The sequence below is a fragment of the Chryseobacterium echinoideorum genome (assembly GCF_007474535.1).
Taxonomy (GTDB): Bacteria; Bacteroidota; Bacteroidia; order Flavobacteriales; family Weeksellaceae; genus Chryseobacterium; species Chryseobacterium echinoideorum.
The window spans coordinates 57,672-115,342 of record NZ_VKNW01000011.1; the positions used below are offsets into that span (position 1 = coordinate 57,672).

Consider the following 57,671-nt stretch of genomic DNA (forward strand, 5'->3'; position numbering starts at 1 on the left):
GAGACCTTTGAAAAGAGTCATTCAGCAGGAAGTTTTGAATAAATTATCGAGAGAGATCCTCGCAGGAACCGTGAATGACGGTGACAGAATCACTTTGGATTATTTCGAAGAAACAGGTTTGGTTTTCAGACCGGTGGAAAAATAAGTAGTTTTTTTTCATATATATTATTTTATGATAAGTGCTGTAGAAGAATCTGCGGCACTTATTTTTGTATTGAAGTACTATAAAATCAAGGAATTTTCATGTGATAAAAAAGTAATATATCCTATTTTTTTACTAATTTGCATTAGCATTTTTAAAACAAAATAATATGGAAAACAACACTGAAACAAACGTAAAGAAAGGACTTGGAGAGCCTAATGTTATCCCAACGGAAGTAATACAAAGTCAGGTAGATAATTACCGTAATAATCAGCTTATGGCGATTAATGAATGTATGGGAATAGACGATGCTAATGCGATTTGGTTTGATATGGTAACACTGAAAAAGTTTATTGCGGATATTGAGAAAGAGGCGTATGATATTGACCCGGAAGTAAAAACCGAAGATTTGGGAATACGTTTTTATTATGCAGCTTACCCTGAAGAGCCACAAGAGCCTATACCTGCCGACTATGCGAGAAGACATACTCTTATCATGGTTCCTACAAAAAAGAAAGATGATCTTAATTATGATTTTAATCCTTACGAAGATAGTTGTCATGCGTTGGCTGTAACTCTGGAAGTTTCTGGTAGAGCGGTTGCCCAAAATCATGGAGCGCTTATACCTCCCGGAAATTCAATTGTAGAGTCATATTAATGAAGGACATACAATTGTTGCTGCAGAATGTTATGATTATTTCAGAAGGTTTGGCAGCATTGGTTGCTGTTCTTATGACTTTCATAAAAAGAAATAAAAATCTATACAGCTATTTTGCAGGATATCTGGTGTTTATTTTTTGCTGTGAAATGTTTGGGAAATTTGGTGTTAAATACAGTCCGTTTCCGATCAATTTGTTTTTTAATTATTTTGTAATACCATTAGAATTTATATTTTTCTTTTGGCTATACGCATATGTTTCTTTAAAGAAAGAAGTGTTATTTTGGATTTTTACAGCTGTTTTTTTATTAGCCTATATCCCCAATGAACTTTATTTTTTAAAAAATAAATATATTTTCTCTTTCAATTATACATTTGGAAGCGTATTGCTTATGTTTTTGGTGGTTTTGGAATATTATAAACAGGTTAACTCGGATCGTATTTTGGAATTTGCTAAGAATCCGATGTTTTATACCAATCTCGGGGTAACTTTGTTTTATATAGGAACGCTTCCGTATTGGACGTTTTATCTTCAAATCTTCGAGCACAAGCAAATTTGGAATATATATACATTATATTTCCAGACTTCGGCGATTATTATGTACTTTATGTTTGCAAGTTCTTTTATATGGGGGAAACAGAATTATTCTTAACGATTATTTTATTCAACATTTTCTTTGTATTCTTTATTGTTGCCGTAATGGTATATATAAAAAAATACAAGCAAAGAAAAGCAGAATATCTTACTGAAATTCAAATTAAAAATGAAATTCACCAAAAAGAGCTTCTTGCCACGCAGGTTGAAATACAAAAGGCAACCATGCAGCAGATTGGAAGAGAGCTCCATGATAACATTGGTCAGAAGCTTGTATTGGCAAGTCTTTATACACAGCAGCTTCTTTATGAAAACAAAGCACCGGAAGAAAGTGAGCGCATTGATCAGGTCTCACAGATTCTCAATCAGTCGCTTCAGGATTTGAGGAGTCTTTCTAAAACACTTACAGATGATAATATCACACAGAAAGAAATTCAAACTCTTATTCAGGAAGAAGTCAACAATGCCAATTCACTACAGAAATGTACCATTCATTTTGAAAGCAATATTGATCATTTACATTTAGACTTTGTTCACAAAAATGTTTTGTTAAGAATTACTCAGGAATTTATACAAAACAGTATCAAGCATGCTCAATGCAGCAATATTTTTATTAAATTATACATAACTGATGAAAATTTATGGCAACTCACAATTAGGGATGATGGGATAGGATTTGATACCCAGAATACCCTTTCCAACGGAATAGGTCTCACCAATATGAGAAACCGGGCATCTATTATCGGAGCCGAATTTACACTTAGAAGTAGAGAAAATGAAGGAACTTTTGTTGAAATAAAACAGATAAAACCATGAAGAAAACAATTATAATCGTTGATGACCATTTACTGATAGCTAAAGCTCTTGAGAATATCATTAATAATTTTTCAGGTTTTACCGTGAAAGACGTTGCAGAAAATGGAAAAGCACTTATTGAAAAAATTCAGAATTCAGAAGAAAAACCGGATATCATACTTTTGGACATCAGTATGCCGGTTATGGATGGATTTGAAACGGCTCAGTGGCTTCGTAAAAATCATCCAGATATTAAGGTGATGGCTCTAAGTATGCAGGGCGATGACCAAAGTGTAATCAGAATGATTAAATATGGAGCAAAAGGGTATATGCTCAAAAATACACATCCCAAAGATTTGGAACATGCATTGTCAAAGCTTTCATCTGAAGGTTCTTTTTATCCCGAATGGGCATCGAAAATTATTTTTTCAACTCTCAATGGCGAAAAAAATGGTAAAGAAGTGAAAATTTCCGACAGAGAAAAAGAGTTTCTTTCTTACACTGCAACCGAACTCAGCTATAAGGAAATTGCCGAAAAAATGTTCTGTAGCCCAAGAACCGTAGAAAGCTACCGTGACCAGCTCTGTGATAAACTGGGGCTTAAGACAAGAGTCGGTCTGGCTGTTTTTGCTTTAAAAAATGGTTTTGCTGAATCCTGAAAAACTATCTTGAATATAAGTTGATGTACCCTTATAATCTATTCTGCTCATCAGCTTTTTTTATGGTTTTGGTATTTTTTACAGATTGATTTCCGAAGTTGTATTTCAGGGAAAATGTAAAGCCCTGAGTATCCTGATAATCTAAAAAATAATTGTCCTGATTACCATATTTTGTGCTTATTTTTTGTTGGGTAGATTTAAAAATATCATTAAAAATAAATGCAGCTTCTAATTTTTTGTTGAAAAACTTTCTGTTCATCGCAAAGTAACCAGACCATGAGCTGGAAATTCTGAACGTTCCCTGGATTGCCGGAGAATAATAATCGTGACCAACTTCCATTTTCCAGTCTGAATTTTTATCTAAAGTAAAACTTGCGGATATACTCGAAACCCAATTCCAGACCTGATTTCTGTTGAGAGCTCCGTCAATTCCCCTGAAGTAATTTTCATTGTGTTCCAGATTTTCAGAAACAACTATGTTCCACCAAGGTTTTATTTCAAAGTTTTTATAAAGACTCATTCCGAAAGCTTCTCCTTTGTCAATATTGGTATAATAATAAATAAGGTTATTATTTTCATGTTGCTGAAAAGAAATTTCCATGGAAGGAAACAACTCTTTGCGGTAATAAAAATCGACATTCCAGTTTTTGAATGAATAAGTAAGATTTACATTATGAATAATGGTCGCTTTCAATTTTGGGTCACCCTGATAATAGGAGAATAAATTATAGTATGATTTTGCGGGATTCAACCAGGAATAAGACGGTCTGCTGATTCTTTTCCCATAAGAAAACCCAAATTCATGTTTATTCTCTGTTGTATATTGTGCATAAAATGTAGGAAACAAGCTCCAGTAGTTATTTTTATTCATCTCATAAGGTTCTGAAACGACACCTTCCAGATCGGTCATTTCAGCACGTAGCCCACCTTTGAAATTCCATTTTCCGATATGATAAGCCAATGAAGTGTAAACAGCAAAATTGTGTTCTTTATAATCAAACAAACTGCTTTTTTCAGGTCTGTACTGAAATCCTCCGTTTTCATTATCAGAAAAATCAAGCTTGCTGTCTGTTTTCACAAAACTGTATTTCGTCCCCGATTCCAATTCCAATTTGTCATTTTTCCACTGATAATCAAATTGTGTGGAGTAGAACTGAACATCATTTTTATTATCTGTCATGAAGTTGGTTTCTCTGGAATTCTGATTGGCAAAATTCAGATAGGTAAGAACATTCTGATATTTCGTTGAATTATTTCCCGTAAAATAATTGATCCAGGAAATACTGCTCTTTTTATTGAGTTTTCTGTCAACCTGAAAACTAACCGAATTATTTATCTTTCGTGAGTAATGGTCATTGATTGTAGTATAGTTGGATTCAGCAACATTTTGAGAATTGTAGATTAAAGTGGGGACATAGTAAGTTCCAAAAGATTTTGGATTAAAATATCCCGAATAATTGAAACTTGCCATTGTCAGACTGTCTATCTCATATTCTATATTGAAATGTAAGGTGTTCTGACTTTTTGCCTGATCTTTTCGGTTCATGGTATTGATCCAAGTTGTACCATCTTCAGGATAATTCACATATCCGGTTTCTTCCCGGTAGTAAGTTCCCGTTCCCCGAAAATAGCTTGCCATCACCGAAAGTTTATCTTTTTTATAATATTGAGAAAGCCCTGCAACACCTTTTGCATACTGAGTTTGAACGTATTTTGAAGACAAAATTCCACGATAGCCTTCGATTTTATTTTTTTTCATCACAATATTTAAAACGGCACCTCCTTCAGCGTCATATTTGGCTGGCGGATTGGTGATGACTTCTACAGATTTCACATAATCCCCCTGAGTGTTTTCAAGAAAATTTTTAAGCTCTTCTCCGGTCATCATTATCTTTTTATCATTAATGGTCACTAAAACTGAAGTTCCTCCTTTCACTGACAAAACATCATTATTAATGGTAACCTGTGGAGTTTTTTTGAGGATTTCCCATGCATTGAGTGATGAAATATTTGAATTTTCCACATTGAATTCCAACCGGTCGACTTTTCTTTTGACTAAAGGCTTTTTCTTGATCAATGTTACCCCTTCAATTTCTTTCATACTGTTCTTTAAAATGATATTCAAGATGTTGTCATTGTTTTCAGGGAAAATTAATTTTTCGAAAGAGAGGTACCTTTCGTCATTTATTTTTAGCCTGAATGATTTTTGTGCAAGATTTTCAAAAGAAAAATTTCCTTCCGCATCTGTAAATATGCTTTTCATTACAATATTTTCGGAGTTATAAAGTTCAATTTTTACAGAATCAAGCTTTTCTTTTTCTGTATTAAAAACGGTTCCCGATATTTTGTGAGACTGTGAAAAAATGATCACGGGAAAAAAAAGGAATAAAAGATATTTGTACATTTCAGTAATTTTTAAAGATTAATTCAATTGTGTTTGATGTTGTAGTGGTACAAAATTCTTTATTGCAGTCGAGAATTTCGGTTAATGAAAGGTTAATGCGAGGTTAATGACAAAAGCAAAGACACGAAATGTATATATTTGCTTCAATGATTTCTAAAAGTAAAAATCTTGCATTGCTTTTTGCCGGTTTATTCCTTCTTTTGTTGGGTATTCAAGTGTTTTTTATGTATAAAACATATCAGGTAAAAAAGCGGGAAATCTATAGCGATGTTCACAAAAGAATAACAGATTATACAGATAATCTAGAGGATTTGGGAGGAGCAAGCAATCTTGGTGATGATGCCGTAAAAAAAGAGCTGATAAGATTCAACAATAAAGAAATCAGCAAAAAACAATTTCTAAGTTATTTTGACGAAAACAGAAATTATTCAGAAAAACAACTAAGCGATTATATTGATAAAAATTTTGAAGAAGAAGGTTATAAAGTGGCAGTCAGAATTCTTTATTTATCAATTGTGTATATTCCGGACAGTACAAACCTGATTGATAAACCCATCGTTCTATACGAAACCAAAAATAAAGTTATTCAACCAGGAATTTCGAATACAGGAAAGTGGGAAACCTCATCAATTTCTACTTCAGATAAAGAAAAAAAACCTGAAAAAAATGACTCTTTTCTTGTTAAAAGCAGAACCGATTTTGAAATTCTGAATATCAATTATATCATTTTTAAGGAATTAACTTTAATTATTTTATGTTGTGTCGCTTTGCTTTTAAGTGTTTTACTTTTATATATTTCTACAATCAAAAATTTAATCAGACAACAAAAACAGGTTGAGATTCTGCATGCTGTTGTCGATAATATTTCTCACGAATTTAAAACTCCGATTGCAACTCTTAAAATCGCCTCAAAAACATTAAAAAAAGAATATAACAGAGATGTTTTTCCTTTAATAGATAGACAAATTTCGAGACTGGAAGATTTAATGATGCAACTTCACACCGAAGAACCTGATGAAGAGATTTCAATTATTTACCCACAAGATTGGGATTTTTTCATTCAGGATCTAGCATTTACTTATCCTAAATCTGAGTTTAGTTTAAATAATTCTATTGCAAAAGATCTTCCTTTCGATAAAAAACTGATGGAAACGATCATTAAGAATCTTTGTGAAAACAGTGTGAAATATGGAGCTTCAAAAATTAAAATTGATTTAAAAACGATCCAGAATAAGCTTGAAATAAATATTTCAGACAATGGAATCGGAATCGAACAAAAAGAGCTGAAAAATATTTTCGAAAAATTCTACAGAATACAGTCAAATAATATTCACAACAGTAAAGGTTTGGGTTTGGGTTTATTTTTTGTGAAGCAAATTATTCAAAGATATAACGGAAAAACAGAAGTTACAAGCATCATAAAAGCAGGTACAACTTTTAAAATTTCGATTCCTTATGAAGATTAAAATTTTATTGGCTGAAGACGATTCAGACTTCGGGATGATTTTAAAGCAATATCTTGAGCTGGAAGATTTTGAAGTGTCGTGGTTTCAGAATCCTGAAGATGTTGCCGCTGTTCTGCAGACCGGTTTTAATTTCCATATTGGAATTTTAGACATTATGATGCCGAATATTGACGGTTTTTCTTTGGCTAAAATGATTTTAAAAGAAAAGCCTGATTTTCCACTCCTGTTTTTAACCGCCAAAAACCAGAAGATTGACCGCTTAACCGGGTTGAAAATCGGTGCTGATGATTATATTTCAAAACCTTGCGATCCTGAAGAGCTGATTCTGAGAATTAACAATATTTTAAAAAGAACATTAAATTTTGAGGCAGTTACACAGTATAAAATAGGTGCTTATATTTTAGATACAGAAAAACTTCTGCTTTCTCATCCGAAAGAAAAAATAAGATTGACCATTCGTGAAAATGAACTTTTGCTTTATCTTATAAAATTCAATCACAAAACCATAAAACGGAACGACATTCTTGATAATCTATGGGAAACCAACGATTACTTTACAGGAAGAAGCCTTGATGTTTTTATAAGTCGTCTCCGCAAATATTTTCATCATGATCCCGAAATAAAAATCCAATCCCTGAGAGGAATCGGATTTGAAATTGATTTTCCGGAAAACTAATCTGGCTAAAACTGCAGATCAACCAAAACAGGAAAGTGATCTGAAGGATAAAGGAGATTTTCTCTACGGTCATTGATGTGCCTGTGAGATTTTATCTTGAAACCTTTCACAAAAATATAATCAATTCTGTTTTGTGGAATCTCATTAATATTGAAACCAGTAAAAGTTCCTACAGGACCGTAATGTGGCTTTTCAGAATTATAAAATGTATCGTAAAGATTCTTTGATAAAATCTGTATGGGTTCGGTTTCTTCGGTCAAATTAAAATCTCCGCTTAAAATCAAAGGCAGATTTTTAGGATTAAGTTCTTTTATTTTCTTTAAAATTAAATCGGCCGAATTTACTCTCGCAACATTGCCAACATGATCGAAATGAATATTCATTGCCAGAAACTCTCTGGATGACTGTTTATCTTTAAAGATCGCGTAAGTACATATTCTGTTGTATGCAGCATCCCAACCTTTAGAGGGTTTTTCAGGGGTTTCAGAAAGCCAGAATGTTCCCGATTTCATCACCTGAAGTTTAAGCTTGTCATAGAACAACGCAGAAAATTCGCCTTTTTCTTTTCCGTCATCTCTTCCAACGCCCACATAATCATAGTTTTTTAATCCGTTTTTTATATCTTTCATCTGCTCTGGAAGTGCTTCCTGTACGCCAAAATAATCGGGGTGATAATAGCTGAGAAGTTCAATTGCTTCTTTCTTACGATTCGTCCATGAGTTTTCTTTGTCAGAATCCAGATTAAGCCTGATGTTATAAGACATAACTTTCAGATCTTGTGAAAAACTGAACGAAAAAATAAATAAAAGTAGCGCTGTTAACTTAAAATTCATTGGGATTAATTTAATATTTAAACAAAAATAAAGTTTATGAGCGAGAGAGAAACCTTATTGGTGTAATTAAATCGTTAAATTTTCCTGATCTTCTTCAATACTTTCGCAAAATTTTTTAAAATCTTTCAGACTTAAATTTTTATCACTCTGTATTTTAAAGATTTTTAAAGTGGTATAATAGTCAAGAATTTTTATATTTTTCAGATTTAAAAATTTTCTGAATTTCTCCGGATCTGCATCACTTTTTAAAACAGCGAGATATATTTTCATGATTATACAATTTGAATTAATCCACTTCCTATATCTCTATATTTCAGGCCTTCAATAGGTTTCGCATGGGTTTCTATCAGTTTCCAAATTTCTTTCGCTGCTTTTTCCGGATATTGTTCAATAAATAATGCAGCAAGTCCGGAAACATGAGGTGTTGCCATGCTGGTTCCGCTTAACGGAGCATAATAATTTTTATTTTTTAAATTTTTGGGGTAACTGCTGAAAATATCCACTCCCGGAGCACAAACATCAATGTTTCCCCCTTCCAAAGGATTGATTCCTCCATTGGAAAATCTTGCAATATTCATCTGACCGTCGATGGCAGCAACCGCCATGATAGAAGGCGAATTTGCTGGTGCAGAAACCGGTTTTGGCAGGGAAGGTCTGCTGCTGTCATTTCCAGCCGCAGCAATAATGAGACAGTTGTTTTCTAAAGCCCTTTTTCCCACGGTTTCAAAAAGAACAGATGGTTTTTCGTTAATTCCTACCGGAGCAGCAAGAGAAAGAGATAATATTCTGAATTTTTTGGTAATTGCCCAGTCAATGGCATCAATCACACTGCTTGTTGTACCTTTTCCCTGGTTTGAAAGTACTTTGGCAATTTTCAGATTACAGTCTTTGGCAATTCCGTAGCGTTTTCCGGTGTCAGATCGTAGGTTTCCTGCTGCAATTCCTGCGCAATGAGTACCGTGACCGTTTGGATCGGCACTCCAGTCTTCGCCTTCGATGAAAGATTTTCCTTCAATGCTTCTTGTTGAAAAATCGGGATGAGCTATTTCTAAACCAGTATCTAAAATGCAGATGTCAACTCCTTTTCCTGTGAAGGATGTTCTGTTGATTCCTATTGCCTTCAGTCCCCATTCAAGTTCAATTAAGTTTTTTGGAGGAATTGGTTTATTGTTAATAAAATTTTCAAGCTCAATGATTTTATCCGAAAGATCAGCTGTTTTTTTTTTGAGTTCAGCAATAATTTTCATTTCATCTGCCGGAAAAAAATCTCTTTCTTTTTCGAAATATATGATCGGGTTAGAATCGTTTTTGACCGCTTTTTTCAGTTGCTCTTCATCCATATTTTCTACCACCATCACCCCAAGGTTTTTGTATAAAACTCCGTTGTCCTGATCTATTACTTCATAAGAACGGTTGTCTTTCGACAGAAATTCTGATGAGGTAATGCTCACTTCCAGTTCTTTTTCCACTTTTTTGATGGAGCTTTTCGCCTGATCTTTTAGAAGGACGATGTATCTTTCATTTTCCATGGCTGATTTATTTTTATGTGATCTTGGTTAATATTTTTTCAATAATAAGATAAATGTCTTCTGGTAAAAGATTCATTCTGAGTTTTTTATTGATTCCTGCAATGGATGTGTTCTGTGAAAGCAACTGTTCCCAGAATTGTCCTATTTTCGTGACAGAATTCAGCTCTTTAGTTTTAGCATCATCCAGAATATTGTTCTGATAAAGAGAAATCATCAATCCTGAAAGTAATTCTTCCGATTCATCCAGCTTTTTCTGTTCTTTAGCGAGCAGTTCAATAAGAAATCCATGAATAATTTCAATTCCGTTAAAAGAAAAACCGTACAATAGATTCCGCTTTCCGGAGTTGATGCTTTCTAGTTTTACCGGATTAAAGCCACGCTTTACGGTTTCAAGCATGCCCATTATTTTCAAAACTTCAGATTTGTAAGTCGTATTTCCTTTGGTTTTAAAATAATCAAGCAATTCATGAAGAAAAGCATCAAACTGGCTGTCAAAATCAAAAGATTTAGCCAGATAAACTTCCTGAACTTTATTGAGCTGATCCAGATGAAACTCCAAAGTCTGCGTAGTGTGGTGTACCAATTCCTGCATTACTCGAAGGTTATCTGTTCTACTTCTTTACCGTCTTTATCTTTATAAGAAACAATGCGGATTCCTTCCGCTTCCATCGAAACCTGCAGGTTGATAAATAATTTGTCTTTATCTTCCGCAGAATTGGTGTTGGGATCAATGTAGATGTTGTTCAGTTTAGAATTTACGAGCTTATATTTATTCAGTAACACATTTGAGAAAATTTCTTTCAGCTCGTCTGTTTCAGCATCTGTTGTGCCATCCTGTGGTCGGAATATCCCTGTATTCAGCGTTTTTATTTTAGATCTTAAATCTAATTTTACCATCTCTGTGCCAGGAAGTTTGCCATATTTCTGATCATTTGATTCCAGTTTTTTAAACAGGGACTTAAACTCTTCGCTCTGGATCTGTTTTTTTGAAATCTCTGTAATATTCAGCTTTTTCTCTATGTTCACAAGGCGTATTCTCTCATTTACTTCACCAATCAGCTGATCTTCATTCATTTTAAAGTTATACTTTTCATCAGCATCAATATCAGTGATTTTTAGAGGAATTTCCATTTTCACACTGGGTAAAGCATATCTTGGTGCGGTAAAATATTTCAGATATTCATGTTGGGCATATTCTTTTGCAATAGTAATAGCATTCTCGTCTGCTCTTTTACGAGCCTGAATTATCTCATTGTTGAGATAATCCAGGTAATCTGATAATTTTATCATAGTCATAAAATTTAGAATTTACTGAGCGAGCAAGCCTAAAACTTTTTCTAATCCTGCAGGCATTTCATCATTGGTTGCACGTACTTTTACTCCCAAAGAATACTCTTTTTCTACTTTAATTCCTGTGCTTGAAGAACGCTTGTAAGAAACATTCACACTGAATTTTACAGGACCCCACCCTCCGGAAGCACCTGCATTGATGCCAAAGTCACTGCTTACATTTTTGGTGTATGTAGAGTTGAGTTTAACATTAAAATCTACCTCGCAAGATTCTATTCTGAAACACGGAACATTCAATAACGCAATAAACGGAACCGAAAGTTCTACATCCTGCTGAATTGTTTTCGGGTTTGAATTACTTTCAGGTTTTGTGTCATCAAAATCAGGATTAGGCACATTTTTTTTGTATTTAAAATCTGCCATTCTCAGTTTTTTAGGACTTGCAGGATCTGCAGGGTTGGTAGATTCAAAACCAACTTCATTGATAAAACTCACTGTTGAGATCGAAGCATTGGATTGTGCTTTTACACAAGCATCTAGCGGACCTCCGATAACGGTCGCAAAATCAATACTTCCAAGTTCAGCTGCAAAATCTGCATTAGAAGCATCGGAAGTTCTGAAAATTTCGTCATCTGCTTCCATTCTCATAGAAATCATTTTTAAGACTTCGGATGATGTGCCGGCTAGAGATTTTTCCCATTTTTCATCGTAAGCTGACCTGAACTGATCTATGATTGCGAGAATTTCTTTTGTTGAAAGATCTTTCAGCTCGGAGATTTCTACTCCTGAAATTTTATCATAGACATTGGGAGAAAGTATTTTCTGTACTCCTGATAAAAGATCAATCAATTCGGCTTTTGTTTTTTTGGTGTGGCTGGTTTCCAACACCGATTTCAATGTTTCCATTTTAATTTTGTTTTTGGTTAATACTAATTTGTAATACAAATGTATCTCACTAAAACAGAAAACATTGCAGGTAAATCACCGAAATTGAAAGGGTGTTTTTCCCTAACGGAAAACGTTTAGGGAATGTGTAATGATAATTTATAAAAAACTCTTTTAAAAAAATTAAAAGAGTTTTTATAGTTTCTTAAATTTTTTAAGAATTATAATTAATTCGATTTTTTTGCCTTAATCATTGCTTCCAGTGCGTCCCACATTTCCTGCGGAATATCTTCCAGCATATTAAATTCTCCTGCACCCTGAAGCCATTCTCCACCATCAATGGTTACCACTTCTCCATTCATGTATGATGAATAATCAGAGACCAGATATGCTGCAAGATTTGCCAGTTCCTGATGTTCTCCGACTCTTCGCAAAGGGACTTTTTTTCTCATATCAAATTTTTCCTGCAAGTCTCCGGGAAGCAATCGGTCCCAAGCTCCTTTTGTAGGAAAAGGTCCAGGTGCAATTGCATTAAACCGTATACCGTACTTTGCCCATTCTACGGCTAAAGATCTTGTCATTGCTAAAACTCCTGCTTTTGCACAGGCGGAAGGAACTACATAGGCAGAACCTGTCCAGGCATAAGTGGTCACAATATTAAGAACTGTTCCCGGAACTTTGTTGTCGATCCAATATTTTCCAACGGAAAGTGTGCAGTTTTTTGTTCCTTTCAGGACGATATCCAAAATAGAATCAAAAGCAGAATGTGTTAATCTTTCGGTTGGTGAAATGAAGTTTCCGGCAGCGTTGTTGAGAAGAATGTCAATTTTTCCAAATTCTTTTAGTGCGGCTTCTTTCATGGCTTCCACTTCGTCCCAATTTCTGACATCGCAAGCAACACAAAGTACTTTTCCTCCCGTCTGTTCTTCCAATTCTTTGGCAGTAACCTGTAATTTTTCTAAATTTCTGGATGTGATGACTACTTTTGCACCCAGTTCAAGAAAATATTTGGTCATTGCTTTTCCAAGCCCGCTTCCGCCTCCTGTAACAATGGCAACTTTATCTTCTAATGCGCCTTCACGCAGCATAGGTTGTGTATACAAATTCATATTTTGGGTATTTTAATGATGATTAGATATTGTGAGTTTTGTAAATTTAGTATAAATATTTCTTTTAGCGGTTTGAAAAAACTATGCTCAAGATATAATCTGGAAGCAATAAAAAAAGCCTGATAAATAATTATCAGACTTTTCTACAACAATAAAATTAAATTAATGTTTATTTATTAGCAATGACAGTTCCTTTAAAAGAAAGCGTTTTAGGGGTTTTGCTGTCACTTGTTGTTACATGTACCGTTTTGGTAAAAGCTCCCGGACTTGCAGCATTGTAACTTGCTTCTACAAAGCCTTTTTCACCCGGCTTAATTTCAGTTTTGGTATAATCTGCAGTAGTGCATCCACAAGATGGAGCCACGTTCTCAATCATAATTGATTTTGCAGAAGTATTGGTAAATTCAAATCTGATCAGTTTCGGTTTTCCTTGCGGGATATTTCCAACGTCAATAGATTCTGTCTTCCATTTAACAGCATCATCTATAACCTTAATAACAGAAGAGCTCTCAACAGGGAATACATTAGCATAAACAGGTGAAAATGCCAAAGCTGCCAAAAGCGCAGAAATTGTAAATTTTTTCATAGTTTTTCGATTTTAAAATTAATAATTATTCTAAATATTTATTTTGATATAACAAATGTATGGTTCATTAAAGATAAATTTTGTTAATTGCTATCTAATGTTTGTTAATGAGTTGTTAACGGTATGCTTCATATTATTTTTTTGGATAATATTGTTTCAGGAATGGAAATAAAGAGACTTAATATCATCATCAGTTTAGGTTTTGTGGCAATTATCGGAATTTTGATTGCGCAATTGTTGTGGACGAGGCAAGCCTACCATCTTGAAGATAAAAAGTTTAATCAGAAAGTTAATATTGCATTACTGGAAGTTGTAAAAAAGCTTTATGGTTCTAAAGCTTCCTTCACGGAAAATCCGGTACAGAATATGGCAAATGATTATTATGTAGTCGATATTAATAATGAATTTGATCCTACAGTTCTGGAACATTATTTAAAAACAGAATTTACCAGATTTCAGATCAATACAGATTATGTTTATGCGGTTTATAACTGCCATAGTGATCGAATGGTCTACGGAAGGTACGTTTCTACACAGGATGAAGATAATAAGGATAAAATGATTACATTTCCGAAGCACGAAAATCTGGTGTATTATTTTTCGATTCGGTTTCCCGACAAAACAACCTATCTTGTCAGTTCACTGAAATTCTGGTATGTATTGACGATTGCTCTCATTGTGATTCTTTTTGTTTATGTGTATTCCATTTATACCATTATCCAGCAGAAAAAATTCTCCGAACTTCAGAGGGATTTTATCAACAACATGACGCATGAGTTTAAAACGCCTTTATCGTCTATTCTTTTAGCAGCTGAAGCTTTGGATAAGCAGGAAGTCATTCAGAATAGCCAAAAATTAAAAACATATACTGCAATCATTACCAATCAGGGAAATAAGCTGAATCATCATATCGAAAAAATTCTGAATATTGCTAAAAATGATGCTTCGGGGTTACAATTGAATTTACAGAAAATCAATCTTTCGTTTTTTTTAAATGAGATTAAAGAACAGATAATTCAAAAAAATGAGAATGTATGCATTGATTTAGAAATCGAAGACACCACCACCATAGTAGCAGATGAATTTCATTTCAGCAATGTGGTACATAATATCATAGATAATTCGATCAAATATTGCGATAGAAATCCTCATATTGAAGTTTCTGAATACAAAGATTCAAAAGGATTATATTTAAAATTCAAAGACAACGGAATCGGAATTTCCGACAAAAATATTTCTTCTGTTTTTAATCAGTTTTACAGAGTAGATACCAAAAAATCTGATGAAGTAAGCGGCTTTGGACTTGGATTATTTTATGTTAAAAAAATTGCACAGCAGCATCGCTGGAAAATTTCAGTTGAGAATAATATAGATAAAGGGATTACATTAACACTTTTTATTCCATATCAAAATTAAAAAGATGACAAAATCTAAAATTTTATATGCTGAAGATGATCAGACAATTGCTTTTCTCATTCAGGACAGTCTGGAAAACCATTATGATATTCATTATTGTCCGGATGGTAGATCTGCAATGGAAGCGTTTGATAATAACGATTTTGATATATGCCTTCTTGATATTATGATGCCCGGAATGGATGGCTTCGAACTCGCACAGCACATCAGAAGTAAAGACTCTGAAATTCCCATCATTTTTATTTCTGCAAAAGCCTTAAAAGAAGACCGTATTAAAGGCTTAAAGATCGGAGCGGATGATTATCTGGTAAAACCTTTTAGTATTGAAGAACTGATTCTTAAAATTGAAATTTTCCTTAAAAGATCAAAAAAAAGAGAACCGGTTTTTACAAATTATAGAGTAGGAGATTTTTCGTTTGATCCTCAAAATTATACTTTAAAAGATAAATCCGGCAAAATAGTTTCGCTTACTCAAAGAGAATCAGAATTATTACTTTTCTTCATTAAAAATAAAAATATAGTTCTGAAAAGACAGGAAATCCTGAAAGCAATATGGGGTGATGATGATTATTTTATGGGACGAAGTTTAGATGTTTTTATTTCAAGGCTGCGAAAAATTTTTTCAGGTGACGATAGGATAAGTATAGAAAATATTCATGGGATCGGCTTTCGTTTTTCAGAGAAATAAAATCTTGTTATAATGCTTTGTTTATATGTATTTGGCTATTGAGAGACTTCAGAATTACTGAAAAAGTTTTTAAATCATAAGAATTTAATTGGCTCTGTCGTATTCCGGTTTTAAATTGTGAGATTACAGGTTTTGGCTACAATAATCTTTGATTTGGTCACAATATTCTTTCCATCATTTTCCAACTTTGCATTGTAATAATTAACCCATTAAAAACAATCAAAATGAATACAAAAAAAGTATGGTTCGTGACAGGAGCTTCAAAAGGTTTAGGTTTAACTTTAGTTAGAAAATTAGTAACAGAAGGTTATTTTGTGGCAGCAACATCAAGAAATATTGCAGAACTTCAGAGAGTTATCAGCGAAGAAAACTCAACATTTCTACCGTTAGAAGTTGATTTAGTTAATGAAAATTCTGGTTCAGAAGCCATTTCAAAAACGGTAGAAAAATTCGGAAGGATTGATGTTGTTGTAAACAATGCCGGCTATGGACAGCTGGGAACTTTAGAAGAACTGACCGATGCAGAAAGCCGCCAGAATTTTGACACCAATGTTTTCGGTTCTCTCAATATCATCAGAAAAACAATGCCGTATTTAAGAGAGCAAAAAAGTGGTTTCATCATTAACATTGCTTCAATTGGCGGATTGACGGGAGAATTTGCAGGTTGGGGAATCTACTGTGCCACTAAGTTTGCAGTGGTTGGGTTTACCGAAGCTCTGGCTGCGGAAGTGAAAGAATTCGGGGTGAATGCAACGGTGGTTTATCCGGGATATTTCAGAACTGATTTCCTGACAGGCGGTTCGCTCAGAACGCCGAAAACTGAAATTGAAGAATACACTGTAGCGAGACAACTTCAAGTGGCACACGAAAAAGATATCAACGGAAATCAACCCGGAAGTCCGGAAAAAGCATCGGTTGCGCTGATAAAATTGGCAGAAATGCAGAATCCTCCGGTTCATCTGGTTTTGGGATCTGATGCTTTTCAGATAGCCGGAAATAAATTAAATGCACTTCAAAATGAAATTTCTGATTTCGAAACCTTGAGTACATCTACAGATTATTAACTTTGTAAGGCAGCAGTTTACGGACTGTTGCTTTTAATCTTTTAGGTTATGACCAATAGAAAATTATATACTATAGATACCGTTTCGGAATTTCACAGAATTTGTGGCTTGTCTCAACCTCAGCATCCGCTGATTAGCTTGGTGGATTATAGCTTGGTGGAATATCAAATTGATGAGCCTGAAATCAGCTGGATTCAGGAATTGTATTTTATGGGTTTCAAGCGGAATCTGCAAGGCAAATTACACTATGGTCAAAGTCAATATGATTTTGACGGTGGTTTGATGTGCTTTATCGCACCAAGACAACTGGTCAGAATGATTATTGACAAATACGACACACAACCGTCCGGATTTCTTTTGGCTTTTCATCCGGATTTCATTTGGAATACGCCATTGGCAAAGACGATTCATAATTACAAATTCTTCGGTTATGATGTGAATGAAGCTTTGTTTCTCTCAGAAAAAGAAGAAGAAACTTTAATTGGTCTTTTCAAAAGCATTGAAAGAGAATACCAATCTGGAATTGATGAATTCACGCAAAATATCATCATTTCTCAAATTGAGGTTATTATGAATTACTGCGAACGGTTTTATCAAAGACAATTCATCACCAGAAAAAAGACCAATCATCAGGTTTTAGACAAATTGGAAAATATTCTTGAAGATTATTTCAATGACAAAGTCATCAATAGAGGTTTGCCAACAGCCAATTATATTGCTGAATCACTGAATATTTCAACCAATTATTTAGGAAGCTTGTTAAAATCTCTGACTGGACAAACCACGCAACAACACATTCATGAAAAGTTAATTCAAAAAGCTAAAGAAAAGCTTTCTACAACAGAACTTTCGGTAAGTGAGATTGCTTATGAATTAGGATTTGAACACTCGCAGTCTTTTAGTAAATTGTTTAAAGCTAAAACTGATATTTCGCCTTTGGAGTTTCGGAAGTCGTTTAATTGATATCAGTAATTCTCATACAATATCCTTCATTTTGCATACATGTAATTTTTAATTTCTGCTGAATTTTGTATCAATAAAATTTAACAATATGAAATTGAATCAAGTAAAATTAGGAAGCCAAGGTTTAATCGTTCCAAATATCGGTTTAGGATGCATGGGAATGACCGGTTTTGGAGACGCTGACACTTATGGAAAAGCTGACGACAAAGAAGCTATTGCAACCATTCATCGTTCTTTGGAATTGGGTGGTAATTTTCTAGACACCGCAGATTTATATGGTCCTTTTAAAAACGAACAATTAATTGCAAAAGCTATCGAAGGGAATCGTGACCAATATATTATCGCCACGAAATTCGGTTGGGAAATTGATGATAATGAACAAATCACCTGGAAAATCAACGGACAGAAAGATTATGTGAAAAAATCAATTGAGCGTTCTTTGAAAAACTTAAAAACAGATTACATCGATTTGTATTATATGCACCGTCTCGATAAAAATGTTCCGGTTGAAGAAACAGTTGGCGCTATGAGCGAATTGGTAAAGGAAGGAAAAATTGGTTATATCGGTTTGTCTGAAGTGTCTTCTGAAACCGTGAAAAGAGCGCACGCAGTTCATCCGATTTCTGCCGTTCAAAGCGAATATTCTTTGTTCGAAAGAACGGCTGAAGAAAAAGGTGTGATTAAAGCTCTGAATGATTTAGAAATTGGTTTCGTAGCATATTCTCCGCTTGGAAGAGGATTTTTATCTGGTCAAATCCGTTCAATTGATGATTTGCCGGAAAATGACTTCAGAAGAGGTATTCCACGTTTTCAAGAAGAACATTTCCAAAAAAATATTGAATTGGTGGAAGCGATTGAAAATATGGCAAAAGAAAAAGAAATCACGTCTTCTCAATTGGCTTTGGCGTGGATCATCAGCAAAGGTATCATTCCAATTCCGGGAACGAAACGCAGAAAATATCTTGAGCAGAATATTGAAGCGAGTAACATTTTTTTGAGCGAATCTGATTTACAAAAACTGGAAAGTATTGTACCTTTGGGAACGGATACGGGTGCAACTTATGATGAGTTTGGAATGGGACTTTTGGATTATTAGTTTTATATAAAATTGAATTATCTATAGTTTGCCATTCTGAATGAAATGTAGTGGAGAATCTCAATTCATATTTCAGAGATTCTTCCTTCGTCAGAATGACAGACTGCTTATAAAAGCAATACGATTGCGCCCGGCTTGAACGGAGCTCTTTTTGTGGAACGAAGTGTAACAAAAAAGCGGGAGTGGAAGACGGAAGACGGCGCCCTAAAAAATAAAAAAATGATGAACACGATAAAATCTATTTCGGCTTTTCACAAATTGTTGTCGCTTCCGGAACCGAAACATCCAATGGTAAGCGTCATTAGCCTTTCAGAAAGTGTTTTCAAAGAAGATGATGTGTGGAAAGGTTTTACGAGCAGACATTATTGCGTTGCTCTGAAACGGAATGCTACCGGAAAAATAAAATACGGACAACAGCATTACGATTACGACAAAGGTGTACTGAGTTTTACGGCACCAAATCAGGTTCAGTATCTCGATTTGAAGACAATGGAGTGTGAAAATACAGGCTATCTTTTGGTTTTTCATGAGGATTTTTTGCTGAAACATTCTTTGGCGAATAAGATTTCGTCTTACGGATTTTTCTCTTACGCTGTAAATGAAGCATTGCATCTATCTGAAGATGAAGAAAATGATTTGCTGGAAATTTTAAATAAGATAGATAAAGAATGTCAGCATATCGACCAGCATACGCAGGAAATTATTTTGTCACAGATTGAATTGTTGCTGAATTATTCTAAGCGGTTTTATGAAAGGCAATTTATAACGAGAAAAAGTGGAAATCATCAGCTTTTGGCTAAATTTGAAAAGTTTCTAAATGAATATTTTGAAAAAAAATCTTCTGAAAAAGGTTTGCTAACCGTTCATCAAGTTGCAGAAGCAATGAACCTTTCCCCGAATTATCTAAGTGACCTCTTGCGGATTCACACCGGACAAAACACACAACAGCATATTCACGAAAAGCTCATCAGCAAAGCGAAGGAGAAACTTTCTACAACTGAATTATCGGTAAGTGAGATTGCTTATGAACTGGGATTTGAGCATTCGCAGTCGTTCAGTACACTTTTTAAAAAGAAAACAAAGATGTCGCCGCTAGAATTTAGACAGTCTTTTAATTGATGTTTTTTTCTCTCGCAAATTGAAAAGATTTATAAGATGAATGAGCTTTAAAATGCATATTCAGTAAAAAAAGAGGCTGTCTCAAAAGTGAGATAGCCTCTTTTAACTTATTCCTGAACTTCAAAAAGTAATCGCTCCCCGAATTTCTGCTCATTAATTTTTCCATTATCATAAACCAGATTTCCATTGACGAAAGTGTGTGTCACTTTCGAATTGAAATTCATTCCTTCCAACGGACTCCAACCACATTTATACAAGATGTTGCCTTTCTCAACCGTCCATTTTTGATTTAAATCAACCAAAACCAAATCCGCTTTATAACCTTCTCTGATGAAACCTCTTTTCTCAATTCTGAACAAAATTGCAGGATTGTGAGCCATTTTCTCAACGATTTTTTCTAAAGTGATTTTCCCGTTGACGTAATTCTCAAGCATCACAACGAGCGAATGCTGAACGAGAGGCGCTCCGGAAGGACATTTCGTGTATACATTCTGCTTCTCTTCCCAGGTGTGAGGAGCGTGATCGGTCGCAATCACATCAATTCTGCCATCAAGCAATGCTTCCCAAAGTCCGTCTTTGTCTTTTTGTGTTTTTACGGCTGGATTCCATTTGATTAATCCGCCTTTGGTTTCATAGTCTTCATTGGTAAAAGTCAAATGATGGACACAAACTTCGGCTGTAATTTTTTTATCTTTTAATGGAATATCATTTCTTAAAAGCTCAGTTTCAATTGCTGTCGACAAGTGGAAAACGTGAAGTCTTGCTCCAGTTTTCTTTGCTAATTCAATCGCTTTTGAGGAAGATTTATAACAAGCTTCCTCACTTCTTATCAAATGATGAAATTTCACAGGAATGTCGTCGCCATATTCCGCTTTGTACTTTTCTGTATTTTCTCTAATTGTAGCTTCATCTTCGCAATGAACCGCAATCAACATTTTTGTGTTGCTGAAAATATTTTCTAAAGTCTCAGGATTGTCAACGAGCATATTTCCTGTAGATGAACCTAAAAATAGTTTAATTCCCGGAACATTTCTTGGGTTTGTTTTTAAAACTTCTTCAAGATTGTCATTCGTTCCGCCCATCATAAAACCGTAATTGGCAAATGATTTCTGAGAAGCGATTTCATATTTATCAGCCAATAATTCCTGAGTTACTGCGTTCGGAACGGTATTCGGTTGTTCGATAAAACTTGTGGTTCCACCTGCAACTGCAGAGCGAGACTCAGATTCAATATCGCCTTTATGGGTTAAACCCGGTTCACGGAAATGAACTTGGTCATCAATAATTCCGGGCAAAAGATATTTTCCGGAAGCTTCAATGATTTGATCAACATTTTCTTCAGGAATATTTTCTGAAATCTTTGAAATCAAATCATTTTCAATCAGAATATCACTTTGGATAATCTTCCCTTCGTTGACGATTTGGGCATTTTTTATTAGGATTTTCATTTTTACTTTTTTAGATATAGAGATTTGTATTGCACAAATTTAATATTTTCATAAATGATTTTTAAACATAAGTCAGAAAATTGTGAATTCTAATATTTACATTTGCATTCTAAAAAAACAAGTTTTGTATAAGAAATTGTTCGGACAAACCGCTGTGTATGGATTAAGCTCGGTTTTAGTAAGAATTTTTCCGTTTTTGATTGCTCCGATTGTTACCGATGCGTATGGTCCGGCTGCATCTTCTCCCTTTGTCGATTGGTATTCTATCGCAGGTGTGATTACAGTATTTCTTACCCACGGAATGGAAACTTCATTTTTTCGTTTTGCTCAGGAAGGAGATATTGACAAGAAGACTTTGGTGTCGACCTGTGCCTTGAGTATTTTGACAGCAGGTTTCATATATCTGATTTTAGGATATGTTTTCAGACAGGATTTGGCAAATGCTTTTGAGACGCCGGATCAGGTTAATTATCTGGTGATTTTCCTTTTTATTCTTTCCTTCGATGCATTTTCAACAATTCCTTCTGCTGTTTTGAGACTGGAAGGAAAACCTGTTTTATATATGTTATCAAAAGTAATGGGTTCTTTGGTTTATTACTTTTTGGTTGTTTTTTTTATTAAATGGCTTCCAAACTATCCGAACGGAATTTTAGGAATAAAATATGATCCTGAAATAGGGGTGGGATATGTTTTTATTGCCAATTTGGTGCAGAGTATCATTACTTTAGCAATTGTAGGAAAAGAATTTGTGAATTTCAGTTTTAAAAAGTTTGATTTTAGTCTTTGGAAAAGAATAATGAATTATTCTTGGCCGGTAATGATTGCAGGTTTAGCAGGAATCATTAACCAAACTTTAGATCGACAGTTTTTAAAATACTTGCTTCCAAAAGAAGAAGGAAAACATCAGATCGGAGTGTACGGAGCGGTATATAAAATTGCAACCTTCATTACTGTTTTCAGGCAGGCTTATCAGTTGGGTATTGAACCCTATTTCTTCTCAAGTTTTAAAGATAAAAACAATCATAAGACTTATGCCGTTTTAATGGATGTTTTTGTTGTGTGTAACTGTTTGATTTATATTGGATTGATGGTGAATCTTCAATGGATTTCGGAAAGATACCTGAAAAATCCTTTATATTATGAGGGTATTGAAATTATTCCTTACGTGATGCTGGGTGCTTTATTTTTAGGGATTTATCTGAATCTTTCCATTTGGTATAAGCTTTCTGATCAAACCAGAGTTGGGCTGTATATTTCTTTGATCGGAGCTGCTATTACGATCTTAATCAACTTTACATTCATTCCAAAATACGGATATTGGGCAAGTGCTTTTGCTGCGCTGATTACTTATACAAGTATGATGATTATTTCTTATTTTTGGGGAAGAGCGCAATATCCTATTTATTATAACATAAAAAAAATACTTACTTATTTATCATTATCCGTTCTTATTTCAATGGTTTCCTTCTACTATTTCAGGGAAAACTATTTCGTCGGAAACGGATTGTTTCTTTTGTTTATAGCATTTTTAGCTTACAATGAAAGATTAATGATTAATAAAATACTCAGAAAAAATTAAACTATTAAATTAATTATAAAAATAAACATATGAAAATAATTGTTCCTATGGCGGGGAAAGGTTCCCGATTAAGACCACATACTTTAACTGTTCCTAAACCGCTAATTCCGATTGCAGGAAAACCTATTGTACAAAGATTGGTAGAAGATATTGCTAAAGTTGCCGGAGAAAAAATTGATGAAGTTGCTTTTATAATCGGAGATTTTGGTGTGGAAGTTGAAAATTCTCTGATTAAAATTGCCGAAAGCTTAGGAGCAAAAGGTACTATTTATGTACAAAATGAAGCACTTGGAACAGCGCATGCTATAAAATGTGCAGAACAATCTATGCAGGGGAATGTAGTGATTGCATTTGCAGATACACTTTTCAGAGCAGATTTTACTTTGGATACCAATGCTGATGGGGTAATCTGGGTAAAAAAAGTAGATGATCCTTCTGCTTTTGGAGTTGTAAAATTAGACGATTATGGTTTTATTACAGATTTTATCGAAAAACCGCAGACTTTTGTTTCAGATCTTGCCATTATTGGAATTTATTATTTCAATTCTGCTGAAAAATTGATGGCAGAAATCAATTATATCATGGATAATGATATCAAGGTGAGCGGAGAATATCAGTTGACAACAGCTCTAGAAAATCTTCGCCAAAAAGATGCTAAATTTTCATTAGGAAAAGTAGATGATTGGATGGACTGTGGGAATAAAAATGCTACAGTAGAAACCAATGGTAAAATTCTGGAATACGAAAAAAATCTCTTTACAGAATATCCTGAGTCTGCAAATATTCAAAACTCATTGATTATTCAGCCTTGCTATATCGGTGAAGGAGTTGAAATTTCGAATTCGAAAATAGGACCTTATGTTTCTTTAGGAAAAGGGACAAAAGTTATCAATTCCAATATAGATAATTCTTTGATTCAGGAGAAAACAGTAATTGATCACGGAAATCTTTCCAACTCAATGATCGGAAGTTCAGCTCATTATTTTGGGGTTGCAAGAGAAATTTCCTTGGGAGACTTTTCAGTTTTGGATTTTTTATCTAAATAAAATTAAAATAAATAGATGCCTGAAGCCACACAATGCAATTTTGTGTGGTTTGGCGTTAATATTGCACAAAAAATTCATTAGCCCGAGTTTTCAATCTGGGGTTAAAGAGATTATAGTGAAATCGTTATTGAAATAATTTACAATAATTAAAGTAGTCAATTATTCTAAAATTAAAAACATGAAAGACGATACACATAATCATTAATACATATTTACTATGAAAAATTGGACTATTTTACTGCTGCTGATACTGACAGTACTTTCGTGCAGGTCTAAAAAAGCTTTGACTCAAAACTCCTCTGAAAATGATAGTACTCAAATATCAATTGATCAAAGTAATCTGCCTGCAGACGCAAAAAATATTCAGGACAGGCTTACTTTTTACGAGAAAATTTTCATTCATCCAAAATTTGAATCAGTAAAGATCAACAGCAAAATTACCGCAGATCAACTGAGAGTAAGCCCGCTTGATGCAACAATTTACATAGAAAATGATAAGAAAATATGGTCAAATATTAGTTTTCTTGTATTTCCGGCCGCAAGAGCCTTGATAACGCCGGAAGGAATCAAGGCAATTGACAGGTACAACAAAAATTATATTGATTCGGATTTTGATTATCTCAACAATCTTCTGAATGTTAATTTTATTGATTATAAAACATTAGAGAAAATACTGATGGGTCGTACGTTTATGCATATTACCAACAGTAATTCCAATATTGTGAAAAATTCTCTCGGTTACCAACTCACAACGATTGCCAATCAGAAAATAATAACCGATGATGTGGAAAGAGAATATAAAATGGAAATGCAGTATACGGATGATTTTAATTTATATTGGGTAAAATTGAATGATGTGAAATCCAATGATGCAATAGAAATCGTATATGAAAACTGGGAGACCTTTCCGAACGAAGTAAAGCTTCCGAGAAATGTTAAAATAATTATAAAAGGATCAAAATCAAGTCAGATTATACTGGAAAATACGAAATTTGAATTTTCCAGAATGGAGACACCTTATTCCGTTCCGGGCAGCTATAAGAAAATTGATATTAAATGATTAAAAAAATCAGCATTTTAATAGGCATTTTGACGTTCGGATTGCAGTTTGGTCAGCAAAATAAGGAGCAATTGCAAAAGCAGAATGCAGATCTGAAAAAACAGATCGCTCAGATAAATTCACAACTGGCAAAAACCAGAAATGAATCAAAATTATCACTGTCATATCTTAATAATGTTAACCAGAAATTAGCACTTAGAGAAAAAGTTTATAATAATACACAGAAAGAAAAAAGATTCATCGAAGATGAAATTTATCTTCGTCAGTTAGAAATAAACAGACAAAACCGTGAGCTGGCCGTTTTAAGAAAAAACTATGCTCAGGTTTTGGTAAACGCTTACAAAAACAAGGGGGTTCAAAATAAAGTTACCTTTATACTTTCATCAAAAAGTTTAGGGGAAGCACTCAGAAGAGTTCAGTATCTAAAAGAATATTCTGAATATCAGGATAAAAAAGCTGCAGAAATTACTACCGCAGCACAGGAACTGAAAAAGTCTGTCGAACAGAAAAAAAAGTCAGCGGCAGAAAAGGAAACTTTACTTGTTAATCAACAAAAAGATCTCACAACGATCAATGTTGAAAAGCAGCAGAAAGAGCAATTGGTGAATGACTTTAAGAAAAACGAAAGTAAACTCACTGCCGAATTAAAACAAAAGCAGGCTCAATCTAAAATTCTTGAAGGTAAAATAAGATCTATTATTGCAGAGGAAATCAGACTTGCAAAAGCAGAGGAGGAGAGTAGAAAAAAAGCGGAAGCAGAAAAAATACGTCTTGCAAAACTTGCAGCTGAACGAGAGAAAGCAAGAATTGATGCAGAAAATAAAGCAAAAGCCGAAGCATTAGAAAGAGAAAGAAAAATTGCTGAGGCAGAAGCTAAAAAAGCAGCCGATTTAGCAGCTAAAAGAGCAGAAGAAGAGAAAAAAAGAAATGAAGAAGCTGCAAGAAATGAAGCTACTGCCAAAGATGAGGCTAGAAAGTTAGCAGCAAAAAAAGCATCTGACGAAGCTGCTTTGAAGGCAAAAGAAGCAAATGATAAGCTCATTGCCGTGAAAGCTGCGGAATCTGATCTGGTGAAGAAAAAAGAGGCGGAGAAAAAAGCAGCCGAAACAAAAGCAATGACCAATTTTGGGGTGTCTACTGCTGCCGGAAATAATTTTGCGGCTAATAAAGGAAGAATTGCAATGCCAGTTTCAGGAACGATTACTCATAGATTCGGAAGACAGCAGCACCCTGTTTTCAAATCTATCTGGGAAGAGAACAATGGTATTAAAATATCAGTAGCAAAAGGAACTTCGGCAAGGGCAGTTTTCCCAGGAACTGTAGCGCAGGTAATCCCTTCTGCTGACGGAACAAAAACGGTTATGGTAAAACACGGTGATTATTTCACTATTTACTCTAATTTAAGAGATAATACCGTTTCAAAAAATCAACAAGTTTCTGCAGGAACCATCGTGGGAACTGTGGCCGAAGATTTTGACGGTACTTATACTTTAGATTTTCAGATTTGGAACGGAAATAACGCAGTAGATCCTTTAGGTTGGGTTACATATTAAAAAAAGATTAACTTTGTAAAAAATATAGCGATGCATACATTAACAATACTAGCTTTATCTTGGCAGCATATTCTTATCGTTGCGGTACTTTTACTTATTCTTTTCGGAGGAAAAAAGATTCCGGAAATGATGAGAGGAATGGGATCAGGGATTAAAGAATTTAAAGATGCCATAAAAGAAGATGAAAAACCGGAATCAAAAGCGGATAACACCTCTTCAAGTACTACAACAAACAGTAATTAAAATTCTTTTATTAAATGAATTTTTCGGATACTGCATGGAAAGTCTTTAATCAATCAATTGAGGATTATCATGTATTAGATAATATAGAATCAAAGATAAACAATCCCTTTTCTGAAGGAAGTTTGGAACGGATTTTGTATGCTAAAAACTGGATTGATACCGTTCAGTGGCATTTAGAGGATATTATCAGAGATGAGAATATCAATCCGGTTGAAGCTCTTCAGCTGAAAAGAATGATTGATGCTTCCAATCAGAAAAGAACAGATTTGGTAGAATTTATAGATGGTTGGTTTTTAAATTATTATAAAACTGTAAATCCTAAAAAGCACGCCAAAATTAATACCGAAACGCCTGCGTGGGCTGTAGACAGATTGTCTATTCTATCGCTTAAGATTTTTCACATGGCTTTGGAAGCTCATCGTGAAACTGCAAGTGAAGAACATAGAATAAAATGTCAGGAAAAACTGGATGTTCTGCTTTCTCAAAAAGAAGACTTATCAGTTTCAATAGATCAGCTGCTGAAAGATATAGAAAACGGTGATGTTAAGATGAAGGTGTACAAACAAATGAAAATGTACAATGATGAAAGTCTTAACCCAATCCTTTACCAAAAGGAGCAAAAATGAAAAGACTTTTTATTGCCGGAGCAATTTATGTATTTATTAATTCATGTGCTACTGAGAAGCCTAATCTGTCTCCACTTACAGATAGCGGAACAGTGAGTAATTCGGAAAGTTCTAAAGGGGTAAATATTAATATCACTGGAAATATAAATGCCTCTGAAATTACTAACCTTATTTCTTCTTTTCCTAAATTTTCCAATTCAGCTTTAAACGAAGAAATTACAGTTTTGAAATATACTTTGCAAAACTATCTTTATGCTGTAGAATCAGGAAATATTTCGGGAAAGAAAAAGGCAATAAAAAACTTAGAAAAATCTTACAAAAGCATTCAAAAGCTTAGAAGATTCCTCAAGAAGGATGATGATGAGGTATTAAACCGATATTTGGTAAGACTTAAAACCAATGTCTCTGTCATCGAAGATTCTGTAAACGGAAAGAAATAAACACAATTATATTCAATGATTAAAATTCAGGCGGAAGCTAATGTTCCTACAGAGCACGGTAATTTCCGGATGATAGCTTTTTCGGAAGACGAAAATGACTGGATGCCTCACTTGGCAATAGTTTCCGAAAATACAGATTTTTCAAAGCCTGTGAATGTTCGTTTTCATTCGGAATGTATAACAGGAGAAGTTTTTCATTCTAAAAAATGTGAATGTGGTCAACAGCTTGATTCAGCAATGAAATTCATGCATGAAAACGGCGGAGTGATCATTTATCTTCGTCAGGAAGGACGAAACATTGGGATTATCAATAAGCTTAAAGCCTATTCACTTCAGGAAAAGGGTTTAGATACCGTACAGGCAAATCTAGAATTGGGGCTTCCTGCTGATGACAGAAACTTCGAAATTGCTATTCAAATTCTCAATCAGCTTAATATTAAAGATGTTAATCTTTTAACCAATAATCCCGAAAAAGTAAAGTTTGTAGAAGAGAGTAACATTCATCTCAACTCAAGAATTCCTCTTCAGATTCCTGCAAATGACATAAGCCGGGGATATCTGCAAACCAAGAAAAATTTTTTCGGACATTTTTTAGATGATTAGTCATAAATAAAAAAATCAAAAAGCTTCAAATTACATGATAATTTGGAGCTTTTTGATTATAATAGAATATTATTAAAGTTGTTTTTTTAATATGAAAAATCTATAAAATAACAAATCTGTTAGTGAGTTATTAGACTTATTACATTTGTATTCAAACTAATATTAAAATGATGATAAAGCTATTTCTAAGGTTTCATCGTTTGGACATCTTTAAGTTTTACAATTAGCCTAAAAAATTTGAACTATATGAATGCTTGGAATAAAAAAAATGGGATAATACAATACTTCTAAGTAAGAATTCAGCTGAACAAGCATTCATTTCTTTAGTATATTAAAACCTCTGAATTGCAATTGCTACTCAGAGGTTTTTATTATAAAAATTTGAAAAGATTCTTAATTGAGTTTTACCATTTTTGAATCATCAATGTTGTAATACTTTATTACGGCGTGGTAATCATTAAAATCTACAGGATTTGATGTCTTACCTGAAACCCCTGGGATCAAAACAATTCTAAATGTTTGATTTACAAGAAAACTTGATGTTTCAACATTAGTCATTTGAGTTGCCTGATCAAAGTTTGCTTCTGTTCTAATTTCTACATCCGCGGTAGTAAAATCGAAGTTGTAATCTAATTCTCTATTTGCAGGGAAAGCAAGATTATCATCTAAATAAAAAGTCTTAGGAATTAGCTGCCAAATAGGATTGTTAGATGCTCCTACATTTCTGTAAACTAAAACAACGGTTGTATTGGATATACTTAATCCTTGAGTAAGTTTGTACCCGTTAGATGAACTAAATGTTCCGGTAACATCTTTTACTTGCGCATATACTGTATTATCAACAACTGCAACTTCATCGTTTCCATTATCACAACTGAAAATGAAAAGACTTGAAAATGCAAGTGCGGCTATTGGAAATATTTTTTTCATTATAAAAAGTTTTATATTAATTAAGCCGAATCAAAACATATACCAAAAATTATAAAAAGGTTAGTACTGATCTTTTTTTTAATTGTATTTTTGTTCATATTCAATATCTCATGAGGAAATTTGTTTTTAACTGCCTTTCATTGATCGTTATTTTCACATCAACGGTATCTGCTCAATATCAGCCTAAGAATTTGTCTAGAGCAGATTTACAAAAAGCTCAGGAATGGGTAGACCAAACATATAGTAGCTTATCTCAGGATGAAAAACTGGGTCAGCTTTTTATTGTTGCTTTGTACACCAATAAAGACGAAAATCATATCAATGAGGTAAGAAATATTGTTCTGAACGATAAAATTGGAGGTTTAATTTTGATGCAGGATGACGCAGCAAGAGAAATTAATCTAGTGAATGAATTTCAGCAGAAATCCAAAATTCCTTTAATGATTGGGATGGATGCAGAATGGGGGGTCTATCAGAGAATAGCAAAAGCACACAAATTTCCCTGGGCAATGACTTTGGGAGCCATTCAGGATAAAGAATTCATCTATGAAATGGCAGCCAAAATCGCAGAAGACTGTAAGAGAATGGGAGTCAACTGGGATTTTGCGCCTGTTGTAGATGTAAATACCAATCCGAATAATCCTATTATTGGAAACCGAAGTTTTGGCTCTGAAGTTTCTAATGTGACCAAATCTGCTTTATCTTATGCCAATGGTTTGCAGGATCATCATATTCTTGCTGCAATCAAGCATTTTCCGGGGCACGGTGATACCAATACAGATTCTCATCTGGATCTGCCTGTAGTTTCTCATCATCTCGAAAGATTAAACAAAGTGGAATTGGCTCCTTTTAAATCGTTGATGAATAAAGGAATCGGAGGTGTGATGGTGGCTCATTTGTATGTCCCTAGTCTGGAATCTGAAAAAGGGATTCCTGCTTCTATCTCTAAAAATATAATTACAGGATTATTGAAGGAAAAATTAAATTATAAAGGTTTAATTATTACCGATGCTCTCAATATGGGTGCTGTTGCTAATAAATATAAGCCTGGAGAATTAGACGCTCTTGCTTTTAAAGCAGGCAACGATATTATGTTGTTTTCCCAAGGTGTTGCAGAAGGCAAAAAATTAATTCAGAAAGCGATTGATAACGGAGAAATCTCCCAGAGTAGAGTAGAGGAAAGCGTGAAAAAAATATTACTCACCAAATATTTTTTAGGATTAAATGAATACATGCCGAGAAATTCTGACAATATTAATCGTGATCTTAATAACGATTCCCACAAAAAACTGGTTCAGAATCTTTATGCCAATGCTTTAACATTATTAAAAGACGAAAAAAAGCTGCTTCCTTTAAAGCCTGAGAATACGTATTATTACGTTCCGTTAGAGGAAGCTCCATACCAGACTTTTGCAGAAAGGATAAATGGGAATTCAAATGTTATTTTGAAAAAAGCTTCGGAAATATCTTCAATTCCTGCAAATTCTACGGTAATTGTTGGTTTTCATAAAGATAATTCTACGGCATATAAACCTTATAAAATCTCAGCAGAATCTAAAAAACTGCTTGCACAGTTAGAAAAAAAACAAAAAGTGATTTTAAATATATTTGGAAGTGCATATGCTTTGAAAGATATAGATATTTCTAAAACTTCTACAGTTCTCGTTTCTTATGAAAACAACGAAGACTCTATGAATGCAACAGCTGATGCGCTCAATGGTAAGACAAAAATATCTGGAAGGCTTCCTGTTTTGGTGAATGAAAGCTTGAAACCAGGAATGGGAATAGATTTAAAATCTTGTTTAAGATAAATAATAAAAAGAAAAATGAAAATAGGAATACTTTGCTACCCGACGTATGGCGGAAGCGGAATTGTAGCCACAGAACTCGGGATGTCTCTTGCTAATAAAGGTTATGAAGTACATTTTATCAGTTCGGCACTACCGGCAAGATTAGATATTACGAATCCCAATATTTTTTTTCATAAAGTAAATGTACAGACCTATCCACTGTTTCAGTATCAGCCTTACGATATTGCGTTGAGTTCAATGATCTACCGTGTTGTGAATCTTTATAAGCTTGATCTTCTTCACGCTCATTATGCAATTCCTTATGCCTACGCTGCTTTCACTGCAAAGCAAATGCTGAAAGAAGATGGGAATGATATTCCTCTTGTCACTACTCTCCACGGAACAGATATCACTTTGGTAGGGCAGCATCCCAGCTACAAACACGCCGTAGAGTTTTCTATTAACCAATCGGATGCCATTACATCGGTTTCTGAAAGTCTTAAAAAAGATACACTGCAGTTTTTTAATATCAAAAAAGAAATTCAGGTGATCACCAATTTTATTGATAATTCTGAATTTGATGTAGTCAACGAGTGTCAGCGAACCCAGTTTGCCAATCCGGATGAAAAAATCCTGATCCATGTTTCCAATCTCCGTCCGGTAAAGAGGGTAGAAGAAGTACTGATTATTTTTAAAAATGTTGAAAAGAAAGTTAAATCTAAGCTTATTATCATTGGTGAAGGGCCGGAAATGGAAAAAGTAAATCAATTTCTGGAAGAAAATCCGCATCTGATTTCAAAAATCAGGCTTTTGGGAAAAGTCAATGATTTGTACAGGATTTTGCAGCTTTCAGATGTGTTTTTACTTCCGTCTGAGCAGGAAAGTTTTGGTTTGGCAGCTTTAGAAGCTATGGCAGCAAATACTCCGGTCATCAGTTCCAATGCAGGAGGGATTCCGGAAGTGAATATTCAGGGTGAAACGGGCTATCTGGCTGAAATAGGAAATGTGGAAGCCATGAGCAATTACTGCATTAAATTACTGAGCAATGACGAGCTTTTAGCCCAAATGAAACTGAATGCCAAAGAACAGGCGATAAAATTTGACCTTAAAAATATTCTCCCGATTTACGAGCAGATGTATAAAGCGACAATCGAAAAGTTCAGGGGCGAACTTGCGTTATAGTAATATGTAATATTTAGATTGGATGTAAACTTTTTATCCAGAATTGAAAGTTTTTAGAACAAATAATCCACTGCTTTGCGGTGGGTTTTGGTTATCTGCTACACGATGAAATCGTGCGGTAGCGAGGGGAAATGGCTGATTTGATGCACACGCACAGAACAGGATATTCTAAAATGGAAAACAACCAACAGGATATTCCTGTTGATAAATTGGTTTTTGTCGCTAAACATTTCGGGGTTTCTGTTGACATTATTTTCTTCAATGAAAAAAAACAATGTTCCCAACGAAGTTTATATGGAAGATACCGCAGTTCTGGAACAGCTAAAACTCATCAACGAACTCGACACCGAAGAAAAAAATATTCTTCTGAAACTCATTGAAACTTTCGTTTCTAAAAAACGTTTTAAAGATTATCTGCAGAAAAATATTGCTGCTTTATAGTTTTGTTTCCTATTTGAAAGCAGAACATTTTATAACACACAAAAAACCCTCGCAATTTTGCGAGGGTTTGTTTTTATCTGCTACGAAGTTACAAACTTCGCAGAGCGGAGTTTTTATATTTCTAATTAAAATTTACTTGGCTATTCTTAACAGGGAGATTTTCATGAAAACCTTCATAATAATAAAGTGAATTTTCTTCTATATCTTTAATATGAATTTTTTCAAACTTTTCTATTGATACTGCTACTTTCATATTATTTTTATCTATTCTCAGAACAGAAAAAAAATTATCTTTTTGCTTCTTGGAAATTTTAAAATATTTTATAAAATAGTAAAATAATTCTTTCTCTAAATAATTATCAATTAGTATATTATTACTAACATTTTGATTATTTATAATTAAATCTCCGACCCATGGACCACCCATGTTGATTATTTGTTCTGGATTTCCGAACTGTATATTTTCGTATTTCATAACTAAAACTTTAAGGATTAAACGGTACTCTTGCTGGTGTATAAAATTGAAGCCATGTTCCTAAACCATTTCCTGGCTGTACCCCGACTAATCCAACTTGGATACGTGTGCCTTTAGGAATTATCTGAGAAGACCAATTACCTAGTGTTGGCTGAAATTCAGGAGTAATTTGTAACATATTTCTTCCAAACCATTCATTTCTAGTTAAGAATTTAGGTGCGATTGTACTCCACTTGAAAGTACCATATTTTAAAGTATTTTCAGATGCATATAATCCTACTTTAAGATTAAACGGTAAATTGAATCCAATAGATCCACCTAAAAATCCTTCTGCGGTCGTTAGCTTACTCAGACCATTACTTATGTGTTTTGCAGCCCCAATTGCTTTCCAGCCTGCTGAGAACAAAGCCCCACCCGCAAACTGCATCGGTATATCTCTAAATATAAAGTTTTCTGCCCCTGTTACAGATTGCCCAACTTTGGTATTTGTTATCGCATCATATAGGCTTCCTCTTGCCTGGCTTATATTCCACTGCATTGCAGAGTTTTCAAAAGCACGTTCCATCATAAGGCTGTTGTAGGTTCCCACACCAAAACCTTGTCCTGCACGTACATTAATGATTGCTTCAGGAATTAAAATTTCTCCTGCAACATCACCACCACCGCCATCAGCACCTCCTGCATCAATATAAGCGTTGAGACTTGTGTAATTCCCTTGGTATCCGATCGAAACACCACCATTGCTTTGGAAACCAGAACCTGTATTGTGCCAAGCTGTTGCAGTTCCATCTGGAGAAGAGTTCCATAAGGCATCAATAAACGATTGCGATACCATTCCGGTAGGATCGTTATACATGATCGGATTGTTGTTGGCGTAGTGATAAGGAGATAAATGCGGGGTTACTTCCGCCATTGGATCCACAACTCCCCATCTTCCCAAGTCGGGCATGTAGAACCTTGCACCGTAGTCATACATCCCAAGTTCTTCCTGAAGTTCTTTACCGTTATACTGGTATTTGTAGTCTCCATTAGCACTAATTCCGTAACTGTGTTTTAACCCAAATGCGTAATAATCGTTTTGCTGTACAATGACCGCACCACTTCCTTCTCTTGCAAAACTGACTCTTACGTTACCCAAATGATCATTGTAATGGTAAATATAACGATTATTTGCAAAATCAAAATATCCTTCTGAAGTGGAAAAAAACTGAAGTCCGCTTATATTTCCTGTAAACCCTGTATCTTGATTATATTGAAACCCATCAATGTATTCTGTTGTGGCAAATGCATCTGTTTTACCCCTGCCAAAAAAATACTGGTGTACTTTCTTTACTTTTACTCCATCTGCACGGTAAGAGTAGCTTGTGTTCTGATAAACATCTCCTGTGGTTCTTCTTACATAATTATTGAACTTCACGTAAGAAGGAAGATCCAGAATATTATACTTGATCTCCAGAATGCCTTTGTCGATATGGCTGGTCATGCTTCCGTTGTCGTCGTACGAAATGATATTTCCGGAGGTCTCGGGATAACCGCCATAGTTGTTTTTCAGATCTACCACAGACTCCAGCCTGTTGCCGTTAGGATAGCTGTATATCAACTCATCGATTTCTTCTACGGTACCGGTATAGCCTTTCTGGTTTCTTTTAAGGCTCGTAATATTTCCGTTGGAATCATAACCCATAAATTCGTTATAGAATCCATTCTGCGGAACAAAAGATTCCGGTTCCTGATAGATGGCTGCTTTAAGTCGGTTATAGGCATCGTACTGATAGCTGTATCTTTTCAACACACCGTCGCCGCTGCTTTTCCATGTCATTTCGGTAATATTCCCGTTGTAGTTGGCTTGGGCTACCGAGGCATCGGAGGTGGAAGCAAACTTCAGCTCATAGGCAAAAAGATCGGTTCCCAGATTGGCGGGATTATTGACCTTGGTGAGCGTACCTCGGATGTTGTAGGCATAGTCGATGCTCTGCAGGTTGTTGCCCACTTTCTTGTTGGTCACCTGTCCCAGTTCGTTGTAGGTATAGTCAGCCAGAAGTTCCTCTGCGTTGGTGTTCACCTTATGATAATGCTGTTTCAGCCTGAAATTATTGTCATATACAAACCTTTCATTGATAACCACTTCCGAAGGTTCTGCAGCGGTTTTCTTATGATACGTGTTGGCAAACAGCACGGCTCCGGAGAAATCCAGCTGCTTTTCTGTTTTGGTATAGCCTCCCAGATGATTTTTACCGTAGCTTCCGATGGCTCTTCCCAAACGGTCGTACCAGATCTGGGTAGAAGACCATGCATCGTCCTCCAGATTCTTTACCATGGAAGCCGTAGCCATAGATTTCAGGCTTCTTATGCTGCTCACTCCGTTGGAAGTGATGTTGACTGTACCCGAAAGAGTCGTCTGCGTTAAGATGGCGGTTGGCGTACTTACTGTATTTCCCGGCACCGAAGGGTAAGTGTCGTAATAATTAACCGAATACGGGATAAACGCTGTGGAAGGATATGCGGTGTTGGTGTAGAAGATCTGCTGTCCGTTCAATGAAAAAGAAGAAGAGCTTCTGCTTTCGTTGTTCAGATCTTTGGCGTTGGCATTGGTCTGCTCCTGCTGTCTGCTTCCTCCGGTGAAAACTCCGGTATATACCACTCGCCCGAATGTATCGTACCGGGTGAAGAGCCAGCGGTTGGGATTTTGAGAATTGTTTCTCATGTTGGCATCCTGCGTGGCAACCAGACGGTTCTGCTGATCGTACACCATATATTCCCAGCCTTTTCCCGGAAGCTTTTTCTCCACCTGACGGAAACGGTTGTCATACACATACTGGTAACAAAGATCGTTGAGGATCTGCGGAGTGACCACATTGTTATTCGCGTTGATTTTTTCGTTGCCTTTGGGGGAGATCACAAAAGCAAGCTGACCGTAATTGTTGTATACATAATAAGTATCCAGCTTCCCCGAAGCCCCTTCTTTTCTGAGCAGGACGGTTTTGCCTTCGGAGTTTTTAAAATCCAGCGTTACATTTCCGTCCTCATCGGTAACCTTGCTTTTGGAAAGCTGGTTGGGCAAATAGAACTCTGTTCCGCTAAAGGAAGTAGCCAGTGTTCCGTTGCTCCATGAAGTGGTGGTATTGTATTTTTTTACCTGATCCGAAGTAGTATTGGTAAGATACTCCATTTTCACGGTGTGACCTGTTGCCATTGCCCATTCGGTTCCCGGATGAGCGGTTTCCTGCACTCTTGCCAATGGCGATGCTTCTATTTTCTGTTCAGAATAGGCATTGGCAACACCATAATAGGTATTGACTGCCGTTTGGTTGACGGAACCGTGTATGGCTCCGTTTCCTGTTGCTGTGGGAATGGGAAGCAGTTTTCGGGATTCTCTCCCGAACTGGTCATATTCTACAGGAACGACCAGATCCTGTCCCAGTGGCGTGGCTTTGATCTGAACGACCTGTTTCGCTCTTCCCAGTCCGTCAAAATACTGCACGGTTTCGCTCTTCTTGCTGCCATCGGCAGAAAGGTAGACTTTGGTGTAAACGTAATTTTCGCTTGACGTTAGTGACTGCGCAAAAGATAAAAATGAAAAGAGAAGAGTGAAGAGTGAAAAAGCATATTTTTCATTTTTATCCCTTAATTTTTCATTATTTCGTTGTTTATTATTTGTTTTCATCGGTTGAGTTTCTGTTTTGAAGTTTTAATACTTGCGACAAGCATACTGATAAGCTCATCATTCTGTTGGTGGTATTGGTGGAAGCTTCCGTTATCCAGATATTGGGTTCTGTTGAGCAGCTCCAGCCAGTATTGTGCTTCGTTGGCTTCTTTCAGAGCAATAGACAGCTTGCTGATAAAATCTGCTGTGCTTTGGGCAAATTCGGCTTCTCTTATAAGAGCTCCAACAGCAGTTCCGCTTCTTAAAAGCTGCTTAGATATTACCCATTCTTTATTGATAATCAGATTCTTGTAAAGGTTCACCATCTCAATACTGAAAAGAAAGCTTTTTTCCTTCAGAAAATTTTTCTTTTCTCTTTTCACTCTCATTTCCTCATTCATCTTTCGCTCTTCATTGCTCATTCTTATTTCTTCACTTTTCATTCTCCTACTGTTTGTAGTTATACTGGTGTTCTTTTACGGTATTGCCATTGACGTCAACTACTTTCAGCAGTCTGTTGAAAGAATCGTATTTGTACAGCTCCATCATCCCGTTAGGCGGAATGGTAGTGGTAATTCCCACCAAAGGATTGTAGGTATAGCAGGTCACCATGAAGTTCTCAAGCGCAGCATTGTTTTTGAAAGTATTCAGCGCAGCAATCAAAGCCTGTTCTTTGGCTTCTTCCTGAGCAGCCGGTGCATTGGCATCTTCGTTGGATGCGCTGACAATAGCAGTAATCAGCGAAGAAGGAACATCCGACAGTTTTGCCCCTTCTATTTTGGCAATCGGCATGGTTTTATTGTATCCGTAAATAATGGTGGTGGGAACTCCCGCTGAACCTACTTCCGGAAAAGCGGTAAACTGCACAAGATTGCCTTTATCGTCATAAAGGTCATACGAAACATTTTTTAGCGACTGCGAAAGATTATCCGGCAAAAAGCTGATCTGCGAGGTAGGATAAAAGTGTGTGACATCCTCAAACCTGGTTTCTGCCTTGGAAATCACCGTGCCGTTTCTTTTGGTTTCTACGATTACTGGAATTGATCTTATATTCGCATTCCAAAGTCTGTTGCTCCGTCCAAAAGGATATGTGATGTTGGATTCTGTTACGGTACCGTCTGCTCCGGTTATTTTTTCGTATTTTACGTTATAATGGTTCATGTCCCGCACCGTTTCAGCAGTATTGGTAAAACTGCCGGAGCTGTTATAAATTGTCGATATTGTTTTTTGTTCTTCTACGATACCGTTTCTTAGCGCATCATAGTATTGTCCGTCAAAAGATCCTCCTCCTTCAAAGAACGAAAGAGGGGATAGTTTTGATAGAATACTGTCTCTCTGTATCAGTAAGTGAGCAGCATTATAAACTTCTCTTTTTTCCAGCAAGCCATTCGCTAAAATATTAACATTGCGTAACTCATTTGCAGGAGCCGGAGGGCTGCTGCTGTCAGCAGGATCGTGCAATGTTTTGTAGTAGTATTTTGTATAACCCTGATTTTCTCCTAACACTTCTTTTACATTCTTATAAACAACAAACTCCTGTCCGTCAATTTCATTGAGATAGCCACTTGTCGGTATGCTTCCGTCAAATTTTCCATAGCTGAATTTTCGGGTTAAAGCACTATTAACAACATTGTTTTCCAAAAATTCTATTTGTTTAATTCTTACCCCCTTCCCTGTGGAATAGTTTGCAATAGGATTCGATTTCAAGCGTATCCTTTTAACATGATACGTTCCTGTACCTCCTGTTCCGGAAATCACAATTGTATTGTTTCCCGGAGGATATTTTTTATAGCCCCACATATCCTGTGTACTATTGCTTATAGCGCCATTGATAAAATAATTACCATCACTTGGTTGAAACGGACCATCTGTATATAACGTTCCTACGGCTAAATGCTCAAAAAGATAACTATAGCCGTCCGGTTCATCAGGATTATAAGGCAGGTTAAAGCTGATAGAGGTATTACCATTGTTAAAGTTAAATCCGAAATCGCCTATTTCCTCAAAATATTGAGCATCCCGATCACTGATTTCATAAGGAAATAAGTATCCTGCGAAGTTTTTGTCTACATAATATTGATTGGGTTCAAAAGTATATTTTACTTCCGTACCGTTGGGGTACTTTATAGATTTTAGCAAAGCCTGTCCCAGAAACTTAGGGTTTTTATGTTCCTCTTTGAAGCATTTATTTATAGGATCTAAGCTGGGATATTCTGTCCAATTGTTACCAAAAGAAAGATTGTCAAAATAGTCAGGATAAGTAAACTGGGTTGTTTCATATGTAGAACCCGAACCGTATTTATACAGTTTTGTGAGCATTCTCTTTCCCTGTCTTTCGTATATTGCGCAAGGTCCTGGATTACCATTTGCGATATAGCCCAAATGATATTCCTGTCCTATGTCTATGGTTTCAAACACGTATCTTTCAGTTGTCTTACCGGCAGTATTTTTTAAAATAATCGAATTCAGTTTAAAAGGATCCTGATAAGATTTCCGATCGTTGCTATTGAAATTATAGCTGAAAGCAATATTTCCAAAATCTTTAGATAGTATATTATTTACTTTGAGTGATTTTACAATTAAGGTGTTAGGTCCTCCCAGATAGGCTGGTATTGTGTAACTATCTTCTTGATAATTAAATAGAACGAGTTCTTCACCATTAGTATCAATTATTTTTGTCAGATAGTAGCATGCTGTAAAACTGGAGAAAACATCATAACCTGACGGGTAATAAGAACTGTCCAATGTTTCAAAATGATAGGATATCCCATTTTCATCTACAATTTTAAAATTGTAGATATTTGTTGCGATTTCATTAACAGTGATTTTATATCGGTTCTCTGTGACTTTCTTTAAGTCTAATATTCCGTATTGAGGATGTTTTGAAAACTGAAAAGTTCCTGATTTACCTAAAAAATTGAAATGGTAATTATACGAAGGAGTTCCTCCGGAATTAATCTCTCTGTAAATAACATTTGAAGCTCCTGCTAGATTCCATCCTAAGCCAACATCGCTTGCCTTGCTTCCCATAAAAGTATTATTGGGATGATAGCTCAGTCCTATGTTGATGCTTACGTTTTTATTATGTGTCGGCAAGGTAAAAAACGGAATGCCGATATCGGGTATTCCGGTAGATATTGCCGAAGGTGATTTTATTTTACTGGCAATACCCGATGCAGTAGGAGCTGTAATATTCAGGCTGGGCAGCTGTGATTCGTTTTGTGCCTTTAGGTTTGTTAAAAAACCAAACACTATTAAAACTAAAATTTTTCTCATCTGTATCTATTTTTTAATGATTTTCGCATTCGCAGTTTTGTTGTCATTGGTTTTCACCACCACCAGATAGGCTCCCTGAATAAGGTTTTGGGTGTTGATCTTGGTGATTCTGTTTTTTGTTTTCAGGCTTTGCAGCTGTCTTCCGCCCATGTCGTAAATAATGATCTCAGCCTCTGACTTCCCATCACCCGGCTTCCAGCTTCCGGATTCCATTCCAATCTCTACATAACAGTAATCACTCACCGGATTAGGATAGATTCGAATATCCTGCTTCTCAATCAGCTGGTCAATCTGGCTGTCCCCCAGCTTCACAATTTTCCAGTTTTCTTTGCCGAGTTCTTCTGCGCTTGTTCCCGCCAAAACAATCGAACCGTCTTTGTTCAGCTTTAAATCAGATAATCTTTCTTCTTTCTGTCTTTTTTCACCTTTTACATATTTCCGCCACTGCTCGTTGCCATTTTGGTCAAGGTACAGCATCCAGAAGGTCTCGTCGTTGGCTTCTATTCTGCCTTCCGCCTGCGTATAACCGCCCAATAAGATGCCTTTGGTTGCATTCACTCCCTTCATCTCGCTTCCTGCTTCCCGTCCGCTGATCACATTCATTCCCATCAAGACATCGCGGTTTCCGAAATTGTAGGATTTCTGCCATAGTTCTTCACCTCTGGAATTTAAAGAGATGAGCCAAACATCCGTTCCTTCTTCAATTCCCACGGTTTTATTGCCTGATCTTTCTGATCTGGAGCTTCCGCCAATGATGTATCCGGATGAAGTAAACGCCAAAGTGGTTAAATGATCGTCACCCTTTCCGCCGAAATCCTTTTCCCATTCTATTTTTCCGTCTTTGTTAAGCTTAATGACCCAGTAATCGCCTTCCCCAAAGTTTTCGGTTTGCTTCACCACGCTTCCAGCGTCCAGCTTTTGGCTTCCTGCCACACTTCCGCTCCTTGAGTAGACTCCCAATAATGCTCCTCCGTCCGGAGTGGGAATCATTTTTTCCACCTCATCCAGACCTTTTCCGCCTAAAATAATCTGCGAGATTTCTTTCCCGTTTTTATCAAGCTTGATGACCGTCACATCTTTAGAACCGAAACCTTTAGGTGAATTTTTTACGCTTCCTGCCACCAGAAATCCGAAATCGGTGGTCTGAATAATGGCTTTTGCTTCCTCATCCTGAGCGGTTCCGATGGTTTTCTGCCAAAGCTCATCGCCAAATTCGTTCAGTCTTATCAACCAAATGTCTGATCCGCCTTTTGAATTGTCTTTTTTATCCGGTCCGGCTGTGGAAAACGTGGTTCCGACCACCGCAAAACCTCCGTCCTGCGTGCTGATGGTCGATTGGATGTAATCGTGGTTGTTTCCGGCGAAATATTTTTCCCAGACCTGTTCGCCCTGTTGGTTGAGCTTCACCAAATGAAAATCGTAGCCGTTGTTCTGCTTACTGCCTTCAGCTTGTAGCTTACTGCTTTGAATGCTGCTTCCGGTAATAAGGTATTGCTGATCAATAGTGGTGGTCACCTGTGAAAGAAAATCCTGGGTATTGGATTGGATGTCTTTCTGCCATATCACCTCCTGAGCCTGCGATACAGCCATGGTGCATACAAGAAATGCACCCGAATAGAGTTTTTTCATAGCCGTGTTTTTTTAATAGTTTATTTTTTAATTTTTCAAATATAAATGAATTTTTTGAATGCATAATTCACTGTGTTTTTTTACTGGTTTAAGATTGTTTCACGCAAAGATTTATTTTCAAAATGTTTAATTTTAAGATGCAAAGGCAATGAATTGCATCGCAAAGCTTGAAAATATCGCTTCATCAATCAACTTGTTGATTCAACTTTGCTCCTTATGAATAGCATTCTTTTTTTTAAAACTTTGCGTTAAATGATGCATCAAATGTCATGTAATAAAGTTTTATTTCACGCAAAGATTATTTTAATATGTTTTATTTTAAGATGCAAAGGCAATGAATTGCTTCGCAAAGCGTGAAAATATTTTGCGTTTAAAATATCGTCATTAAGTCTCCATATAATAAGTTTTTATTGTTACCTCTGCAAAGCTAAATCCTTAATGCGACAAAACTTGACGGGTTTGGAATGAATAAATATGACATTTTAATTTCTACCAATATTTTTGATCAAGTCACTATATTTCATAAAAAAATAAAATTTATAAAATAGTTTTAATAATTTAGTGTTCATGACAAAAACACCCCCGATGAACGAAAAACTTCTTCAGTATCTCTGGAACTACAAGATTTTTACAGACTATAATTTTAAAGATATAGATGGCAATTCTATTGAAATTATAGACTACGGAAAATGGAACTCAGATTCCGGACCGGATTTTCTGATGGCGAAGATTAAAGTGAATAATATAATTTTAGCAGGAAATATAGAACTCCATATCAAATCTTCTGACTGGATTTTTCATCAGCACTCTCAAAATCCGGATTATGAAAATATAATTCTTCATGTCGTTTTTCAGAATGATGCAGATATTCCGGAACTCAAAAGCAAAAATATTCCCACACTTGAACTCCAACATTATGCAGATGAAAATGTTTTCAGAAAATATGCAAAATTGATGGATGAGAATCAGTTTATTCCCTGCGAAAAAATTTTCAGCCCTGATAAAATCCCGGTAGGCTTTCACGAAGAAAATCTGCTGAGAAAGCTGGAAGAAAAATCTCTGATGATAGAACAGGATCTGAAGATTTATAAAAACAATTATGAAGCGGTATTGTTCCATCATGTTGCCTATGCGTTTGGTCTGAAAGTTAATGCAGCGGTTTTTAAACAACTGGCAGAAACGATTGATTTTACAATGATTAATAAAATCAGACAGAATAAAACGCAGCTGGAAGCGTTATTCTTCGGGATTTCAGGCTGGCTTCAGAATCCTGAAGATGAACCCTCCAAAATATGGAAAAGAGAGTTTGATTTTTTAAAAGCAAAATATAATCTTCCTGAAGTTACAATAGCTCCAAAATTTCTCCGTTTGCGTCCTCCAAATTTTCCAACGATTCGTTTGTCTCAGTTGGCAGATTTATATTTCAGGCATCAGAGTTTATTCTCAAAAATAATTTCAGCTAAAAATACAGAGGATATGTTTCATATCTTTAGCAATATAAAAGCTTCTGAATATTGGGATGATCACTTCAACTTTAGAAAGTTATCTTCCCTAAGCCATCCTAAAATTTTAACCTCCGATTTCATTGAAATTATCATTCTTAATGCTGTTTTACCAGTGAAATTTACTTATGAAAAATATCTGAATGAAAGCATTACAGATCGTATTCTCCATTTTTATATGGAAATTCCGGCTGAAAAAAATACCATCGTGCAGCAATGGAAGAATTTAGGCTTAAAAATTGATCATGCTTTAATAAGCCAAAGCCTGATTTATCACCACAAACATTTTTGTGAAGTGAAAAATTGCTTAAATTGCGGGATCGGATTTAAAATTTTAAAAGATTCTTATCATGTTTGATAATCTTCGCCACAAAATGGAACGTGAATGGTTCGGAGTTCTTACCAGAATGGGAGCCAAATTGGGAATTCCTGTATCTAAACTCAGGGTATTCTTTATCTATTCTACATTTGCAACGGCAGGATTTTTCTTTTTAATCTATCTTGGTCTGGCTTTCACGCTTTGGGTAAAAGATATTTTTATTACAAGAAGACCAAGTGTTTTCGACCTTTAAAGAGATGGAATTTTTGCAAATTACTTCAGCCGATGACTATAGAATCAGAAAGATATTTGATTCTTATTCTTCCACTTTTCCTGAAGATGAGAGAAGAGAATGGTTTCAGTTTGTTCGGCTTTTTGTGCATCCAAAAGTAAAAGTATTCTCTGTTTTGGATGAAGCTGAAAATGTTGGCTACCTGATTATCTGGGAACTTTCTCAGTTTACTTTTGTTGAGCATTTTGAAGTTTTTGATGAATTCAGAAATCGTAAGATGGGTTCTCATATTACAGAATTTTTACTGAAAAACTATCCGAGAATCATTCTGGAAATAGAACCGGAAAGCCTGAACGAAAATGCCAAACGAAGATTCTCTTTTTATCATCGGAACGGTTTCAATCTTATTGATGAGATGTATATTCAGCCAAGTTACGGTACCGGGAAGAAAAGTATTCAGCTTTGGCTTTTAGCCAATTATAAACCGGAGAATATTCAGCAGATAAAAGATGAAATTTACGATATCGTTTATCATTAATTTTGTTTAGAACCGGGGTGTTTTAGAGAACCTAAAAATTTCATCTGATTATTTCTGACCTTGCGGAGCTTTATAGGACATAATTCTCGTTAAGACCGCTCTCTGGAATCTCATCAGATCACCATCGGTCATATAGCCGTATTTCAGAATCTTTTTTCTTTCAAATCCTCCCTGAAGAACGTAGTTTACAAAATGGTAAATAAACGGCTGCTCAATCTGCAGATCAATAAAGTACTGGGTTCCCAATGCAGAAACAATATAGTTTGACATATCCAGATCATCCCATTTGTTTTTTACCTTTCCTATTGAGAAACCTTGTCCTTTTGGCTGTACAAATTCGCCGGGTCTTGCAGCCAAAATTCTTGGATCTGACTTTTGAGAGATATATTGGGCTATATCTTTTTTCAGTTTTGCTACTTTTTTAGATTCGTTGAGCGAGTTGGCATCACTCTTCAGATCTCCGGTAATTCCTTTTTTTATTTCAACTTCCTCAATTAAGGTTGCAGATCGTGTCATCTGAATATTTAAAGGAGACTTGGTATTTTCCGGGCTGACTTTCTGATCCAGTCTGTCAAAACCTACTTTTACAAATCTCAAAATGTCTCCCGCTCTTCCGGAAATCATAAAATGACCGTCTTTATTGCTGGAAACTCTTTCGTCAGTCCGGATATTGATCACGGTAACGTCAGTTATCTGTAAATTTTGTTCGCCTACAATTTTACCGAAAATATATTCCTGAGCATTGGCGTTTAGAGCGAAAAAACAAAGAAGAATAAAAAATAGTTTAATTTTCACAGATTATTGTTTTGATAGACAAAGCTAAAATTATTTTTCATTTTAAATTGAAGTTTAACCAGACTTAACGGCATTTAGGATTTTTTTTGATTGTGACCACAAAACTGTTAAAATATTGAGGTTCAAATGTTAAAATTTTAAGCTAAATTTTAATTAAATTGCACAAAATCTTTTACTTTCAAAATGTCAAATTCTTATACAGTCATCAATGCTTCTGCCGGATCCGGAAAAACGTATGCTCTTGTACAAAGACTGTTGATGATCTGTCTCAGATACCCCAATCAGCAGCAGATCATCAGAAATATTCTGGCTCTTACCTTTACCAACAAAGCAGCCAACGAGATGAAAGAAAGAATTCTTTCTTGGCTCGGGAAATTTACAGCAGACAATTATACGGATAATAATGATCTGAAAAATATTCAAAAAGCATTTGAAAATGAAGGTTTAAAGATAACATTGGATGAGCTTCATCATCGATCAAAAAAACTTCTGGATTATATTCTTCATAATTATTCCACATTAAACATCGGAACAATAGACCGGTTCAATTCAAGACTGGTGCGTAGTTTTTCTTACGAGCTGGGTTTGGCGAAGAATTTCAATCTGGAAATTGATGCAGAACCTTTTTTGATTGAAGCGGTAGATAAAATGCTGGATCAGATTGGTGAAAACGATAAGATTTCAGATTCTTTTATGGATTATGTAGATTACAGTCTTGATAATAATGAGAGAATCAATCTTAATAAAAATCTGTATGATTCTGCAAAAGAATTTGTAAAAGATATTCATTACGAACATCTTAAAGATAATAATGAATTTGATGATCACAATTATGAAAATATAAAAAACAATTTGCGAACAGAGATTTCTGATAATAAAAAAAGATCTTCAGCACTTGCTCTGGAATCTATACAATTATTTAAGAGCAGAAATATTGAGGTAGAAGATTTTGCGCAGGGAAAAAACGGACTGGGTGGTTTTTTTATAAAAGTGGTAGAATTTTATGAGAAAAAAAGACCGGGATTTCCTTTTCCAAGCTCAACCGAAGAATCTATTGTAGAAAAATACAGGAAAGGCTGTTCTGCAAAGTCCAAACATAAAGAAACGGATATTTCGGAAATTCTGGAACAGCTTCTTGAAAACCGGATGAAACTCATTTTATTGTACATTGAAACTCAAAAGAAGGAAAAAATTCTCTCGGCATTGCTTCCTTTAAAAGTGAATAAAGATATTCAGGATCAGCTTAAACAAATTGAAAGTGAAAATGACCTGGTTTTATTGTCAAAGTTTAATATTTTAATCAATGAAAATCTGAAAAACGAGCCGTCTGCGTTTATTTATGAAAAAGTAGGATCTCAGTTTCAACATTATTTTTTTGATGAGTTTCAGGATACCTCAGAATTACAGTGGCAAAATTTTGTTCCCCTGAGAGATCACAGTATTTCAACAGAAAATACTTCTTTTACTTTGGTGGGAGATCCGAAACAGAGTATTTACCGTTTTCGTGGTGGTGAAAGCAAGCTGATGCTTGATATTATCAATAATAAAGAAGTTTCACCTAAGCAGGCAGACTTGCTTGTGCTGAAAGATAACTGGCGCAGTGCAATAAATATTGTGAAATTTAATAATGAATTGTATCATTTTCATTCTCAGGATCTTCATGATGAGCACCGGCAGATTTTCGGATCTGATGGAGAACAGAATCCCAAATCTTCTATTGAGGGAAGAGTAAAAGTTAATTTGGTTGAAAATTTAACCAATGAAGAGTTTTACGAGGATGTTTCTGAAAAAATGCAGAAAGATATTCAGGAATGTCTGGATAACGGATTTCGTTTTTCTGATATTACCATTCTTTGCCGCGGAAATTTTGATATTTTTTCGTATTCACAAAAACTTGGAAACCTTAAAGTCAATTATAACGGCACAGAAACCAATATTAAGACTATTTCGGATAAAGGTCTTACGCTGGAATTATCAGATACCATAAAAGCGGTTGTGGAATTTCTGAAGTGGGAAACTAATCCTAAAAATAAACCTCATCTTATTATGATGATGTTTTATCTCAATAGGCTGGGAAGAATCATGATGCCGGATTTTACTTCTGGAATGAAAGAAGTTCTTTCATTGAATGAGCATGAACAAGTTCTCAGTTTTATAGAAAAAAAATATTTTTTACAGCTTAGACAAGATAAATTCCCGAAGTTTAATCTTTATAATTTTATAGAATATTATATCAACGAGTTTTCTTTTGAAAATAAAGAAACCGATTTTCTTCTGAACTTTTTGGAAATGCTTTTTAATTTCACACAAAATGCAGGAGCCAGTACCAAAGAGTTTCTGAAATACTGGGATGAAGAAGCTTCTAAGCATACCATTCAGGCATCGGAAAATATTGATGCCATTCAGATTATGACAATTCATAAGGCAAAAGGACTGGAATTTCCTGTGGTTTTTATTCCGATGATGAATAAGAATCGTGATTCTGAATTCAGTAACTGGTTTGAAACAGATGCCGAAAATGTTTTAAAATCGGTAAATATTAACCAATTCAGCAAAAATCTCGAAGCATACGATGAGGGGATTGAAAAATTTAATCTTGAAAACTCATATAAAAATCTGGTTGACAGACTGTGTTTGCAATACGTAGCAACGACAAGACCTGTAGAGCAGTTATTCTTTTATCTTCAGAAGCAAAACAAAACATCCAATAATCTGGAAATCCTGGAATTTGTTCAGTCTAAAAATCATCAGAATCTAGATGAGTTTGATCTTTATGAAACTGATCCTGAAATGCTGAAAAAACAAATTGATCATCCTTATTCTGAGTTTACAACACAAAATATTCAAAAGTTACGTAACCAACACGAAGAAACTGATTCTGTAAAAATAGCGACTCCGTCAAAAAACTATCAGGTAAGAAATGAAAACGTAAGAATCGGACTTTTTGTACATGAGCTGCTTTCTAAAATTAATAACCGAAAAGATATAGATAAAGTTTTGCAAGCCTATGTTTTGAAAGGTCAGATTACGCTTGATGAAAAAGCTGAGATTGAATCAGATTTAATAAAAATCATTACAACTTATTCTGAATTTTTTGATGAAAAATGGAAAGTCATCAACGAAAAAGATATCATGATTACTGAAAACGGAATCAGCCAAATCTATCGTCCTGATCGTATTCTGCAAAATGACGAAGGGTATGTTATTTTAGATTTTAAAACCGGTCAGCCAAAAGAGAAAGACGAAAGACAGATCGAAAATTATAAATATGTTCTGGAAAAGCTGGGTAGAAAAGTTTTGAAAACGAAGCTGATATATCTGTAAGTTTTGCTATTTCAAAAATTTCGGCGGAGCCAAAGGCTCCGCCGAAATTATATCCTTAAAGTATCTGTTTTTATGCCGTTGTATCAGGAGAAAAAACTCTTTTTGCCAATTCTTGATCAAAAAGGTACAGAGCAGAAGGATTGTCACAAACCATTTTGATTTTAGTAACCAACTGAGATGCGCTTGCCTCTTCTTCTACCTGCTCATTGATAAACCACTGTAAAAATGATGTTGTAGCAAAATCTCCTTCATCATTAGCGTTTTTAACGATGTTGAAAATGCTTTTCGTAACTTTTTTCTCATGCTCCAGAGCTTTCTCGAAAATATCTGTTGCACTTAAAAAGCTGTGAGGCGGTTTTGGAATTTCGCCTAAAATTATTTCCCCTCCAACATCATTCAGGTAATCAAACATTTTATCGGCATGCATCAGCTCTTCTTTGCTTTGTACACGGAAATAATTGGCAATTCCGTCCAGATCTTTTGCTGAAAACCAAGCAGACATTGAAAGATAATATTGTGCTGCATATTGCTCATGAGCTATCTGCTCGTTGATGAGCTGTGCAATTTTTTCACTTACCATAATATAAATTTATATTCAAAATTACTGATTAAAAGGCAAAATCAAAAGTTTTGGTTCAAATTTAGTTTTAGAATGAATACAAAAAGGACAGGAAAAAATCCTGTCCTCTAACATTAAAAATCAAAATTATAAACTCTCTAATTCAATTACATCGTCATACCTGACTGTCGTTTCTGCATCATTTTTCTTTCACCATTCGCTCTTTTTTCCTTCATCATTGCTTTTCTTTCCTTCATTTTTGCTTCTCTGGAAACCTGCCATTTTTCATACTGTTCATTAGAAAGAATGTTTTTCATCTCATTATCCATTTGCTGCTTTCTGGCTTTCATGCGTTCCATTTTTGCCTGTCTCTCCCCTTTGTTTTTCTCAAACTCAGCCTTCATTTCGGCTTTGCGTTTTTCGTGAAGATTTTTTATTTTATCAACTTGTGCCTGATTCAGGTTCAGTTCTTTCTGCATTTCAGCCATTCTTTCCTGTTCCTTCATCTGCATTTTTTGCTGCATTTCTTCTTTATTAAATTTTCTTCCATCCTGCTTTGTCTGCGCTATTGCTAAACTTCCTGTAGCTAAAAATAACGCTAATACTAATTTTTTCATGTGTTATGATTTATTTTGTTGTTATATCTTTTTGATAAGAAATTTTAGAAAAGGTTAAAAATTAAATTCATAAAATAAGTTAAATTTTATTGAAAAATATTTAATATATTGTTTTAATTAAAAGAGAGTGAATAAAAATATCCACTCTCAACACCACTCAAATATAATATATGAAAAACTAAAAAAACTAATTTCTTACTAAATTCCCTCTGAATCCGGAACCTCTTCCTTCACTTCTTTTATTTTCCTGTCTTGGAGTATTATTCTGAATTCTTGGGTTTGAATTTTCTCTTTTTGGCTGGCTTCTGAAACCATCATTATTTCTTGATGGTAAATTTTCAGTTCTCATTCCGCCATTGTTTCTGGGTTCGTTATTTCTGAATCCACTGTTATTTCTTACGCCATTATTAGATTTATTTCTAGATCCGCTGTTATCAGAATTTCTGAATCCGTTATTGGATCTTGTGCTTCCACTATCATTTCGGAATCCTGAAGAATTACCGTTTCCATTTCGGAACCCTGAGTTTTTTACGACATTCAGTGTAGGATTGTCTGCACGTCTGAAACTGTTTCTATCTACACGATAGATATTGATGTTTACATTTCTATAGCGCGGAGTTACTCTGAATCTCGGAGTATAATACGTTCTTCTGTAATTCTGAAAATAGACAATCGGATGAGTGCCCTGATAAAAATTATTCTGGAAAACTACAAAAACTCTCGGTCCTAAGATTCTTTCCATTGCATAATATCTGTCATAGTACCATCTGTCAGGATTGTATCTGTAGAAATTATTCCAAGCTGCAAAACTGGAGTATAAATTGTTCAGATACAGAATCTGGTCTATTTGCCAGCGATTGAGTCTGTGCTGTACAAAAAAACGATTCCAGTTGATATTGATAATGCTTTGTCTGTAGTCATTATAATAGCTTTGGTAATAATCCTGAGGATAATAATCTTGCGGATAGTTGTAATAATAGTCATCCGGAAAAAAGCTCCTGTCATCTTCATCACTGTAATACCCATCATTATTTCCGTAATATCCATCATTACCCCATCCGTTGTTTGGATATTGCTGAGCAAATGCTAAAGTTGCTAAGCTAAGTGCAAATCCTATAAATATTCTTTTCATTTTTTCAGTAATTAATTGGTTAAATAAAAACTTTCGTTCTTGTCTTTTTGATGCAGATAAAAAAAAGAAGTTAAATCCTAAGATAAAACTTCAATATGATAAATTTTTAAGTGATTGATAATCAGGTTAAATATTTTTCTAATTTCTTCCGCTGTCTTTTACCCAAGCTGATATTTTATTATTAAATTCTGAATAATTAATAATATTTTCCAGTTTTAAATGCATTCTGTATCGCCAATAGTGCGGAAATACTGCCGGATTATTAATTCTTTCGTTATCAATCTTTTCGTTAATGAGATTTTCATCTGTTGCAAAAAATTCCTGAATAGGGAAAATAGCCAACATTGCATCATTATAAAGATGCTGTTTCATGATGATTTCTGCCAAATATGGCTCCAGATTTTCTGGTGCTTTTCCAAACTGACCGAGCTGTTGATTAAAATATTTTTGAGTTAAAGATGGGTTTTCTTTCCACCATTGTCTGAGTGTTGAGCTGTCATGAGAAGATGCCGTCACAACATTCATATAATCAGCGCTTTTAGGATTATAAAACGGAATGTTTTCTGAAGGCATTCTCTGTACTTTAAGTGCAACAATGGCAAGCTCATCCATCACTTCAGGAACACAATCGGGAACCAGTCCCAAGTCTTCTCCGCAAATCAGCATATCGGTTGCATTCAGAATAACAGGAAGTTTTTCCATTGCACTTTGTTTCCATAAATAATCCTGACGTTTGAAGAAGTAATCCTGATATAATTCATATACAGAAGTTTTTTCCCAGTCAGAAAGAAAATGGTAAGACTCTGTTTTGAATGCATTAAATCTCGGATGATAAACCGTTTCTCCATTTCTCTCTTCGGTAAGAAACAATACATTGGCACAAAGTGTAATCAGTTGACCGGAAAAACTATCCATTTTACCCTGAAGGTGTTCTGAAATTTTTCTTTGTGTATTAAAATTTTCTTTAAACTGATAAGTACCATCTGATTTTCTTTCTAAAAAATCAAGTGCTTTTCCGGTCTGGTCTCCAAAATACTTCCATAAAATATCATCGTTGATATAAGGCTTGCAGTATCTTTCAAAATCAAAAGGAATATGACGGGCTTTAAACTCATCCCAAGTGACAGGAATTGCGGGATAAAAATAACCCAAAATACCTTGTGTTGCAGAAACCGGCATTCTCCAGATTCTGAAAAAACCGAGAATATGATCTATTCTCATGGCATCAAAATACTGTTCAAGAGCTTTGAAGCGGTTTTTCCACCATTGATAACCGTCTGCTTTCATCGCTTCCCAGTTATAAGTAGGAAATTCCCAGTTCTGACCAATTTCGGTGAACTGATCTGGTGGTGCCCCAGCCTGAAAATCCATTCCGAAAAGCTCAGGTTCGGTCCAGGCTTCTACAGAATACCGGTAGATTCCTATCGGTAAGTCTCCTTTCAGAGAAATGCCGAGACTGTGAATATATCCAACAGCATTTTTCAGCTGCTTATCAAGTTGATATTGTACCCACGAATGCAGCATGGCGGCATCATAATCTTTGTTTTTTGCATTAAAAAAAGGTGCAATTTTTCCGGCAATATATTTTTTGTGAGTTTTCCAGATATTATAATTCGGCGATTTATATTTATCTCTCAAAACACAAAAAGCAGAGTAGGGAAGGAGCCAGCTTTCGTTATCTTTAAGGAATTTTTTAAAATTTCTGTCTTTATAAATTTTCTCTTTCTCGGTAGTGAAAATAGACTTTAGATATTTCCACTTGGAAGCAATCATTTTTTCGTAATCAATGAGTTCTAACGAATTTAGATGTTCCTTTTCCTTAGCAAAACTCTCTTCTAAATTTTTTGGTATTTTAAAATCAAGATGTTCCAATGAAATATATTGCGGATGCAAAGCATACACCGAAACAGCAGCATAGGGATAGGAATCTGTCCATGTATAGTTTGCGGTGGTATCATTGATGGGCAGAATCTGTATAATTTCAAGCGAAGTATTCTTAGCCCAGTCAGCAAGTTTTTTCAAATCTAAAAATTCTCCGACTCCGAAACCCTCTTCTGTCCGAAGTGAAAAAACAGGTACAGCAACTCCCGCTGCACGATACATCTGGTAAGATTTAAACCTGAAATAATGATTAGACATCACCTGCAATACTTCTTTCTGGCTGTTGGGAAGTGCAGATCTGTTATCACCAGTTTCTACATCAATTATTTTCTGAAGTTTTTTGTCGAAAATACAGTACTTGTATTCAATAAGATAATTTTCAGGTATTTCAACTGCTGCTTCCCAAATGCCAAAATCTGTCTGAGTTAAGCGAATTGCTTGGTCATAACTCCAGTTTCCTAATGAGGGAGTGTTTCCAATGAGCGCAATTTCCCAATCAGGATTATAAAGCGGAGCTTCTATTTTAAAGAGATGCGTGTGTTTCTTTAAAATAGAATTTTTCTTTGACGCTTTTTGCTGGAGTTTATTTTTTAAAATTTTATTGTTGAGATAATTTTCCGGAAGGTTTTTGGAATTCCATTCATCAAAAATCAGGAATTCTTTATAGTTGTGAGGGAAAACATGGTAGTGCTTTACGGGTTCTGCTCTAAGAATTTTTCCTTTGTCATCAGTTAACTGATAGTGATATTCTATATTTTTAGAAAAAAAATCTATTTCGCATTTCCATTCACCATTTCCGGTATGAAACATTTTGTGGACTTTTTCTGCAGTATCTTTTTCATGGCTGATAAGCTCTAGATTTTCACCCGGTTTTGTGTAGTAATTAAGGTTAAAATACAATTTCATCTCATATATTTTTGTCTAAAAATACGGTTTAAATTTTAAAAATAAAGACTTGTTTAATCAAATTTAAGATAAAAAAAGCCTTTTCCCGAAAATTGAAAAAAGGCTGTGAAGTATTAAATATTGTTCTGATTTTTATTTTGCAATTAAAATTTTCTTAGAGAATAAAATTTTTCCCGAGTCTTCTGAGATATTTACGATGTAAGTACCTACAGCAAAATTTCTCAACTGAATCTGGTGATTCAGCACACCATCTTTTACTGAAAGATTAGATTTGAAAACAGATTTGCCTGAAACATCAAATAAAGTTATCTTGATATTTCCTTTGATATTTTTGTCGTTTACATTTATGGTGATTGTCTGATCTTCAACTTTTGTAGGGTAAACATCAATGTTTGCCATTATATTTGCCTGCATAACTTTTTCATTGGCAAAATATCGGCTCGCCAAATCATAAATATGAAGATTCTGTCCTCCGGAAAGTTGTTTTGCCTCAAGCGTATTTAAGCTGAATTCATACATAGGAGCACCTTTTGCACTTGCTACCACAATATTTCCTTTAGAATTTACCGCTGCGCCATTTACAGAATATGTTTCGGGTAATCCTGTGATTTTTCCTACAAATTTTGCAGTTAGTTCTTCTGTTGAAATTTTAAAGACATTTCCTGAAACAGAAAAGACATAGAAATTATTGTCGGCATCAGCAATCATATCTCCGCCAAAGCCTGTTTCCATTGCAGTAAAAGAATTTTTACCGTTAGATATATCATCTTTGATGATGCCAAGATCTTTTACTGTAAACTGACCGTTTTTTTTACTGATCTCAATAAACTGTGTTCCTGAATTGTTGATAGCATACATATTTCCGTTATATCCTGCTGTCATTCTTGTAATGTGAGAATTGATATCACAAGATGTCACTCTTGCAATATTATTTTCAACCAAGGTTATTTCTTTAGTTTTTTGGTTTAAAACGTAGATGTTTGAAGAAAACATCGGCATATAAACCAGATTATCTCCTGAAGAATCATACGCTAAAGCGGCAAGGTTTGTTGCCTGAGCGTTATGATAAGAATTTTTATCTTCCGAAACCGATGATTTTCTTGATTGTGAAATAATATTAGCAGATGAAGAAAATCCGAAAACAATTTCACCGGATGTTCCGTCTGTATTTATCGCACGGAAATCATTGAATTCAATTCTTGGAGAATCTTTACCGGTAAGTGCGAAAAAATCTTGTTGTGCATTCACTGCATTTCCAAGCAAGACTAAAAGAATAGGGAATAAATGTTTTTTCATAAGTTTATATATTTTATAATTAATCATTTTAGTATGACTAAGTTACATATTTTTTAGATTAGATGAAATAAACAGAAAAATTAATTGAAAATTTTTAAAAATCAATTAAACTGTATTTGATCTTCTGATATTTTTTTACTTTCATCAAAAATAAAAGCATCCAAATAATTGAATGCTTTTAAAAAAGTTATTTGATAAAGCCTCTGTTTCTTAATAAAGGTTTGATATCCGGATCGTGTCCTGTAAAATCTCTGAATGCCTGGTTAAGATCTACAGAATTTCCTACAGAAAGAATGTATTTTCTGAATCGGTCGCCATTTTCTCGGGTAAGTCCACCATTTTTTTCAATCCATTCCCATGCATCGCTGTCTAAAGTTTCAGACCATAAATAAGCATAATATCCTGCTGAATAACCACCGCCCCAAATGTGCGCAAAATATGGAGTATGATATCTTGGCGGAACAGTTGCTAAGGTAAAACCGTGTTTTACTAAAGATTGTTTTTCAAAATCCAGCACAGGCAGAAGCTGTGTTTCACTGGTTACAGAATGCCAATCCATATCCAGAGAAGCCGCAGAAACAAGTTCGGTTGTCATATATCCCTGATTAAAAGTTGAAGCTTTTTTAATTTTGTCAACTAAACTCTGAGGTATTGGCTTTTTTGTCTCGTAATGAAGCGCATAGTTTTTTAACACAACCGGGTCCAAAGCCCAGTGTTCGTTGATTTGTGAAGGAAATTCAACGAAATCTCTCGGTACATTTGTTCCTGAAAGAGATGGGTATTTTTGGCTCGCAAACATCCCGTGAATAGAGTGTCCGAATTCATGGAAAATGGTTTCTACATCATCAAAACTAATTAATGATGGTTTTCCTGTTGCAGGTTTCTGATAGTTGTAGCAGTTGACAATCACAGGTTTTGTTCCTAAAAGATAAGATTGTTCCACAAAATTGCTCATCCAAGCGCCCCCATTTTTAGAGTCTCTGGTATAAAAATCAAGATAATAAATTGCCAGAGATTTTCCATCATGGTCAAAAACTTCATAAGTTACTACATCGGGATGATAAACAGGGAGATCTGTTCTTTTTTTGAAGGTGAGCCCGTAAAACTTTTCAGCAGCAAAGAAAACACCTTTTTCGAGTACCGTTGTGATTTCAAAATAAGGTTTAATCTCGCTTTCGTCAAGATCAAATTTGGCTTTTCTTACCTGTTCAGCATAATAATTCCAATCCCAAGGCTGTAGTTTGAAGCCGCCTTTTTGCTGATCAATCAGATCCTGAATATCTTTAGATTCACGTTTTGCCGTTTCTACAGCAGGGATAGCCAGCTGATTCATTAGTTTCACTGCAGCATCTGGAGTTTTTGCCATCTGATCCTGAAGTTTCCATTCGGAAAAGCTTTTCTTACCTAAAACCTGCGCTTTTTTAAGTCTTAAAGCAGCTAGTTTTTCAATGGTTTCTCTTGTGTCATTCCCATCGTTTTTTTCTGCTCTTTCCCACGATGCTTTAAAAAGTTTTTCTCTTGTTGCTCTGTTATTGAGATTTTGCAGAAGAGGCTGTTGTGTCGTATTAAGTAATGTAAGAAGGTATTGTCCCGGTTTTCCTGCATTTTTTGCGTCATTTGCAGCAGCTGCAATTTCATCAGCTGAAAGTCCGTCAAGTTCTTTTACATCAGTGAAGAAAACCCCGCCCTGCTTTCTTGCTTCCAGTAATTTGTTGGAATACTGAGTAGAAAGAGAGGCAAGCTCCTGGTTGATTTGTTTTAGTTTCTCTTTGTCGGCTGCAGAAAGATTTGCACCTGCAATTTCAAAATTTTGCTTGTAATATTGAAGCAGCCTTTTACTTTCCGAATCTAAACCATTTTCTGAAATTGATTTTATTCTTTGATAAAGATTTTCATTCAGGTACATTTTGTCAGAATGAGCCGCAAAAATTGGAGCATATTCTTCGTCTAAAGCTTGTAAAGCAGGATTGGTGTTTGCACTTGTAAGGTTTGAGAAAACAATCACGGCTCTTTTTAAAACTTCGCCGCTTTTTTCAAGAGCTACAAGCGTATTTTCGAAGGTTGCTTTTTCGGGATTATTAGCAATCTTCAAAATGTCCGCATCATGTTGTTTTAAACCAAATTCAAAAGCGGGTTTGAAATGTTCATCTTTAATTTTGTCAAACTCCGGAGCTTCGTATTGAAGTTTGCTTTTCTTCATTAAAGGGTTTGAGGAAAGCGAAGCGTCAGGAACAGGAATTTCTTTTTGAGTGTCGGGTGTTTTCATTGTGGTGCATGAATAATTAAATGCTAAAACAGAAATTAGCAGTGCTGAGGAAATGTTTTTTATATACATCTACTTTATTTTTTGAATAATATATGAAATCAAGAAACTTTTAATTAGCATTTTGCTGCCAATTGTAACAGATTTCATATTTTAGTTGTTATTAAAGTATAAAGATATTAAAAACTAAACTTTTAAACATCATATCATGAAATGTAGTGCAATTTTACTTTTTTCAGGGCTTGTTTTGATGGCTTCCTGTAATAAAAATGATAACAGGGAACAAAAAAATAACTGGCTTCCTGATATTACCAATTCTGATCATGGACCTTTAAAGCAAAAAGAATTTGCCGGAGATTTCGATGAAATT

52 protein-coding genes and 1 pseudogene (2 of these 53 cut by a window edge) are annotated in these 57,671 nt (G+C 35.1%); 30 read left to right on the forward strand and 23 right to left on the reverse strand.

Features of this window, described 5'->3' with window-relative positions:
- The 5 genes from clpB to FOL89_RS14260 all read left to right on the forward strand — a co-directional run.
- Positions 1–145: the 3' end of an ATP-dependent chaperone ClpB gene (clpB, locus tag FOL89_RS14240; protein WP_144283468.1), read on the forward strand. It extends 2,450 nt beyond the left edge of the window; 145 of the gene's 2,595 nt are visible here — the last part of the coding sequence; its start codon lies off the left edge, out of view; its stop codon occupies positions 143–145.
- Positions 146–311: 166 nt separating this feature from the next.
- Positions 312–800 (forward strand): hypothetical protein, encoded by a 489-nt coding sequence (locus FOL89_RS14245; RefSeq protein WP_144283469.1) that lies wholly within the window; start codon positions 312–314, stop codon positions 798–800.
- Entirely contained in the window at positions 800–1,453 is a 654-nt protein-coding gene (locus tag FOL89_RS14250; RefSeq protein ID WP_144283470.1) for a hypothetical protein, read from the forward strand. The genes FOL89_RS14245 and FOL89_RS14250 overlap by 1 nt, the downstream gene beginning before the upstream one ends.
- A complete protein-coding gene (locus FOL89_RS14255; RefSeq protein ID WP_144283471.1) occupies positions 1,429–2,211 on the forward strand; it encodes a sensor histidine kinase in 783 nt (260 codons plus the stop codon). Before FOL89_RS14250 ends, FOL89_RS14255 begins: the two co-directional genes overlap by 25 nt.
- A complete protein-coding gene (locus tag FOL89_RS14260; protein ID WP_144283472.1) occupies positions 2,208–2,849 on the forward strand; it encodes a response regulator transcription factor in 642 nt (213 codons plus the stop codon). Before FOL89_RS14255 ends, FOL89_RS14260 begins: the two co-directional genes overlap by 4 nt.
- 31 nt (positions 2,850–2,880) lie before the next feature.
- Here the strand turns inward: FOL89_RS14260 and FOL89_RS14265 are convergent, their stop codons facing one another.
- Positions 2,881–5,253 carry an outer membrane beta-barrel family protein gene (locus tag FOL89_RS14265; RefSeq protein WP_144283473.1) on the reverse strand — a complete coding sequence of 791 codons (2,373 nt, stop codon included), beginning with the start codon at positions 5,251–5,253 and terminating at the stop codon, positions 2,881–2,883.
- 224 nt (positions 5,254–5,477) lie between these two features.
- Here FOL89_RS14265 and FOL89_RS14270 point away from each other — a divergent pair, with 224 nt between their 5' ends.
- On the forward strand, positions 5,478–6,719 hold the full coding sequence (locus FOL89_RS14270; RefSeq protein WP_185146988.1) for a sensor histidine kinase: 1,242 nt from the start codon (positions 5,478–5,480) through the stop codon (positions 6,717–6,719).
- Positions 6,709–7,395: a response regulator transcription factor gene (locus FOL89_RS14275; protein WP_144283475.1), complete on the forward strand. Its 687-nt coding sequence runs from the start codon at positions 6,709–6,711 to the stop codon at positions 7,393–7,395. The genes FOL89_RS14270 and FOL89_RS14275 overlap by 11 nt, the downstream gene beginning before the upstream one ends.
- Positions 7,396–7,400: 5 nt before the next feature.
- Here FOL89_RS14275 and FOL89_RS14280 read toward each other — a convergent pair whose 3' ends face one another.
- From FOL89_RS14280 to FOL89_RS14315, 8 genes are all read right to left on the reverse strand, one after another.
- Complete coding sequence (locus FOL89_RS14280; protein WP_144283476.1) at positions 7,401–8,228, reverse strand: endonuclease/exonuclease/phosphatase family protein; 828 nt, start codon at positions 8,226–8,228, stop codon at positions 7,401–7,403.
- A gap of 66 nt (positions 8,229–8,294) precedes the next feature.
- Positions 8,295–8,498 carry a hypothetical protein gene (locus FOL89_RS14285; RefSeq protein WP_144283477.1) on the reverse strand — a complete coding sequence of 68 codons (204 nt, stop codon included), beginning with the start codon at positions 8,496–8,498 and terminating at the stop codon, positions 8,295–8,297.
- 2 nt (positions 8,499–8,500) lie between these two features.
- Entirely contained in the window at positions 8,501–9,757 is a 1,257-nt protein-coding gene (locus tag FOL89_RS14290; protein WP_144283478.1) for a S8 family peptidase, read from the reverse strand.
- A gap of 13 nt (positions 9,758–9,770) precedes the next feature.
- The gene (locus tag FOL89_RS14295) at positions 9,771–10,349 is read right to left on the reverse strand and encodes a hypothetical protein (RefSeq protein ID WP_144283479.1); all 579 of its coding nucleotides are present in this window, start codon (positions 10,347–10,349) and stop codon (positions 9,771–9,773) included.
- Complete coding sequence (locus FOL89_RS14300; RefSeq protein WP_144283480.1) at positions 10,349–11,047, reverse strand: hypothetical protein; 699 nt, start codon at positions 11,045–11,047, stop codon at positions 10,349–10,351. Before FOL89_RS14300 ends, FOL89_RS14295 begins: the two co-directional genes overlap by 1 nt.
- Before the next feature lie 18 nt (positions 11,048–11,065).
- Positions 11,066–11,953 (reverse strand): DUF2589 domain-containing protein, encoded by an 888-nt coding sequence (locus tag FOL89_RS14305; RefSeq protein ID WP_228444927.1) that lies wholly within the window; start codon positions 11,951–11,953, stop codon positions 11,066–11,068.
- Positions 11,954–12,159: 206 nt separating this feature from the next.
- A complete protein-coding gene (locus tag FOL89_RS14310; RefSeq protein ID WP_144283481.1) occupies positions 12,160–13,041 on the reverse strand; it encodes an SDR family oxidoreductase in 882 nt (293 codons plus the stop codon).
- Between the two features lie 169 nt (positions 13,042–13,210).
- Positions 13,211–13,627: a DUF1573 domain-containing protein gene (locus FOL89_RS14315; protein WP_144283482.1), complete on the reverse strand. Its 417-nt coding sequence runs from the start codon at positions 13,625–13,627 to the stop codon at positions 13,211–13,213.
- A gap of 123 nt (positions 13,628–13,750) precedes the next feature.
- On the opposite strand from FOL89_RS14315, the gene FOL89_RS14320 reads away from it, so the two are divergent.
- The 6 genes from FOL89_RS14320 to FOL89_RS14345 all read left to right on the forward strand — a co-directional run bounded on the left by FOL89_RS14320 (position 13,751) and on the right by FOL89_RS14345 (position 19,973).
- A complete protein-coding gene (locus tag FOL89_RS14320) occupies positions 13,751–15,043 on the forward strand; it encodes a sensor histidine kinase (RefSeq protein WP_317130110.1) in 1,293 nt (430 codons plus the stop codon).
- A 4-nt stretch (positions 15,044–15,047) separates the two neighbouring features.
- Positions 15,048–15,731 (forward strand): response regulator transcription factor, encoded by a 684-nt coding sequence (locus FOL89_RS14325; protein ID WP_144283483.1) that lies wholly within the window; start codon positions 15,048–15,050, stop codon positions 15,729–15,731.
- A 224-nt stretch (positions 15,732–15,955) separates the two neighbouring features.
- On the forward strand, positions 15,956–16,795 hold the full coding sequence (locus FOL89_RS14330) for an SDR family NAD(P)-dependent oxidoreductase (protein WP_144283484.1): 840 nt from the start codon (positions 15,956–15,958) through the stop codon (positions 16,793–16,795).
- A 48-nt stretch (positions 16,796–16,843) separates the two neighbouring features.
- Positions 16,844–17,758, forward strand: coding sequence for a helix-turn-helix domain-containing protein (locus FOL89_RS14335; RefSeq protein ID WP_144283485.1), 915 nt, complete (start codon positions 16,844–16,846; stop codon positions 17,756–17,758).
- An 88-nt stretch (positions 17,759–17,846) separates the two neighbouring features.
- Positions 17,847–18,854, forward strand: a complete 1,008-nt coding sequence (locus tag FOL89_RS14340) for an aldo/keto reductase (RefSeq protein ID WP_144283486.1) — start codon at positions 17,847–17,849, stop codon at positions 18,852–18,854.
- 222 nt (positions 18,855–19,076) lie between these two features.
- Positions 19,077–19,973, forward strand: coding sequence for a helix-turn-helix domain-containing protein (locus FOL89_RS14345; protein WP_144283551.1), 897 nt, complete (start codon positions 19,077–19,079; stop codon positions 19,971–19,973).
- A gap of 107 nt (positions 19,974–20,080) precedes the next feature.
- Here FOL89_RS14345 and FOL89_RS14350 read toward each other — a convergent pair whose 3' ends face one another.
- The gene (locus FOL89_RS14350) at positions 20,081–21,421 is read right to left on the reverse strand and encodes a dihydroorotase (protein ID WP_144283487.1); all 1,341 of its coding nucleotides are present in this window, start codon (positions 21,419–21,421) and stop codon (positions 20,081–20,083) included.
- A gap of 124 nt (positions 21,422–21,545) precedes the next feature.
- Here FOL89_RS14350 and FOL89_RS14355 point away from each other — a divergent pair, with 124 nt between their 5' ends.
- The 8 genes from FOL89_RS14355 (at position 21,546) to ribA (ending at position 28,571) form a co-directional block, all read left to right on the forward strand.
- Complete coding sequence (locus FOL89_RS14355; RefSeq protein ID WP_144283488.1) at positions 21,546–23,000, forward strand: lipopolysaccharide biosynthesis protein; 1,455 nt, start codon at positions 21,546–21,548, stop codon at positions 22,998–23,000.
- A 29-nt stretch (positions 23,001–23,029) separates the two neighbouring features.
- Complete coding sequence (locus tag FOL89_RS14360) at positions 23,030–24,046, forward strand: sugar phosphate nucleotidyltransferase (RefSeq protein WP_144283489.1); 1,017 nt, start codon at positions 23,030–23,032, stop codon at positions 24,044–24,046.
- Positions 24,047–24,263: 217 nt separating this feature from the next.
- Complete coding sequence (locus FOL89_RS14365; protein WP_144283490.1) at positions 24,264–25,106, forward strand: DUF4292 domain-containing protein; 843 nt, start codon at positions 24,264–24,266, stop codon at positions 25,104–25,106.
- Positions 25,103–26,659 (forward strand): peptidoglycan DD-metalloendopeptidase family protein, encoded by a 1,557-nt coding sequence (locus tag FOL89_RS14370; protein WP_144283491.1) that lies wholly within the window; start codon positions 25,103–25,105, stop codon positions 26,657–26,659. Before FOL89_RS14365 ends, FOL89_RS14370 begins: the two co-directional genes overlap by 4 nt.
- A gap of 30 nt (positions 26,660–26,689) precedes the next feature.
- Positions 26,690–26,902: a twin-arginine translocase TatA/TatE family subunit gene (locus FOL89_RS14375; protein ID WP_144283492.1), complete on the forward strand. Its 213-nt coding sequence runs from the start codon at positions 26,690–26,692 to the stop codon at positions 26,900–26,902.
- A gap of 14 nt (positions 26,903–26,916) precedes the next feature.
- A complete protein-coding gene (locus FOL89_RS14380) occupies positions 26,917–27,528 on the forward strand; it encodes a DUF4254 domain-containing protein (protein ID WP_144283493.1) in 612 nt (203 codons plus the stop codon).
- On the forward strand, positions 27,525–27,968 hold the full coding sequence (locus FOL89_RS14385; protein WP_144283494.1) for a hypothetical protein: 444 nt from the start codon (positions 27,525–27,527) through the stop codon (positions 27,966–27,968). The genes FOL89_RS14380 and FOL89_RS14385 overlap by 4 nt, the downstream gene beginning before the upstream one ends.
- A 15-nt stretch (positions 27,969–27,983) precedes the next feature.
- Positions 27,984–28,571 (forward strand): GTP cyclohydrolase II, encoded by a 588-nt coding sequence (ribA, locus tag FOL89_RS14390; RefSeq protein WP_144283495.1) that lies wholly within the window; start codon positions 27,984–27,986, stop codon positions 28,569–28,571.
- A gap of 393 nt (positions 28,572–28,964) precedes the next feature.
- Here the strand turns inward: ribA and FOL89_RS14395 are convergent, their stop codons facing one another.
- Positions 28,965–29,501 carry a hypothetical protein gene (locus tag FOL89_RS14395; RefSeq protein WP_144283496.1) on the reverse strand — a complete coding sequence of 179 codons (537 nt, stop codon included), beginning with the start codon at positions 29,499–29,501 and terminating at the stop codon, positions 28,965–28,967.
- A gap of 110 nt (positions 29,502–29,611) precedes the next feature.
- Between FOL89_RS14395 and FOL89_RS14400 the strand changes: the two genes are divergently transcribed.
- From FOL89_RS14400 to FOL89_RS17730, 4 genes and pseudogenes are all read left to right on the forward strand, one after another.
- The gene (locus FOL89_RS14400; RefSeq protein WP_144283497.1) at positions 29,612–31,312 is read left to right on the forward strand and encodes a glycoside hydrolase family 3 protein; all 1,701 of its coding nucleotides are present in this window, start codon (positions 29,612–29,614) and stop codon (positions 31,310–31,312) included.
- Positions 31,313–31,327: 15 nt separating this feature from the next.
- Positions 31,328–32,473 (forward strand): N-acetyl-alpha-D-glucosaminyl L-malate synthase BshA, encoded by a 1,146-nt coding sequence (gene bshA, locus FOL89_RS14405; protein ID WP_144283498.1) that lies wholly within the window; start codon positions 31,328–31,330, stop codon positions 32,471–32,473.
- A gap of 131 nt (positions 32,474–32,604) precedes the next feature.
- Positions 32,605–32,712 (forward strand): annotated as a pseudogene (locus tag FOL89_RS17840) (helix-turn-helix domain-containing protein); the annotation flags it as partial.
- A gap of 22 nt (positions 32,713–32,734) precedes the next feature.
- On the forward strand, positions 32,735–32,914 hold the full coding sequence (locus FOL89_RS17730; protein ID WP_228444928.1) for a hypothetical protein: 180 nt from the start codon (positions 32,735–32,737) through the stop codon (positions 32,912–32,914).
- Between the two features lie 121 nt (positions 32,915–33,035).
- Here the strand turns inward: FOL89_RS17730 and FOL89_RS14415 are convergent, their stop codons facing one another.
- Genes FOL89_RS14415 through FOL89_RS14435 form a run of 5 tightly spaced genes read right to left on the reverse strand, consistent with a single transcriptional unit; the run spans position 33,036 to position 41,937 of the window.
- Positions 33,036–33,389, reverse strand: coding sequence for a hypothetical protein (locus FOL89_RS14415; RefSeq protein ID WP_144283500.1), 354 nt, complete (start codon positions 33,387–33,389; stop codon positions 33,036–33,038).
- Between the two features lie 10 nt (positions 33,390–33,399).
- Entirely contained in the window at positions 33,400–37,053 is a 3,654-nt protein-coding gene (locus tag FOL89_RS14420) for a DUF6443 domain-containing protein (RefSeq protein ID WP_144283501.1), read from the reverse strand.
- Positions 37,050–37,475 (reverse strand): four helix bundle protein, encoded by a 426-nt coding sequence (locus tag FOL89_RS14425; RefSeq protein WP_228444929.1) that lies wholly within the window; start codon positions 37,473–37,475, stop codon positions 37,050–37,052. Before FOL89_RS14425 ends, FOL89_RS14420 begins: the two co-directional genes overlap by 4 nt.
- Before the next feature lie 4 nt (positions 37,476–37,479).
- Positions 37,480–40,308: a hypothetical protein gene (locus FOL89_RS14430; RefSeq protein ID WP_144283502.1), complete on the reverse strand. Its 2,829-nt coding sequence runs from the start codon at positions 40,306–40,308 to the stop codon at positions 37,480–37,482.
- Positions 40,309–40,314: 6 nt separating this feature from the next.
- On the reverse strand, positions 40,315–41,937 hold the full coding sequence (locus FOL89_RS14435) for a T9SS type A sorting domain-containing protein (protein WP_144283503.1): 1,623 nt from the start codon (positions 41,935–41,937) through the stop codon (positions 40,315–40,317).
- Between the two features lie 585 nt (positions 41,938–42,522).
- Between FOL89_RS14435 and FOL89_RS14440 the strand changes: the two genes are divergently transcribed.
- From FOL89_RS14440 to FOL89_RS14450, 3 genes are read left to right on the forward strand one after another with little or no spacing between them, the layout of a single operon-like run.
- Entirely contained in the window at positions 42,523–43,797 is a 1,275-nt protein-coding gene (locus FOL89_RS14440; RefSeq protein WP_144283553.1) for a DUF2851 family protein, read from the forward strand.
- On the forward strand, positions 43,790–44,011 hold the full coding sequence (locus tag FOL89_RS14445; RefSeq protein ID WP_076449725.1) for a PspC family transcriptional regulator: 222 nt from the start codon (positions 43,790–43,792) through the stop codon (positions 44,009–44,011). The genes FOL89_RS14440 and FOL89_RS14445 overlap by 8 nt, the downstream gene beginning before the upstream one ends.
- A 4-nt stretch (positions 44,012–44,015) precedes the next feature.
- Positions 44,016–44,528, forward strand: coding sequence for a GNAT family protein (locus FOL89_RS14450; protein ID WP_144283504.1), 513 nt, complete (start codon positions 44,016–44,018; stop codon positions 44,526–44,528).
- 48 nt (positions 44,529–44,576) lie between these two features.
- On the opposite strand, the gene FOL89_RS14455 is transcribed toward FOL89_RS14450, so the two are convergent.
- Positions 44,577–45,323, reverse strand: a complete 747-nt coding sequence (locus FOL89_RS14455) for a hypothetical protein (RefSeq protein WP_144283505.1) — start codon at positions 45,321–45,323, stop codon at positions 44,577–44,579.
- Positions 45,324–45,506: 183 nt separating this feature from the next.
- Between FOL89_RS14455 and FOL89_RS14460 the strand changes: the two genes are divergently transcribed.
- Positions 45,507–48,647, forward strand: a complete 3,141-nt coding sequence (locus FOL89_RS14460) for a UvrD-helicase domain-containing protein (RefSeq protein WP_144283506.1) — start codon at positions 45,507–45,509, stop codon at positions 48,645–48,647.
- Between the two features lie 70 nt (positions 48,648–48,717).
- Here the strand turns inward: FOL89_RS14460 and FOL89_RS14465 are convergent, their stop codons facing one another.
- The 6 genes from FOL89_RS14465 to FOL89_RS14490 form a co-directional block, all read right to left on the reverse strand.
- Complete coding sequence (locus FOL89_RS14465; protein ID WP_144283507.1) at positions 48,718–49,227, reverse strand: ferritin; 510 nt, start codon at positions 49,225–49,227, stop codon at positions 48,718–48,720.
- A 146-nt stretch (positions 49,228–49,373) separates the two neighbouring features.
- Positions 49,374–49,823, reverse strand: coding sequence for a hypothetical protein (locus FOL89_RS14470; protein ID WP_144283508.1), 450 nt, complete (start codon positions 49,821–49,823; stop codon positions 49,374–49,376).
- Between the two features lie 187 nt (positions 49,824–50,010).
- Positions 50,011–50,955, reverse strand: a complete 945-nt coding sequence (locus FOL89_RS14475; RefSeq protein WP_144283509.1) for a hypothetical protein — start codon at positions 50,953–50,955, stop codon at positions 50,011–50,013.
- A 138-nt stretch (positions 50,956–51,093) separates the two neighbouring features.
- Entirely contained in the window at positions 51,094–53,742 is a 2,649-nt protein-coding gene (locus FOL89_RS14480; protein ID WP_144283510.1) for a 4-alpha-glucanotransferase, read from the reverse strand.
- Between the two features lie 132 nt (positions 53,743–53,874).
- Positions 53,875–55,038, reverse strand: a complete 1,164-nt coding sequence (locus FOL89_RS14485; RefSeq protein WP_144283511.1) for a T9SS type A sorting domain-containing protein — start codon at positions 55,036–55,038, stop codon at positions 53,875–53,877.
- A 187-nt stretch (positions 55,039–55,225) separates the two neighbouring features.
- Positions 55,226–57,367 (reverse strand): M3 family metallopeptidase, encoded by a 2,142-nt coding sequence (locus tag FOL89_RS14490; protein WP_144283554.1) that lies wholly within the window; start codon positions 57,365–57,367, stop codon positions 55,226–55,228.
- A 142-nt stretch (positions 57,368–57,509) separates the two neighbouring features.
- Between FOL89_RS14490 and FOL89_RS14495 the strand changes: the two genes are divergently transcribed.
- Positions 57,510–57,671 carry the 5' portion of a head GIN domain-containing protein gene (locus FOL89_RS14495; protein ID WP_144283512.1) on the forward strand. 648 nt of this gene lie beyond the right edge of the window, so only the first 162 of its 810 coding nucleotides appear in the window; it begins with the start codon at positions 57,510–57,512; its stop codon lies beyond the right edge, outside the window.

Bases quoted from the DNA above. Each gene is read 5' to 3' on its own strand.
- FOL89_RS14445 (WP_076449725.1), top strand. From the start codon at position 43,790: ATGTTTGATAATCTTCGCCACAAAATGGAACGTGAATGGTTCGGAGTT.
- FOL89_RS14310 (WP_144283481.1), bottom strand. From the start codon at position 13,041: ATGAATTTGTATACACAACCTATGCTGCGTGAAGGCGCATTAGAAGAT.
- FOL89_RS14415 (WP_144283500.1), bottom strand. From the start codon at position 33,389: ATGAAATACGAAAATATACAGTTCGGAAATCCAGAACAAATAATCAAC.
- bshA (WP_144283498.1), top strand. From the start codon at position 31,328: ATGAAAATAGGAATACTTTGCTACCCGACGTATGGCGGAAGCGGAATT.
- FOL89_RS14435 (WP_144283503.1), bottom strand. From the start codon at position 41,937: ATGAAAAAACTCTATTCGGGTGCATTTCTTGTATGCACCATGGCTGTA.
- FOL89_RS14400 (WP_144283497.1), top strand. From the start codon at position 29,612: ATGAGGAAATTTGTTTTTAACTGCCTTTCATTGATCGTTATTTTCACA.
- FOL89_RS14250 (WP_144283470.1), top strand. From the start codon at position 800: ATGAAGGACATACAATTGTTGCTGCAGAATGTTATGATTATTTCAGAA.
- FOL89_RS14300 (WP_144283480.1), bottom strand. From the start codon at position 11,047: ATGATAAAATTATCAGATTACCTGGATTATCTCAACAATGAGATAATT.
- ribA (WP_144283495.1), top strand. From the start codon at position 27,984: ATGATTAAAATTCAGGCGGAAGCTAATGTTCCTACAGAGCACGGTAAT.
- FOL89_RS14330 (WP_144283484.1), top strand. From the start codon at position 15,956: ATGAATACAAAAAAAGTATGGTTCGTGACAGGAGCTTCAAAAGGTTTA.
- FOL89_RS14305 (WP_228444927.1), bottom strand. From the start codon at position 11,953: ATGGAAACATTGAAATCGGTGTTGGAAACCAGCCACACCAAAAAAACA.
- FOL89_RS14375 (WP_144283492.1), top strand. From the start codon at position 26,690: ATGCATACATTAACAATACTAGCTTTATCTTGGCAGCATATTCTTATC.
- FOL89_RS14270 (WP_185146988.1), top strand. From the start codon at position 5,478: ATGTATAAAACATATCAGGTAAAAAAGCGGGAAATCTATAGCGATGTT.
- FOL89_RS14315 (WP_144283482.1), bottom strand. From the start codon at position 13,627: ATGAAAAAATTTACAATTTCTGCGCTTTTGGCAGCTTTGGCATTTTCA.
- FOL89_RS14385 (WP_144283494.1), top strand. From the start codon at position 27,525: ATGAAAAGACTTTTTATTGCCGGAGCAATTTATGTATTTATTAATTCA.
- FOL89_RS14480 (WP_144283510.1), bottom strand. From the start codon at position 53,742: ATGAAATTGTATTTTAACCTTAATTACTACACAAAACCGGGTGAAAAT.
- FOL89_RS14280 (WP_144283476.1), bottom strand. From the start codon at position 8,228: ATGAATTTTAAGTTAACAGCGCTACTTTTATTTATTTTTTCGTTCAGT.
- FOL89_RS14295 (WP_144283479.1), bottom strand. From the start codon at position 10,349: ATGCAGGAATTGGTACACCACACTACGCAGACTTTGGAGTTTCATCTG.
- FOL89_RS14425 (WP_228444929.1), bottom strand. From the start codon at position 37,475: ATGAAAAGTGAAGAAATAAGAATGAGCAATGAAGAGCGAAAGATGAAT.
- FOL89_RS14395 (WP_144283496.1), bottom strand. From the start codon at position 29,501: ATGAAAAAAATATTTCCAATAGCCGCACTTGCATTTTCAAGTCTTTTC.
- FOL89_RS14440 (WP_144283553.1), top strand. From the start codon at position 42,523: ATGAACGAAAAACTTCTTCAGTATCTCTGGAACTACAAGATTTTTACA.
- FOL89_RS14245 (WP_144283469.1), top strand. From the start codon at position 312: ATGGAAAACAACACTGAAACAAACGTAAAGAAAGGACTTGGAGAGCCT.
- FOL89_RS14260 (WP_144283472.1), top strand. From the start codon at position 2,208: ATGAAGAAAACAATTATAATCGTTGATGACCATTTACTGATAGCTAAA.
- FOL89_RS14325 (WP_144283483.1), top strand. From the start codon at position 15,048: ATGACAAAATCTAAAATTTTATATGCTGAAGATGATCAGACAATTGCT.
- FOL89_RS14470 (WP_144283508.1), bottom strand. From the start codon at position 49,823: ATGAAAAAATTAGTATTAGCGTTATTTTTAGCTACAGGAAGTTTAGCA.
- FOL89_RS14290 (WP_144283478.1), bottom strand. From the start codon at position 9,757: ATGGAAAATGAAAGATACATCGTCCTTCTAAAAGATCAGGCGAAAAGC.
- FOL89_RS14365 (WP_144283490.1), top strand. From the start codon at position 24,264: ATGAAAAATTGGACTATTTTACTGCTGCTGATACTGACAGTACTTTCG.
- FOL89_RS14475 (WP_144283509.1), bottom strand. From the start codon at position 50,955: ATGAAAAGAATATTTATAGGATTTGCACTTAGCTTAGCAACTTTAGCA.
- FOL89_RS14285 (WP_144283477.1), bottom strand. From the start codon at position 8,498: ATGAAAATATATCTCGCTGTTTTAAAAAGTGATGCAGATCCGGAGAAA.
- FOL89_RS14460 (WP_144283506.1), top strand. From the start codon at position 45,507: ATGTCAAATTCTTATACAGTCATCAATGCTTCTGCCGGATCCGGAAAA.
- FOL89_RS14370 (WP_144283491.1), top strand. From the start codon at position 25,103: ATGATTAAAAAAATCAGCATTTTAATAGGCATTTTGACGTTCGGATTG.
- FOL89_RS14255 (WP_144283471.1), top strand. From the start codon at position 1,429: ATGGGGGAAACAGAATTATTCTTAACGATTATTTTATTCAACATTTTC.
- FOL89_RS14360 (WP_144283489.1), top strand. From the start codon at position 23,030: ATGAAAATAATTGTTCCTATGGCGGGGAAAGGTTCCCGATTAAGACCA.
- FOL89_RS14345 (WP_144283551.1), top strand. From the start codon at position 19,077: ATGAACACGATAAAATCTATTTCGGCTTTTCACAAATTGTTGTCGCTT.
- FOL89_RS14275 (WP_144283475.1), top strand. From the start codon at position 6,709: ATGAAGATTAAAATTTTATTGGCTGAAGACGATTCAGACTTCGGGATG.
- FOL89_RS14340 (WP_144283486.1), top strand. From the start codon at position 17,847: ATGAAATTGAATCAAGTAAAATTAGGAAGCCAAGGTTTAATCGTTCCA.
- FOL89_RS14450 (WP_144283504.1), top strand. From the start codon at position 44,016: ATGGAATTTTTGCAAATTACTTCAGCCGATGACTATAGAATCAGAAAG.
- FOL89_RS14420 (WP_144283501.1), bottom strand. From the start codon at position 37,053: ATGAAAACAAATAATAAACAACGAAATAATGAAAAATTAAGGGATAAA.
- FOL89_RS14485 (WP_144283511.1), bottom strand. From the start codon at position 55,038: ATGAAAAAACATTTATTCCCTATTCTTTTAGTCTTGCTTGGAAATGCA.
- FOL89_RS14465 (WP_144283507.1), bottom strand. From the start codon at position 49,227: ATGGTAAGTGAAAAAATTGCACAGCTCATCAACGAGCAGATAGCTCAT.
- FOL89_RS17730 (WP_228444928.1), top strand. From the start codon at position 32,735: ATGAAAAAAAACAATGTTCCCAACGAAGTTTATATGGAAGATACCGCA.
- FOL89_RS14430 (WP_144283502.1), bottom strand. From the start codon at position 40,308: ATGAGAAAAATTTTAGTTTTAATAGTGTTTGGTTTTTTAACAAACCTA.
- FOL89_RS14320 (WP_317130110.1), top strand. From the start codon at position 13,751: ATGCTTCATATTATTTTTTTGGATAATATTGTTTCAGGAATGGAAATA.
- FOL89_RS14380 (WP_144283493.1), top strand. From the start codon at position 26,917: ATGAATTTTTCGGATACTGCATGGAAAGTCTTTAATCAATCAATTGAG.
- FOL89_RS14350 (WP_144283487.1), bottom strand. From the start codon at position 21,421: ATGAAAATCCTAATAAAAAATGCCCAAATCGTCAACGAAGGGAAGATT.
- FOL89_RS14335 (WP_144283485.1), top strand. From the start codon at position 16,844: ATGACCAATAGAAAATTATATACTATAGATACCGTTTCGGAATTTCAC.
- FOL89_RS14265 (WP_144283473.1), bottom strand. From the start codon at position 5,253: ATGTACAAATATCTTTTATTCCTTTTTTTTCCCGTGATCATTTTTTCA.